We start from the raw sequence: 55,677 nt of genomic DNA, 5'->3' as shown, positions 1-55,677 counted from the left end.
CGTGACCGGGGGGGGGGGGGGGGCGCGAGGCGGGTGCGCCCCCCCCGCCACTGGAAGGGGTGAATACACGTAACTTCCACACCCCGATAGCGTTCCGTCGCGCTACAAGGGCTTTCCGTCACGGAGAGTCAGGCTGCGGCCATCTCTCATCGCGGAGCGCCGGGCGTGCCACGGCCGCCGCGCCCTCAACCGCCGGGATACACCCAGGGGTTGGGCCGGCACTCGACGCCGTTGATGTTCAGCGACTTCGTCTGCTGCTGCATCACCGGGGCGAGCTCCCCGGCGGTCCGGCAGTTCACATGACCGTGCCCGAGGCGGTGTCCGACCTCGTGGTTGATGAGCATCTGGCGATACGGGAGCATCGCCTTCGCGCCGTACGTCGACGAACCCTGGGCCCACCGGTAGGCGTTGATCATCACGCGCTCGGTCGATGCCGAGTCGCAACTGACGTTGTCGACCGAGGTGTCCAGATCCGACTTGGCGCACCAGACGTTCGTGGTGCCGGGGCTCGCGAGCGTGATGACGAACTCCGGCTTGCCGGACGAGATCCGCTCGAAGGTCATCGCGCCGCCGTGCGCCCAGCTCCGCTCGTCGTTCAGGGTCCGCTGCACCGCGTCGGCGAACAGGCCGCCGTCCAGGCCGAGTCCCTTTTCGATGTCCACCCGGTAGCGGATCTTGCGGCCCTTGCCGGGTGCCTGCTGGAGGCCCGGGACCGCCTCGAACGAGCCGTCGGCGGTCAGCTTCGGGTCCATCTGGAACTGCGTGGCCATCAACTGCGCGTAGGTCACGGGCGCCGCGGGCTTCGCCTGCTCGGCGGGCGGCCGCACCTGCCGGTTCTGGGAGCGCGAGGCGGAACCGTCGCTGTCCCGCTGCTCACCGGAGGCCGCGGCATCGGCCTTGTCGGCACCGTCGGAGGCGACCTGGCCGGCCACCACGACGGCGAGCACCGTGGTCACCGCAGCCGCGGCGATCCCGGTGAAGGCGCGCCCCTTGCCGCCTTTGGGCCGCTCTTCGTCGGGGGTCCCGGCATCCGCCGGTCCGGCCCCTGTGTCCTGGTCGTACGCGTCGCCCCAGGTGGTGACGGAGGCGTAGGCGTCCTGGCGCCCGCCGTGCCGCGGCTCATCGAAGGCCTCGACGAAGTCCCGGCGCGGTCCGGGAATGCGGGCGGCCGTCGCCGTACGCGGGAAGGACTGCGGGCGCTGTACGCCGGGAGTGCCCTGCCGGTTTCCGTAGTCCTGCGGACCGCCCCAGGCGCCGCCGGCCTCACGCTGTTCGGGATGGCCGCCGCGCGTCTGCGCCGCCCCCTGGCCCGCGGGCGCGTGCTCGGTCCCGGACAGGCCTCGCCTGCGCCGTCCGCTGCCGGGACCCGATGGCACGGGCTCCAGTTCGCCGGTGTCGTAGGCACCGCTGTCGTATGCGCCGGACCCGCGGCCCGGACCTGAGCCCTTGGGTGCGGGGCTCTTACGGCTGTGTCGTCCCACGGCCCCGGATCAGCTCCTACCGCAGTCGTCGAGCAGTTCCCGAACGGCCTGGGCGACCGTCTCCGGGTACTCCATCATGGCAACGTGTCCCGCGTCCGGCAGAGTCAGCAGCCGGGAGTCGCGGAACGCCGCCGCCGCCCTGCGGGCCATCCGGAAGGACACGAGCTGGTCCCGCGCGCCGTACACCAGAAGGGTCGGCGCGAGGACCCGCTCCGCCTGCCGCCACAGTCCGTGCTGGCCGCCGAGCGTGTAGGCGTCGACGATACCCCGCGCCGAGCGGGCCATCGCGTCCCAGAAGTACGGCAGTTGTACCCGGCGCTCCATCTCCTGCACCGCGTTGTGCAGGGCTTCGTCCGAGACGCGGGTGGGGTCTCCGTAGCAGAGCGCCATCACACCCCTGGTGCGCTGTTCGGCCGTCCAGTCCTTAGACCAGTGGCGGAACAGCCGCGCCACGCCCGGCAGCGCGAGCAGGGCGGTGGGCACCGCCGAGCGCTGGACCCGCAGTTCGGGCAGCGCGGGCGAGACGAGGGTGAGGGTACGCACAAGATCGGGTCGCACGGCCGCGACGCGGGTGGAGACCGCGCCGCCGAGGGAATTGCCGAGGAGGTGCACCGGGCCCCGGCCGGAAGCGTCGAGGTGGCGGATGACCGCGCGGGCATGTCCGGTCACCGAGTAGTTGCCGTCGTCCGGCGGCGGTGAGTCCCCGAAGCCGGGCAGATCGAGCGCCTCGCCGTCCACGACGTCCTCGAGCAGTGGCATCAGGCCCGACCAGTTCTGCGAGGAACCGCCCAGCCCGTGCACGTACAGGGCAGGCGGCAGCCCGGTGCGCGCCGGCGGCCGGGATCTCACGGTGAGAGTGAGCCCGGGCAGAGAGACGGAGCGGAGTTTTTCCCCGTCCGCCACCCGCACGGCCGCGACCTTGGGGTCCGCCGCGGCTGCGACGGCCTGAACGCCCGGAAGCTCGGTCGAAGACATGCGGCAATGTTACGAGACGATCACACCGCGGTTCATGTGTTCGGCGTCACACACCGCATAGCGCTGCCCAGAACTACCTCCTAGGCTCGGAGGAAAGCACCTCTCCAGGGAAAGCGGTGCCCCATGTCCGACGACCCGACCGAACCGGAAACGTTCGAAGACGATGACGTTCCGGAACTGGACGAGGAGGTCCCCGAGGCCGACGCCGCGGAGCAGTACACGCCGGTGGACCCCGAGGACGCCGATGATCCACTGCCGCACCCCGGGCTGGACCCGGTGGAGGAGGTGAACGAGGCCGATGCGGTGGAACAGGCCCGTGTCGTCCCCCTCGACGAGGACGACTACCGGTGAGGTGACCCCCTTTGCCCCCGAATAGGAAGCTACCGCGAGTGTCCGGTCCGTGAAATTCTGCGTCCGCAGCACGCACAGCCGGGTTACCCAAAAGTACGATGGCGGCGCGGCGCACAGCGCGCACGGAACGATTTTGGGAGGCGGCGTGACAGCCATCGAGCAGACAGAGGCGGCGCGCCCGCGAGGCACGCGTCTGCCACGCCGAGCCCGCAGGAACCAGCTCCTGGGCGCCGCCCAGGAGGTTTTCGTCGCCCAGGGCTACCACGCGGCCGCCATGGACGACATCGCCGAGCGGGCGGGCGTCAGCAAGCCCGTGCTCTACCAGCACTTCCCGGGCAAGCTCGAGCTCTATCTCGCGCTGCTCGACCAGCACTGTGAATCGCTGCTGCTCGCGGTCCGTACGGCGCTCGCGTCGACGTCGGACAACAAGCAGCGCGTGGCGGCCACCATGGACGCCTACTTCGCCTACGTCGAGGACGAGGGCGGCGCCTTCCGGCTGGTCTTCGAGTCGGACCTGACCAACGAGCCCGCGGTGCGCGAGCGCGTCGAGCGCGTCTCGCTCCAGTGCGCCGAGGCCATCTCGGACGTGATCGCCGAGGACACCGGGCTGTCGAAGGACGAGTCGATGCTGCTCGCCGTCGGCCTCGGCGGTGTCTCGCAGGTCGTGGCCCGGTACTGGCTCGCCAGCGCGTCCGACATCCCGCGGGACACGGCGGTGCAGCTGCTGACCTCGCTGGCCTGGCGCGGCATCGCGGGATTCCCGCTGCACGGCGCGGAGCAGCACTGAGCGCGGAGCGCCACCGGCGCACGGGCGGGGGTGTTCGCTCCTGGCGTTCACCGGCGGCGTCTGACCGGTCCGCTCGCCGGGCTAGTGTGTGCTGCGTACGGCGCGGCTGACCGCGCACTCACTGACCGTTCGGAGGGACATAGCCGTGGAGGTCAAGATCGGCGTGCAGCACGCGCCCCGGGAGATCGTTCTGGAGAGCGGGCAGTCCGCCGAGGACGTCGAGCGCGCCGTGGGAGACGCGCTGGCCGGCAAGGCGCAGCTGCTCAGCCTCTCGGACGACAAGGGTCGCAAGGTCCTGGTGCCGGCCGACCGTATCGCCTACGTCGAGATCGGCGAACCGGCGGCACGGCGGGTGGGGTTCGGCGCGCTCTAGAGCGTCGCCGTCCACCGGCAGCACGAGTGAGAAGGGCCCGGCGGGTTTCCCGCCGGGCCCTTCTCACTGCCTGCTCATCAGCCTTCCGCGGAGGGTTGTTCTGCGTGGTCACCGGGTAGGACGGGCTACGACCGCGTAGCCCGTACCGACGTCCGCGAGGTGATCAGCAGTGTTGATGGAAGCGCTCGGTTCGGTTCTGCTCGGACTCGCCCTCGCGTGGGCCGCCGACCGCCATCTGTCCGACCGTCTTCCGGCCCGCCGCGTGGTCTTCGCCTCGGGTCCGCTCGGCGCACTCTTCGGCGCCTATGTGACGCATTCCGCGCTCGGCCCCGGCCATCTGCCCGCCACGCTCGTCGGCGCCGTGCTGATCGCAGCCGTGCTGCTCTCGCTGCTGATCCGGCCGTCAGGACGCAGGCTTCGTCGCGCTTTCCCCCTCTGAGAGAACGCGGGCGGGCGGCCGGACCGGGCCGGCCGCCCCGGAAGCCGTGATGTCCGGCACGTCAGGCCGCGAGGCCCAGCGCGGCCATCCGCTTGGTGTGCGCCTTGGTGATCCGGGAGAACATCTCGCCCACCGCCGCCAGGTCGAAGCCGTCCGCGACACCGCCGACGAGCATCGTGGAGAGCGCGTCGCGGTCCGCGACCACGCGCTGCGCCTGTGAGAGCGCCTCCCCCATCAGCCGCCGCGCCCACAGCGCGAGCCGCCCGCCGACGCGCGGTTCGGCCTCGATGGCGGCGCGCACCTTCTCGACGGCGAAGTTGCCGTGGCCCGTGTCGTCGAGGACGGCGAGCACGAGCGCGCGGGTGTCGGAGTCCAGATGGGCCGCGACCTCCCGGTAGAAGTCGGAGGCGATCGAGTCGCCGACGTATGCCTTGACCAGGCCCTCCAGCCAGTCGGACGGCGCCGTCTGACGGTGGAAGTCGTCCAGGGCCTGGGCGAAGGGCTCCATGGCCGCGGTCGGCTCGGCCTCGACGGCCGTCAGCCGGTCACGCAGCCGCTCGAAGTGATGGAACTCCGCGGACGCCATCTTCGCCAGCTCCGCCTTGTCGCCGAGCGTGGGCGCGAGCTTCGCGTCCTCGGCGAGCCGCTCGAAGGCCGCGAGCTCGCCGTACGCGAGTGCTCCGAGCAGATCCACCACGGCGGCGCGGTACTGCGGGTCGGCGGACGCCGTGGCCCAGTCCTGGGCGGCGATTCCGGTGTGTTCAGTGGCGTTGTCAGGCGTCTCCATGGAGCGCACAATAGCCCGCCCCACAAGGGGCGTAAGGGGCTGGTCAGCCATGCCGCGATCCCGGTTCCCGTGAATTCACCCAACACACATGCGCGAATCCGGGGTACAGTGGTAATGCGCCTGCTGAGCGTTTTGAGTACTCGGTGGGCGATCGCAGTGTTTGACTGAGGGATTGACTTCCCTCTGACCCCTTGTGGATGCCCGGTCGGTGGCACGATCGGCTCCGAACCGACCGCCCTCCGCGCGGACCGTGCGCAGAATCGCGCACGACCGCAGATGAGGGGCCCCCTCAGCGGTACGACGCTCGAGCGACGGCAGTGGTCCCGCACCATCCGGCCAACCCACGGCCGGTCCCAGTACCCCCGGTGCGGTACGACCCCCGTCGTTCGCCTCGTGCCGCGTCTCACAGAAGAGGCAGCACCCTGACTACGACTTTCCGGGATCTCGGGATCCTTCCCGAGACCGCCGAGGCCCTCGAAGCCGTCGGCATCCTGTCCCCGTTCCCCATCCAGGAGATGACGCTCCCCGTCGCGCTCTCCGGCAGCGACGTCATCGGCCAGGCCAAGACCGGCACCGGCAAGACGCTCGGTTTCGGCCTGCCGCTGCTGGAGCGCGTCACCGTCCCCGCGGACGTCGAAGCGGGCCGGGCGAAGCCCGAGCAGCTCACCGACGCCCCCCAGGCGCTCGTGGTGGTTCCCACCCGCGAGCTGTGCACGCAGGTCACCAACGACCTGCTGACCGCCGGCAAGGTGCGTAACGTCCGCGTTCTCGCCATCTACGGCGGCCGTGCCTACGAGCCGCAGGTCGAGGCCCTCAGGAAGGGCGTCGACGTGATCGTCGGCACCCCCGGACGGCTGCTCGACCTGGCCGGCCAGAAGAAGCTCGATCTCTCCCACGTACGGGCGCTCGTGCTCGACGAGGCGGACGAGATGCTCGACCTGGGCTTCCTGCCCGACGTCGAGAAGATCATCCAGCAGCTGCCGGCGAAGCGCCAGACGATGCTGTTCTCGGCGACCATGCCGGGCGCGGTCATCGGTCTCGCCCGTCGCTACATGTCGCAGCCCACCCACATCAGCGCGACCTCGCCCGATGACGCGGGCGCGACCGTGGCGAACACCACGCAGCGGATCTACCGCGCGCACTCCATGGACAAGCCGGAGCTCGTCTCCCGGATCCTCCAGGCCGACGGCCGGGGCCTGGCGATGATCTTCTGCCGTACCAAGCGCACGGCCGCGGACATCGCCGAGCAGCTCGCCCGTCGTGGCTTCGCCTCCGGCGCGGTCCACGGCGACCTGGGCCAGGGCGCGCGTGAGCAGGCGCTCCGGGCGTTCCGCAACGGCAAGGTGGACGTCCTCGTCTGCACCGACGTCGCCGCTCGCGGTATCGACGTCGAGGGCGTGACGCATGTCATCAACTACCAGTCGCCCGAGGACGAGAAGACCTACCTCCACCGCATCGGCCGCACCGGCCGCGCGGGTGCGAAGGGTACGGCCGTCACGCTCGTGGACTGGGACGACATCCCTCGCTGGCAGCTGATCAACAAGGCGCTGGACCTGGGCTTCCCCGACCCGCCGGAGACGTACTCCACGTCCCCGCACCTGTTCGAGGAGCTGGGCATTCCGTCGGGCACGAAGGGCGTCCTCCCCCGCACCGAGCGCACCCGCGCCGGTCTCGCGGCGGAAGAGGTCGAGGACCTGGGCGAGACCGGCGGGCGTTCCCGCAGGTCGGCCGCCGCGGCCACGGCCACGGTCACCGAGGAGCGCCCGCCGCGCACGCGGACCCCGCGCCAGCGCCGTCGTACGAGGGCCGGTGAGCCCGCGCCGACGGACGAGGCCCTTTCCCCGTCGGCTCCGGCGGCTCCCTCGGAGCAGTCCACCGAGCCCCGCACGCCGAGGCGTCGTCGTCGCACCCGTGTGGGTGCGCCGGCGGAGTCCGTCGAGCAGGTCCGCACGCCGGTCACCACGGTCCCCGAGGAGCAGCCGGAGGCCGAGGCGGAGAGCAAGCCGCGCCGCCGCCGGTCCCGCGCCATGAAGACGGTGGACACGGTGGAGGCCGTCGAGGCGACCGAGGCCGAGGCCGAGCCCCGCCGCACCCGCGCGGCGAAGGCCACCGTCGTCGAGGACGTCGTGACCGCCGAGGCACCCGCGGCCGAGACCAAGCCGCGCCGTCGCACCCGCGCGGCGAAGACCGTGGACACGGCGGCAGCCGTGGAGACGGCCGAGGCCGAGGTCAAGCCGCGCCGCACCCGTGCGGCGAAGGCGGTCGCCGTCGCCACCGAGGCTCCGGTCGAGGAGGCCGCGGCCCCGCGCCGTCGCACCCGCACCCGGAAGGCCGCTCAGCCCGAGAGCTGACACAGCCCGCTCCGTACGGCCCGGCCCCTTCTGGGAGCCGGGCCGTCGGCGTTCTCCGGTCGTGTGCACGGAAGCCGGGCGATATGCCCCCGCAACGCGCCCGGCACCCACCGCAGTTAACCTCGTCGCATGAGCCGGCCCCCCACCTTCGTCCCGCCGCCCTGCGCCCGGTCCCGCGTCCTCGCCACCTCCCGCGGGGACTTCGCCGTGCTCGACGCCCGGCCGGACGGCGGCGCGGTCAGGGGAACGGCTCTCCTCCTGCCCGGCTTCACGGGGAGCAAGGAGGATTTCATCGTCCTTCTGGAGCCCCTCACCGCCGCCGGCTACCGCGTCGTCTCCGTCGACGGGCGCGGCCAGTACGAGAGCGAGGGGCCCGCCGAGCAGGAGGCCTACGCGCAGGAGGCACTGGCGCGCGATGTGCTCGCCCAGGCGGAGGCCGTCCGAGAGGGGGACGCCGGCGACGGCTCCCTGCACCTCCTCGGCCACTCGCTCGGCGGACAGATCGCCCGGGCCGCCGTGCTGCTGGACCCCTCGCCGTTCCGCACCCTCACACTGATGTCCTCCGGGCCCGCGCGGATCAGCTCCGGGCAGCGGGAACGGGTGAAGCTGCTCAGCGACGCACTCGCGGTCATGCGGATGGAGCAGGTCTGGGAGGCGATGAGGACTCTCGACCCTCCGGTCGACACGGACACCGACCCGAAGAACGGCGAGGACCTGCGGCGCCGCTGGCTCGGCAACAATCCGCTGCAACTGATCGCCACGGGCGGTCAGCTGACCCGTGAGCCGGACCGGGTGGACGAACTGGCCGCCCTGCGAACGCTTCCCAAGCATGTGCTGAGCGGGGAGACCGACGACGCCTGGCCCGTACCTCTCCTCGACGCGATGGCGGAGCGCCTCGGCGCCCACCGGACGGTCATCGCGGGGGCGGAGCACTCTCCCAACACCGACCGCCCGCAGGAGACCGCGGCGGCGATCAGGGCCTTCTGGGACCGGCACTGAGGGAACTCGGCACTGAGGGGTCTCGATGCCGAGGTGACCGCGCCCGTGCGGCTTCAGTACGAGGACTGGTTCAGTACGAGGACTGCTTCAGTACGGGGACTCTTCAGTACTGGGACTGAAGGTGCTGCCAGAACCCGTCCCGCAGGGCCCGCCGCAGTACCGCGTGCCCGCGCAGTGACCGCTGGAGCACCCGCTCGGCCTCGATCAGCAGGTCCTGGTCCACCGGACCGGGCAGATAGGGATGGCCCGGGAGCAGCTCGGCCATGGGCTCGCGGCCGCGCTCGGCCAGCCAGGTCGCCGCGAGCTGGGCCCCGACGAACCGCACCTCGTCGCGTGAGGGCGGCGGCGCTCCCTCGTTCTCGTACGTCGTGACCGGCCGGCGGGTGATGTAGGGCCGGCAGAAGTCCAGGTCGAAGGTGCGCTGACTGTCCACCTCCCAGAGCAGCGGCTCCGCCTGGTTGCGTCCGTCGGAGCCCTCGATGCCCCACAGATGGACGCGGGCGCCGTAGCCCTGCGCCGCTTCGACCGCCGACACGAGGTCCTCGTCACCGCCCACCAGCGCCGCGTCGCTGATCGCCCGGTGGCGTGCGAGCGACTCCAGATCCGTACGGATGAGGGAGTCGACGCCCTTCTGCTGGTTGTTGGCGTTGAGGTTGCCCAGCCGCACCTTGACGTCCGGAAGCTCCGCGATCGACTGCTGCTCCGCGGTGTGGATCCGTCGGCGGGCGCCGTCGTACCAGTAGACGCGCAGCAGCCGGCTGTCGGCGAAGATCGTGCGGGCCTTGTCGATGAAGGCCTCGATGAGTCCTTCCGCGTCCAGGTCGAAGGAGCGCCGGTCCTCGGTGCCCGCCACAAGCAACCCGGCCGCAGCATAGACGTAACCCGCGTCGACGAAGATGGCATGTGTGGACGGGGTCTTCGCGACCTCGGCGAGCATGCGATGGAGCAGCTCGTTGGTGCGCTCCAGGCGGGCGCCGATCTCGTTGATCTCTGCGTCGTTCATACGGAACTCATTCTCCGTGGGCCCGCCCGTACCTGCCAGTAGTTAGGCATCCGAAAATTTTCCTTAGCGTAGGGAATGTTTGAAGGGTGCACGAGGGTTGTAGACGTACAGAACACGAACGAACACAGACGGGTATCCGTCGCCAGCAGTTCTCCAGCAGGAGGATCAGACGAAGGGAGAAGCCATGCGCTTCGAAATCATGCGACTCGACGACGTCACCGGCACCGCCGTGGACAGCACCGTCGTGGACGCCGCCTCCGTCAACCGGATCGTGCAGCAGGCCGCAGCGACTGGCCAGCGCATCTACATCCGCCCGGCAGAAACCGCGGCCCTGTAGGCCACACGGCAGGGCCGGCGCAGTACCGAAGACGCAGACGCAGCGCCCCCGTACGGATGATCCGTACGGGGGCGCAGGTGTGTGCGGGGGCTGCCGGCGCACGACGCGTGCGGTGCGTCTCAGGAGCTCTGGATGACCTGGGTGATGCCGTTGATGATCTGCTGCACGGCGATCGCGGAGAGCATCATGCCGGCCAGTCGCGTCACCAGGACGACACCGCCGTCCTTGATCAGTCGGATGATCACCAGTGAGTAACGCATCGTCAGCCACAGCACCACGTGCATCGCGACGATCGCCGCCCACACCGAGACCTGCTGTGACGCGCCGTCGGCGTGCTGCACGGCGAGAATCACCGAGACGATAGCGCCGGGGCCGGCCAGCAGCGGCATGCCGAGCGGTACGAGCGCGACATTGACGTCCTTGGTCTGCTTCGGCTCGTCCGTCTTCCCGGTCAGCAGGTCGAGCGCGATGAGCAGCAGGAGCAGACCGCCCGCGATCATCAGGGCGGGGACGGAGACATGCAGATAGTCCAGGATCTGCTGACCCAGGAGGCCGAAGACGGTGATCACGCCGAAGGCCACGGCGACCGCCTGCCACGCCATCCGGCGCTGCACCTTGGCGGGCCGCCCGGAGGTGAGGGCGAGGAAGATCGGGGTGATCCCGGGCGGATCCATGATCACGAAGAGGGTCAGGAAGAGGGAGCCGAAAACGGCAACGTCGAACACGGTGAGGCCTAGCGGGAAGAGGGGTGGAACAGAGGGAAGGCAGGGAGAGGGTCTGCGCCGTGCGGGCCGGTCGGCGCGCCACGCAGCACGCTCCGAACGACAGGGAGCGGCAGAGCCTAGAGGCGTACTCCGCCGGCGCCGGGCACCGGGAAGGCACCGGTCGCCCGCCGCGTGATCTCCCCGTAGATCTCCGGGTCGGTCGTGAACTCGCCGAGCACGCAGGCCTTGCGGCTGCCGTGGTAGTCACTCGATCCCGTGGTCAGCAGCCCCAGCTCGGCGGCAAGTCCCCGCAGGCGTACACGGGTGGGCTCGTCGTGGTCCATGTGGTCGACCTCGATGCCGTCGAGACCGGCGGCGGCCAGTTCGGCTATCGCCTTCTCCGGCACCGTACGGCCGCGCTGGGCCGCGGCGGGGTGCGCGAACACGGCGACTCCCCCGGCTGCCTTGACCAACTGGATCGCCCTGAAGGGGTCCAGTTCGTGCTTGGTGATGTGCGCCCGGCCGCCGTCGGCGATCCACTCGGGGGTGAAGGCGTCCGAGACGGTCGGCACGACACCGAGCTCGACGAGCGCGGAGGCGATGTGCGGCCGCCCGACGGAGCCCTCTCCGGCGATCCGCGCGACCATGTCCCACTCGACGGGCACGCCGAGCTCCTGGAGCTTGGTGACCATCGCCCGGGCACGCGGCACCCGGTCGTCACGTACGAGCTCGCGCTCGCGCAGCAGATCCGGCTCGTCCGGGTCGAAGAGGTACGCCAGCAGATGCAGACTCACCCCGTCGAGGGCGCAGGAGAGCTCCGCGCCGGTGACCAGGGTCAGCCCCCCTTCAGGGAGCGTGTGGAGCGCGGCGATCGCCTCGGCGTGCCCGCGGGTGCTGTCGTGGTCGGTGAGTGCGACGACGTCCAGTCCGGCGGCAGCGGCCTTGTGGACCAGCTCGGCCGGGGTGTCCGTGCCGTCCGACGCCGTGGAGTGGGTGTGCAGATCGATGCGCACGACGCGAGCTCCCGGGGTGGTGGGCGGACAGGGGACGGTCAAGTGTATCGGGCGTTCGAACACCCTCCGGACGGGTGCGGGCCGGCCCGGACCCGGCCGTCAGCCGTGCACGTGACGCGCGTCCGCGGCCGTCGTCCGCGCGACCGGGGCACCCGCGACACGCGTCCTCACGACAGCAGCCGCGGTGACAGGGCTCCGCACGGCAGGAGTTCCACTTCCGCGCCCGCGTCACGCAGGTCGGTGAGCACCAGTTCGTCGTACATCAGCAGCCCGGTCTGCTCGGGCCAGACGATCGCCCAGAGCCACAACCCGCGTGCCTCGCCCGCGAAGACGGCCCGGTCGTCGGGTGCTCCCGCGACATGCCACAGCGGCGTCGGCCGGCCGGCCGCGAGCACCTTGGCCTGCGGAGGCTTCTCCACGCTGATGCAGTGGCCCGGGTCGGGGCCGTCGACACCGGCATAGCGCGCCCCGAGTCCGACGCCCAACTCCTCGGCGACCAGCAGCAGTTCACCCAGTCCGCCGAGCGGGCCCGGCCCGGAGCAGGCGACGGCGGTGGCCCGCCCTCCGCTGCGGTCGTCACCGGCGTAGGCCACGCCGCTGAAGAGCCAGCCGACGGGCAGCGGCCATGGCATCCAGACGGGAACCTTCGCGCGGTGCACCACCACACCCAGGGCCTCGACACTGGGCGGGATCACCGGCTGCAGCGGGTGGACCGTGCCGTGCACATCACACTGCCAGGAGTCGGCGAAGAGACCGGGCGCCCTGACCCGGCCACCACACTTCGGGCAACTGGGTTCGCCCCTCATACAGCCCAACGGTCCTACCCGGCAGTCCCGCCGTCAAGGACGATCACCGGCTCGGCGTGTGCTTCCACCCGAGAAAAGTAGATGCATCTTGCATTCATTAGGTTGGCTAACCTATTATGTGTACGACACAACAATCTGTCCGAAGAAGCTTGCAGAGGAGCTGTCCATGCGTGGAGAGGATCCGTTCGACGAAGGGGCGCCCAGTATCCTGCGCCAGCCCAAGGCCGTCTGGGCGACGGCGGGCGCATCGGTGGTGGCCTTCATGGGCATCGGCCTGGTGGACCCGATCCTGCCGTCCATCGCCAAGGGACTGGAGGCGACGCCCAGCCAGGTGTCGCTCCTGTTCACCTCGTACTTCCTCATCACCGCCGTCGCGATGCTGGTGACCGGCTTCGTCTCCAGCCGTATCGGTGGCCGCAAGACCCTGCTCGCCGGGCTGACACTCGTCATCCTCTTCGCCGCCCTGTCCGGGACCTCCGGCTCGGTCGGCGAACTGGTCGGCTTCCGGGCCGGCTGGGGACTCGGCAACGCCCTCTTCGTCTCGACCTCGCTCGCCGTCATCGTCGGCGCCGCCGCCGGCGGCAGTGCGGCGGCGATCCTGTTGTACGAGTCGGCGCTCGGCCTCGGCATGGCATGCGGACCGCTGCTCGGCGCCGTGCTCGGCGACGCCAGCTGGCGCTACCCGTTCTTCGGCACCGCCGCCCTGATGGCCGTCGGATTCCTGTGCATCGCGGCGTTCCTGAAGGAGCAGCCCACACCGGCACGCAAGACGTCGCTGCTCGATCCCCTCAAGGCACTCGGCCACGGCGGGCTCGCGTCCGCCGCCGCGTCGGCGTTCTTCTACAACTACGCCTTCTTCACGGTGCTGGCCTTCACGCCGTTCGTGCTCAACATGAGTCCGTACAAGTCCGGAGCGGTGTTCTTCGCCTGGGGTGTGCTGCTCGCGGTCTTCTCGGTACTGGTCGCGCCGCGGCTCCAGCGCCGCTTCGGCTCGCTCAAGGTGCTGGGCGGGTCTCTCCTGCTGCTCGCCGCGGACCTCGTGATGCTCGGTTACGGCAGCCACACCGCGGCCGTCGCCGGCACGATCGTCTCCGGCGCCTTCATCGGCCTGAACAACACCGTCTTCACCGAACTGGCGCTCGGAGTCTCGGACGCGCCGCGACCGGTGGCCAGCGCCGGGTACAACTTCGTCCGCTGGTTCGCCGCGGCAGCCGCGCCCTACTTCGCGCCGAAGATCGAGGAATGGACCGACATTCACATCCCGTTCGTGGTGGCCGCCGTCGCGGCGGTGATCGGCGCGGGCATCGTGTGGGTACGGCGCACGTCCCTCAGCCACAAGGCGGAGGAACTCCAGCCGGTGCACGCCACCCAGGACAGCGTCACGGTCTTCGCCAACTGACGGCCGGGCACCAACCACTTCCGGAACCCCTTGCCTGACATCGGCTCAGGAAGGTGCCCGGTAGCGGGGTTCAGTCCAGCGGTACGGACCTGCGCAGCGGATCGCGCAGGTCCGTACCGTGCGTCAGCCACCGCTCCTGAAGTTCCTGCGCCCCGTGCACCCGCTTCCAGGCCGCCTCGTTCGATGTCATCGGCAGCACCGGAAGGAAGCGCACCGGGTCCATCGGGTCGGCCAGTTCGAGATCCTCCACCAGGCCCCCGGGCTCGCCCACCAGCACCGAACCGAAGGCCGCCGAGGTCCACAGGGGTTCACCGACGTCCAGCGAGGCGCCGGGCGCCACGACGACACCCTCGACCTGGGGGGACGCGGCCAGTACGGCGAGGGGCCGCAACACCTTGTCGGTGTCGGCGAGCCCGGCCCGGACGGAGAGGATCAACTCGGCGCGCGGGCCCTTCACCGGGTCGGCCAGCGCGGCCGTGGGATCGGTCATCGGATGGGCGGACATGCCGAGTGTGGCGTATCGCACGACGTCCCCTCCGTCGTGGTCCTCGCTCCGGAACCTCAGCACCTCGATACGGTCCGTACCCAGGAACGTCACCGCCGCGCGGGCGTCCGGCTCACCGAGCGCCGTACGCAGCCGGGCCTCGACCAGATCAAGAACTTCTCCCATGCGGCGAGCATAAAGCGCCTGTGGAACGGGCAAAACCACGGATTGACCCTGGGGCGGCTGATAGTCTTGGCCGCTGGTCGGGGACGGCACGCAGACGGGGTGACGCCCGCGCGGAGCTCTGGGAGCGTTGCTCTCCAGTCCCCGATGTCATGACTGTCCCTCACGGGGGACCGGCCGGAGGAGGTGGGGCTGCGGTGGATCGAAGTCGATCGTGCAGTACCAACCGCTCTTCCGCACCGTGTGTCTCCCCGGCGACCTGCGTCTCCTGGGCGATCTGAGGCCTCACCGCAGCGGCCCCACGGCACTTCGCACGACGGAAGAGCACTTCGTTTTTGCCTGTCTGTAGCGAACGCCGTCACCGCGACCACGCGGTGCCGCCCGCTTTGCGGACGTACGCATCACGTCCCCATTCCGGGCTGTGCCACGCCACTCGCCGACGGCCTCTCCGTGAAGGAGCAAGCCATGTCGATGATCCGTGACCTGCGCGCCGCGGTCCGTCCGTCCCTGCGCAAGAGCAACGCCCCGTACAACACGTACGACACCACGCGGGACCCCTCCGCCTCGAGCGCCGTCGTCGACTGCGCGGTCTACCGCGACGGGAGGCGGCTGGAGACCGACGCCTGCCAGACACCGCACGAGGCCATGCTCCGTGTGCGGGAGGGCGGCGGCTTCGCCTGGATCGGGCTGCACGAGCCGACCGAGGCCGAATTCGCCGGTATCGCGGCCGAGTTCGGACTGCACCCCCTCGCCGTCGAGGACGCGGTCCACGCCCACCAGCGGCCCAAGCTGGAGCGGTACGACGACACGCTCTTCACCGTCTTCAAGACCATCCACTACGTCGAGCACGCCGAACTCACCGCGACCAGCGAGGTCGTGGAGACCGGCGAGGTCATGTGCTTCACCGGTCGGGACTTCGTCATCACCGTCCGGCACGGCGGCAAGGGCTCGCTGCGTGCGTTGCGCCACGGGTTGCAGAAGGACGCCGAGCTGCTGGCGAAGGGCCCCTCGTCGGTGCTGCACGCCATCGCCGACCATGTCGTCGACGGGTACATCGCGGTCGCCGGCGCGATGCAGGACGACATCGACGAGGTCGAGATCGATGTCTTCTCGGCGCCCGACAAGGGCAGCCCGCGCGGCAGCGACCCCGGGCGGATCTACCAGCTCAAGCGCGAGGTACTGGAGTTCAAGAGGGCCGTGTCGCCGCTGCTGCGGCCGATGCAGCTGCTCAGTGAGCGCCCGATGCGGCTGATCGACCCGGACATCCAGAAGTACTTCCGTGACGTCGCCGACCACCTCGCCCGGGTGCAGGAAGAGGTCATCGGCTTCGACGAGCTGCTCAACTCGATCCTCCAGGCCAATCTGGCGCAGGCGACAGTCGCCCAGAACGAGGACATGCGCAAGATCACCTCGTGGGCGGCGATCATCGCCGTGCCGACAGCGGTCTGCGGGGTGTACGGCATGAACTTCGACCACATGCCGGAGCTGCACTGGAAGTACGGCTACGCGATGGTGATGACGGGCATCATCGGCGTCTGTCTGGCCATCCACCGCACCCTGAAGCGCAACGGCTGGCTGTAGATAGGCTGCGGGCATGACCGAACCTTCCGCCCGCACCACCGGGGACGTCGCACTCCCCGACCGGGCGCTCGTCGAGGAAGCCACCAAGAAGTCGGGCCTCGTCTGGGTCCGGGGCCGAGGTCCCGCGCGGGCGCTCTGGCACGTCTGGCACGAGGGTGCCCTGCATCTCGTGGGCGACGGGCCCGGCGAGCAGCCGCTGCCGCAGCTGGTGGACGGGGGTGCGGCCGAGGTCACCGTGCGCAGCAAGGACAAGGGCGGGCGGCTCGTCGTGTGGACGGCCGCGGTGTCCGAGCTGGAGCCGCACGCGCCGGCGTGGGAAGCGGCGGTCGCCGAGCTCAAGGGCAAGCGGCTGAACGCGCCGGACGCGGAGGCGATGACGGAGCGGTGGGCGCGCGAGTGCCGTGTCCTGCGACTCGAACCGCGCGCCGCGACCACGGACCTGCCGTCCACGTCGCTGGCGGAGCCGCCGCTCCCGACCCCGGCGACGACCCGTCGTCCGGCGCCTGCCGGGCTTCCGCGACTGCTGGTCGGCCGCAAGAAGAAGCGCGGCTGAGAGCTGCCCCGGGGCCCGGGGCGCGTCCCTCCCGCTGGGCCCGGGCAACCCGCACCGCAAGCCGCCCGGCCGTCGGCCGCCCCGGCCTCAGTCGCCGGAGGAGTCCGACTGGTTGTTCGTCTTCGGGAGCTGGCCGCCGTAGTCGACCGTCTCCTCCTTCGACGGCGCCTCGAGCGGGAAGTCCTTGCCCCAGTCCCCGAGCGTCAGCACACCGGCCCCGCCGGCCCGCGTGAACTGAAGGGGATAGGGCTCGCCCTCCAGGGAGACGTCGAGCGTGCCGCCCGCGCCCTCCCCCGCCGTCACCTTGATCGCGCGGACGCCGCCGACCTTCGTACGGTCGCCCTTGCTCAGCTCGCCCTGCATCCCGAGGAGTCCCTCCAGCAGGACGTCCATGTCCGTGAAGCCGCGGAACTGGTTGTACGCGGGGTCGCCCTCGGGGACCTTCACGTACTTGTCGTCGAGTTTGTCCGCCGCCTCGTCGCCCGTCTCGCCCGGCTTCGCCTCGCCCTTGCCGCCCTCGGGGTTCCAGAAACCGGCGTCGGCCTTCAGATAGAGCGCCTTGCCGATCCTCAGCAGTTCGAAGGTGTTGTCCTTCGAGGTGACGGAGCCGGTGCCGCCGCCGTGCTTGAGGCGCATGTTCAGCTTGTAGGTGCCGCCCTTGCTGACGAGGGTGCCCGACAGCCGTACGGCCGTCGCAGCGTCCGCCGCGGTCTTCGCCTTCGTCTCGATCTCGGCGGCGGAGAGCTTGCCGATTCCGTTGGTCCCCGCGTCGGGGTCCTCTCCTCCGCAAGCCGTGAGCGCCATGGTCAGTCCGGCGCACACCGCCACGGAGAGCACGGCCCTGCGAGCCTGAGGAACCGGGGGGAGGAGAGTCACCGGCGCACTGCCTCTCATCTGCTTGTCATGGGTGGCAGACGGCAGCGTACCTGTGCGGAGCGGGCCGCTCCGCAGGGAGCCGTACGGACGTCGGCCAGGGGCGGCACGCATCGGTACGGGCTAGCCTGAAGCCCACGATCAGCGGTGATACCCGGCGAAATCCCGGCGAGCGAGGAGGGCGGAGACGGTGGCAGGCGCCCCTCGGATCTTCGTGTCCCACCTCGCGGGCGTGCCCGTCTTCGACCCGCAGGGCGACCAGGTGGGCCGGGTGCGCGACCTCGTCGTGATGCTGCGGGTGGGGCGGCGGCCGCCGCGGCTGCTCGGTCTGGTCGTCGAGGTGCTCAGCCGCCGCCGGATCTTCCTCCCGATGACCCGGGTCACCGGCGTGGAGTCGGGACAGGTCATCACCACCGGCGTACTGAACGTGCGCCGGTTCGAACAGCGGCCCACCGAGCGGCTGGTGCTCGGCGAACTGCTCGACCGCCGCGTACAGCTGGTGGACAGCGGCGAGGAGGTCACCGTCCTCGACGTCTCGATCCAGCAGCTGCCCGCCCGGCGCGACTGGGAGATCGACAAGGCGTTCGTCCGCAAGGGCAGGGCAGGGGCGCTGCGGCGCAGAGGAGAGACCCTGACCGTCGAGTGGTCGGCGGTGACCGGCTTCTCGCTCGACGAGGACGCGCAGGGCGCCGAGAGCCTGGTCGCCACCTTCGAGCGGCTGCGCCCGGCCGACCTCGCCAATGTGCTGCACCATCTGTCGCCGAAGCGGCGTGCGGAGGTCGCCGCGGCCCTCGACGACGACCGGCTTGCCGACGTGCTGGAGGAGCTGCCGGACGACGACCAGATCGAGATCCTCGGCAAGCTCAAGGAGGAGCGGGCCGCCGACGTGCTGGAGGCCATGGACCCGGACGACGCGGCCGACCTGCTCTCCGAGCTGCCCGAGGAGGACCAGGAGCGCCTGCTCACCCTGATGCGGCCGGACGACGCCGCCGATGTGCGCCGGCTGCTGTCGTACGAGGAGCACACGGCCGGCGGACTGATGACCACGGAGCCGATCGTGCTGCGGCCGGACGCCACGGTCGCCGACGCGCTGGCCCGGGTACGCCAGCAGGACCTCTCGCCCGCGCTCGCCGCGCAGGTGTACGTGTGCCGCCCGCCGGACGAGACGCCGACGGGCAAGTACCTCGGCACGGTCCACTTCCAGCGGCTGCTGCGAGACCCGCCGTTCACCCTGGTCAGTTCCCTCGTCGACAGTGATCTGCCGCCGCTGTCGCCGGACACCCCGCTGCCGGCCGTCACCAGCTATCTCGCGGCGTACAACATGGTCGCGGCGCCCGTCGTCGACGAGGGCGGTTCGCTGCTCGGTGCGGTGACCGTCGACGACGTCCTGGACCATCTGCTGCCGGAGGACTGGCGGGAGACGGAGTTCGAGGAGTCCGCCCATGGGTAGCGGCGGCGAGTCCGGGCTCGGAGAGCGCGGCGACACGAAGGAGCGGCTGCCGTCGGGAGCGAGCGCCACGCCCCGCCCGCGGGTCCGGCTCGATCAGCCCCGCGCGCCGCGGCGCGCTCTGCTGCCGGAGTACGACCCGGAGGCATTCGGCCGGTTCTCCGAGCGGATCGCGCGCTTCCTGGGCACCGGACGGTTCATCGTCTGGATGACGGTGATCATCATCATGTGGGTGGTGTGGAACGTCAGCGCGCCCGCCGGTCTGCGCTTCGACCCGTACCCCTTCATCTTCCTGACCCTGATGCTGTCCCTCCAGGCCTCGTACGCCGCTCCGCTGATCCTGCTGGCGCAGAACCGCCAGGACGACCGCGACCGGGTCACCCACGAGCAGGACCGCAAGCAGAACGAGCGGTCGATCGCGGACACCGAGTACCTCACCCGGGAGATCGCCGCCCTGCGGATGGGCCTCGGCGAGGTGGCCACCCGCGACTGGATCCGCTCGGAACTCCAGGACCTCGTGAGGGACATGGAGGAGCGTCGCGTCGTATTCCCGTACGAGCGCGGCCCGGGGCGTGACGAAAGCGACCGCTGACGGCCTTACCGGCGGTGGTGGTCAGCGCCGTACCATCATCGGTATGGCTACGGAAGACGCGGTGCTTGAGGCACTGGCGACGGTGAACGACCCCGAGATCAACCGACCGATCACCGAACTCGGCATGGTCAAATCAGTCGGGATCGAGGCGGACGGCGCGGTCGCGGTCACGGTGTACCTCACCGTCTCCGGCTGCCCGATGCGCGAGACGATCACCAAGAACGTGACGGACGCGGTGGCCCGCCTCGACGGTGTCACCCGCGTCGACGTCACGCTGGACGTGATGAGCGACGAGCAGCGGCGCGATCTCACGTCGTCGCTGCGCGGCGGCACGGCCGAGCGTGAGGTGCCGTTCGCCCAGCCCGGCTCGCTGACCAGGGTGTACGCGGTCGCCTCCGGCAAGGGCGGTGTCGGCAAGTCCTCCGTGACCGTGAACCTGGCGGCCGCGATGGCGGCCGACGGACTGAAGGTCGGTGTCGTGGACGCCGACATCTACGGTCACTCGGTGCCCCGGATGCTGGGCGCCGACGGCCGTCCCACCCAGGTCGAGAACATGATCATGCCGCCGTCCGCGAACGGCGTGAAGGTCATCTCGATCGGCATGTTCACCCCGGGCAACGCCCCGGTGGTGTGGCGCGGCCCGATGCTGCACCGCGCGCTCCAGCAGTTCCTCGCCGACGTGTACTGGGGCGACCTGGACGTCCTGCTGCTCGATCTGCCCCCGGGCACCGGCGACATCGCGATCTCGGTGGCGCAGCTGGTACCCAACGCGGAGATCCTGGTGGTGACGACCCCCCAGCAAGCCGCGGCCGAGGTCGCCGAGCGGGCCGGTTCGATCGCCGTCCAGACCCATCAGAAGATCGTCGGTGTCGTCGAGAACATGTCGGGCCTGCCGTGCCCGCACTGCGACGAGATGGTCGACGTCTTCGGCAGCGGCGGCGGCCGGCGGGTCGCCGAGGGCCTGACGAAGACCACGGGCGCGACCGTGCCGGTGCTGGGTTCCATTCCGATCGACGTACGCCTGCGTGAGGGCGGCGACGAGGGCAAGCCCGTCGTGCTCACCGACCCCGACTCCCCCGCGGGCTCCGCCCTGCGCGCGATCGCGGGCAAGCTGGGCGGCCGTCAGCGCGGCCTGTCGGGCATGTCGCTGGGGATCACCCCGCGGAACAAGTTCTGAGCGGTCCGGCGGCGGGTGGGCCCGCCGCCGGAGGTGCCTGAGCGCCGTGGTCCCGCGTCCGGACGGGCTTGATGACCAAGCCCGTCCGGTGCCGTCAGGACGGGAAGCCCGTCCGGTGCCGTCAGGACGGGATGTACGAGCCCAGGTCCTCGACCGCCGAGAAGGCGAGACCGTAGGCGCTCATCCCGCGCCCGTACGCGCCGATGTGCACCCCCGTCCGGGTGGAACCGGCCAGCACCCAGCCGAACTCCGACTCGCGGTAGTGGAAGGGCGTCGGCTCGCCGTCGACCGGCAGCGAGAGCGTGGACCAGGCCGGTCCGCTCATGTCGTCCGCGAGCTCGAAGGCGGTCTCCGTCTGCTGGTCCAGCCAGTCGTCACGCAGCGAGTGGTCCAGCTGGGCGGGCCAGGTGTGGGCCAGCAGTCCCGAGCCGGCCAGCCAGGCCGCGGAGGAAACCGTGGTGGCGTCCAGGACGCCCGTGCCGTCCCCGCTGCGGCGTACGGGGCTCGCCGCCACGGTGATGACCACCGCGAAGCGTTCCTTCTCCGTACCGGCCGCCTCCGAGCGTATCGACGGCTCGTCGCCGTGCCCCACCGCGCCGTGCTGGACCGTGCCGTCAGCGGCCGCGCCGACCTGCATGAGCCAACGCGGGCCCGTGAAGGCCTCGTCCAGTCCGTACCAGGGGAACGGTGCCTTCAGATAGCCGTCGACCGCGCGCTGGGCCGCGGCACCCGCCTTGCCCTCCGGTGCCGTCGTACGCTGCGCACCGGGAGCGGGGGAATCGCTGACCGTGCTCTGAGCCGCTGGTCGACTTGTCGTCTCCATCTACCCGGCCGCCTCCTCTGTGTCCGAGGTCCGGAGCGGACCCGCCCCCCTCGGGCGTCCTCGCGTCCTGACAGATGGAGAGAATAGCCACCCTGTCCCGGCTCGCAGGGATTGACAGTACTCAGGTGGCGTCTGCGTCGAAGGGCGGCCGCTCGTCCTGATCGACCTTTTCGCGCTTCTTCAGCAGGTCGGGAGTGCCGGAGGAGGCCGCCGTGGAGCCGTCGGCGTGGGAGACCGCGGCCGGCACGGAACGGTCCGTGTCGGAGCCGTTCACCGCGTCCGCGACGTCGTTCATCTCTTTCTTGAGATCGAAGGAGCTGCGGAGCTCCTTGAGCTCCTTCAGATCCTCGTTCTCGTTCAGCTGCTTGCGGATGAACGTTTTGGGGTTGAGGTCCTCGAATTCGAAGTCCTTGAACTCCGGCCCCAGTTCGGTGCGGATGTCCTCCTTGGCGCTCTCGGAGAACTCGCGGATCTTGCGGATGAAGCGGGTGACGTCCTGAATGACCTTGGGCAGCTTGTCGGGTCCGAAGACGAGCACGGCGAGCACGATGATCGTGACCAGCTCCAGTGCGCCTATGTCATTGAACACCCTGCTGCTCCTCGTGTTCTCCGTGGCCCGCAGATCGGATGGGTGCCGGGCCCGAACCACGGTACCCGGCGGAACTTCCGTGCGTCACGCGCCGTCGGCCGAGCCGAGGGTCAGTGTCATCGTCCGTTCCTTCCCGGCGCGGACCACCGTCAGTTCCAGACGGTCGCCCGGGCGGTGGGAACGGATCTTGACGATCAGCTCCTCGCCGCTGTGCACCCGCTGGCCGTCGACCTTGGTGATCACGTCACCGGCCTTGACGCCCGCCTTGGCCGCGGGACCGCCGGCCGAGACGGACCCGGAGCCGTCCTTGCCCTTCTCGCCCACGCGTGCGCCGTCGCCGGTGTACTTCATGTCGAGGCTCACACCGATCACCGGGTGGGTGGCCTTGCCGGTGTTGATCAACTCCTCGGCGACGCGCTTGCCCTGATTGATCGGGATGGCGAAGCCGAGGCCGATCGAACCGGCCTGGCCGCCCTCCGCGCCCGCCGTGTCGGCGGCGCGGATCGCGCTGTTGATACCGATGACGCGGGCCTTGGTGTCCACCAGCGGGCCGCCGGAGTTGCCCGGGTTTATGGGGGCGTCGGTCTGGAGGGCGTCGACGTAGCTGACATCGCTGCCGTCACCCTTCTCCCCGCCCGCGGTGATCGGCCGTTCCTTGGCGCTGATGATGCCGGAGGTGACCGTGTTCTGGAGGTCGAAGGGTGCGCCGATGGCCACGACCGGGTCGCCGACCTGGACACTGTCGGAGTTGCCGAGCGGCAGGGGCTTGAGCCCGGAGACACCCGCGACCTTGACGACGGCGAGGTCGTAGCCGCTGTCCTTGCCGACGAGGGTCGCCTTCGCCGTTTCGCCCCCGCTGAATGTGACGGAGATCTCACCGGCGGCGCCCGCCGGGTCGACGACATGGTTGTTGGTGAGGATGTGGCCCTGCTCGTCCAGGACGAAGCCGGTGCCGGTGCCCTGTTCACCGCCGCCGCTCACATGCAGGGTGACGACACTGGGCAGGGCGCTGGAGGCGATACCGGCCACGCTGTCGGGCGCACGGTCTGCGTTGTCCCGGGGGGCCTGCTGCAACTCGACCTGGGTGATGCCGCCGTTGCGCTCGATGTACGCGCCGATCCCGCCGCCTATGCCGCCCGCGAGCAGCGCCACGACGAGAGCCCCCACCAGCAGCGAACCACGGCGGCTGCGCTTCTTGGCGGGCTCACCGGAGTGGGTGAGCGGGGCAGGGCCGCGGGTGCTCCACGGGTCGTACTGGAGCCACGACGAGGGCTGCTGGAGGGCGCCCTGGGTCTGGGCCGGGTGGTGCGCTCCGTGGACCTGCGGGTGCGGGGGGTGCGGGTGGTGCGCACCCTGCGGATCGGGCTGGGGCTGGGCGTGCGGGTGGTGCGCCTCCGGGGCCTGCGGCTGCGGATCGGGCTGGCTGCGTGGGTGCGGAGGCGCGGGGGGCGGCGTCTGCTGGTGCGCGGGCGGGGCGAAGACACCACCCTCGGCGGCCTGCGCCGGGCTCTGCGGTGCCACGGACTGCGGTGCCACGGACTGCGGAGGTACGGGCGTGCCCTGCGCGGGAGTCGGCACCGGCCGCTGGACGGGCGGGGCGGGCGCCCAGGGCCCCGGCCCGCCGTACGGCGGCGTGCTGTAGACGTCCGGCTCGTGCAGCGGCTGCGGACGCTGCTGCTCGGGCACCGGTCCGGTGACGGGCTCGCCCGGAGCGACGACCGCTGCGGCAACCGGCCCTGCGACGGTCGCGGGCGACTCGGCGGTGAGGGGATCGGCCGCCGTCTGCGACTCCGCCCCCGCTGCCGACCCTGCCCCCGCGACCGGCACCGGCGCGGGCTGCTGCGTCTCGGCTTCGCCTTGAGCAGCACGTCCCGCACTGGGCCGGCTCCACCACTTCGCCTTGGGTCCGGTGGGCTTCCCGTCGTCCATGCTCTCCCCGCAAACTGCCGACCACGGCGGCACCCCTGTGCGGTACCCCTCGGAAGATTCAACCAGGTTTGCGAATCCGCGCGCAGTGCCCTGTCAGCGCCGGGTTGTCAGAGACTGCGCGGGCTGCGTGGGGGCAATGAGGTGCGTGGGAGCCGGGGTTGCGTTCGCCTGGATGGCGGGGACGGACGCGAGCTGGAAGGCCGAGCCCGTCGGGCGTATCAACGACGGTGCTGTGAACAGGGAGTTCACCACGGCCGGGACAGCGAGGGCGGGGTCCGGCGCAGCCGTCGCGGTCCCCGTACCGGGAGCCGAGAGGCCGATGGGACGGTCCTCGGACCTGGCCAGGCCGTTGCCCCCGGCGCGGCGGCGTTCGTACTCCGTACTCCTGACGGAGCCGGGCGCGGACGTCGACGAAGTGCCGCCGCCCGTCGTGCCGGAGCCGGCGGGGGCACGCAGCGGCGTGACGGTGTTCCCGGCGCCGCCTCCCCTGGGGTTCGCCTGGACCGAGGTGTCCAGCGGCAGCGAGCCGCCGAGGGCGATCGCGGCGAAGGAGACCGCGCTCGCCGCCGCGAAGGCGAACCTGCGGCCGCGCCAAGGAGAGCGCTCGGCTTCCTGGCGTCCTACCTCATGGATGCGGAAACCGCTCGACCCTCCGGGGAGGACCGCGGCGTGCGCGCCCCCGGGGACGTATCCGAACGTCTCCGTGCGGGGGTCGCCGGTTCTACCCGCGGACGGACTCAGCGCTCCGAACACGGCTTCCGTCATGCGTCCGCCGCCGAACGGGCCGTCCCTGCCGTCGTCACCGTCGGACGGTCCGGCGGGCAGGCCCTGGAGCCGCGCCAGCAGCCCCTCGGAGGGCGGCGGTGGTGCGGTGTGGGCGAAGACATCCTTCAGCCGGCGCTGGGCGTCGGCTTCGGCCTTGCACTTGGGGCAGGTCGCCAGATGGGCGAGCACACGGTCCCGGGCGTCGTGTTTCAGCTCACCGTCGACAAGCGCGGCGAGCCGGTCCCCCAGGTGCTGCTCGGCAGGGGTCGGGCTTGAGCCACTCACGCCGTTCCGACCTCCCCTGCCAGACCGACCGCCGCCGTCAGCGTCCGCTGTTCGGCACGGGCCTCGGGGGAACGGTGCTGAAGTGCCTTGCGCAGATGCGAGCGTCCGCGGTGGATCCGGCTGCGGACCGTGCCGAGCTTGACGCCCAGGGTCGCGGCGATCTCCTCGTAGGACAGACCTTCGATGTCGCACAGGACCACGGCGGCACGGAATTCGGGCGCGAGGGTGTCCAGCGCCTGCTGGACGTCGGCGTCGAAGTGCGTGTCGTTGAAGACCTGCTGCGGGGACGGCTCACGGCTGGGCAGCCGCTCGGCCGCGTCGTCGCCGAGAGCGTCGAAGCGGATGCGCTGCTTCCTGCGGACCATGTCCAGGAAGAGGTTCGTGGTGATGCGGTGCAGCCAGCCCTCGAAGGTGCCCGGCGTGTACGTCGACAGCGAGCGGAAGACACGGACGAAGACCTCCTGTGTGAGATCCTCGGCGTCGTGCTGGTTGCCCGTGAGGCGGTATGCGAGACGGTAGACGCGACCGCTGTGCGTGCTGACGATCTCCTCCCAGGTGGGAGGCGTCCACGCCTGCGATTCCGCATCCGATGCGAAGGTCGCTGTAGTTGCGGAGTCGGCTGTGCGAGAACGGTCAGCAATGTCGGTCACGGATCTCGGCTCACCCGGTGACCTGAGGAAGCGCTTCAGCACTCCTCTCCGATCCGCAGGTGCAGCCGCACCTCCCCTGTCGGCTCTGGTGGTGTCCAGCGGAGCCCCTACCATAGCCACCTCGCCCGTTAGCTCCGGATAAGAATCTTTACGCGAATTTGGGTGCTGCTTCCGACCCTGGTCCATGTACTCCCCCCGCCTTCATAACGCCCGGTCCCATCAGCGGGTTCCCGGGCGCAACGGATACAGTCAGCGTCGCGCCAACTACGGGGACAGGAGAGGGTCATTACCGCCAACCGGCAGACGAGCTGGGCGTTCGCCGACGCCTTTGTCGCCGAGGACGACGCGCTGCGCTGGGCCCGTGACCGGTCCCGGGAGTCAGGGCTCGCCTCGGTGTCACCAGGCACCGGCGCAGCGCTGCGGCTGCTCGCTGCCACCGCCGACGCGAAGGCGGTCGCGGAGATCGGTACGGGGACGGGGGTCTCCGGGATCTACCTTCTCCAGGGCATGCGGCCCGACGGCGTCCTGACCACGGTCGACCCCGAGCCGGACCGGCAGCAGTTCGCGCGGCAGGCCTTCCGGGCGGCGGGATTCGCGGGCAACCGCGCCCGCTTCATCCCGGGCCGTGCCCTCGACGTCCTCCCCCGCCTCGCGGACGGGGGCTACGACCTCGTGTTCTGTGACGGCGACCGGATGGAGTCGCTGGACTGTCTCGCTGAATCGTTGCGCCTGCTCCGACCTGGAGGTCTTGTGTGCTTCGAAGGCGTCTTCGCGGACGGCCGTACGGTCGACTCGGCGGCCCAGCCGGCGGAGGTGCTGCGCCTGCGCGAGCTCCTGCGCGCGGTCCGGGAGAGTCAGGAGCTGCTCCCGTCCCTGCTGCCGGTGGGCGACGGTCTGCTCTGCGCGGTCCGCCGGGGCTGACCCCGCCCGACCGCGGCCCCGGCCCGGCAGCACCGTCCCGCGACACTCACCCCGGCGATCGCGGATCCGCGTTCGCCGTCCCGGCCGTCCCCTGCCGTCCGCGTCGTCCCCGTCGTCTTCGTCGTCCCCCAGGACCGTCGACGCCCCGACCGGCTCACGCATGTTTCGCGCCGTTTCGGAAACCACACTGCCCCGGCACCAAGCGTGCCGGGGCAGTGAAAAGTGTGGGGCTTCCGCGTCAGCCGACGACCTTCTTCAGGGCGTCGCCGAGAGCATCGGCTTCGTCCGGTGTCAGCTCGACAACAAGCCGACCGCCGCCTTCGAGCGGAACGCGCATGACGATGCCCCGCCCCTCCTTGGTCACCTCGAGCGGGCCGTCGCCCGTCCGCGGCTTCATGGCCGCCATGCTCGTTCCCCTTCCTGAAACCAGCTCATCGGCCGACAACCCAGGTGTCACCGGCATCGAACACAGTGCTTCCAGGTCATTATCCCGCATGGCGGGACCCGATGACCAACATCAGTCGGCATCGCTTAGGCAACGCGCTCACGCAAAACCACTCAATTCGGCGATCCGCCTGCGATACTTCGCCGCCCTCCGCGCCGAAGCCGCTCGAGATTGCCGGAAGATTGTTAGACACAGGTCACATGCCCACCCACCGCGATCTCCGCCATGCTGGCCCTGGACACCACCGCTGAGCCGTAAAGGGGACCTGCCATGGCCGACTCCGTGCTGTACGAGGTGAGCGACGGACTCGCGACGATCACGATCAACCGGCCCGAGGCCATGAACGCGATGAACACCGAGGCGAAAGCCGCTCTGCGGGACTCAGCCGAGGCAGCGGCCGCCGATCCTGCCGTACGGGCGGTTCTGCTGACGGCGACCGGGCGCGCGTTCTGCGTGGGCCAGGACCTCAAGGAGCACATCTCGCTGCTCGCCGAGGACAAGGCCTCGGGCACCGGCCACACCATGAACACGGTGCGGGAGCACTACAACCCCGTCGTGCGTGCGCTGACCGGGATGCCGAAGCCCGTCGTCGCGGGGATCAACGGCGTGGCCGCCGGAGCGGGCCTGGGCTTCGCGCTCGCCGCGGACTACCGGGTCGTCGCCGACACCGCGTCCTTCACGACCTCGTTCGCGGGAGTGGCGCTGACCGCGGACTCCGGCGTCTCCTGGACGCTGCCGCGGCTGATCGGTCAGAGCCGGGCCGCCGACCTGCTGCTCTTCCCGCGGTCCTTCTCCGCCCAGGAGGCGTACGAGCTGGGCATCGCGAACAAGCTCGTCCCGGCCGACCGGCTGGCCGCCGAGGCCGCGGCGGTGGCCCGTGCGCTGGCGGACGGGCCGACCGTCGCGTACGCCGCTATCAAGGAGTCGCTCGCCTACGGCGCCGGGCACACGCTCGACGAGACGCTGGAGAAGGAGGACGAGCTGCAGACGCTGGCGGGCGCGTCGGAGGACCACACCATCGCGGTGCAGGCCTTCGTCGCGAAGGAGAAGCCGAAGTACCTGGGCCGTTAGGCCGGTCGTCAGGTCCTGGTCAGGAGGCCCGGCCGCCCGAGGCGGCGCCTCTGACCACGCAGTCGGCCAGGTGGTCGTCGACCAGGCCGCACGCCTGCATCAGGGCGTAGGCCGTCGTGGGGCCGATGAAACGCAGCCCCTGCTTCTTGAGGGCCTTGGCGAGCGCGGTGGACTCGTCGGTGACGGCAGGGACGTCGGCGACGGTCCGCGGCGCCGGACGGGAAGCCGGGTCGGGTGCGTACGACCAGATGAGCGCGTCCAGCTCGCCGGCCGGACGGCCGGCGAGCACTCGCGCGTTGGCGAGGGTCGCCTCGATCTTGGCGCGGTTGCGGATGATCCCCTCGTCCGCGAGGAGGCGCTCCTTGTCGGCGTCGGTGTACCGCGCGACCGCCGCGATCTCGAAGTCGCCGAAGGCCCGGCGGAAGCTCTCACGCCGGCGCAGGATGGTGATCCAGGACAGCCCGGACTGGAAGGCCTCCAGACACAGCCGCTCGAAGAGGGCGTCGTCGCCGTGGACCGCCCGGCCCCACTCCTCGTCGTGGTACCTGACGTAGTCCTCGGTGGACAGTCCCCAGGGGCAGCGCAGCCGCCCGTCGGGTCCCGCCACCGCCCCGCCAATCACTGCTCGGAGTCCTCGTCGGGCTTGTCGAACCGGTCCTCGGGCTCGGTGAAACGGTCACCGCGCCGGAAGTCGCCGGGCTTGGCGAAAGGGTCACCGGGTCCGGTGAACAGGTCCGCCGTGCCCACCGCGGTCGCCTGCGCACCGGCCAGCGCGGACTCCAGCTCGGCGATACGGGCGTCGCGCTCGGCGAGCTCCGCCCCGAGGCGGCCCAGCACGTCGTCCACGTCCGCCATCCGGTAGCCGCGCATGCCCACCGGCAGCCGCAGCGCCTCCACGTCCGCGCGTCCCACCGGCCGGGACTCGGGAAGAGGGTCGACCAGCTGCTCGGGCGCGGCCTCGGGCAGCGCCGCGCTGTCGCCGCCGCCGACCACGGCGAGCGTGACCGCGGCGACCACCACGACCATCGCGATCAGCAAGAACAAGAACACGGGCGAACCCTCTCCACCGAACGGAATCTGTCCGCTGCTGATCGTGCCACGACCGTCCGACAGTTAGGGTCGCAGGCGGACGAACCGAGGAGGAAACAGCTGATGCTGCGGCTGGGCCAGCGCGAATTCGACCCGCACGAGCCGGTGATCATGGCGATCGTGAACCGTACGCCCGACTCCTTCTACGACCAGGGCGCGACGTTCCACGACGAACCCGCGCTCGCCCGGGTCGAGCAGGCGGTGGCCGAGGGCGCCGCGATCATCGACATCGGCGGGGTGAAGGCCGGGCCCGGCGCCGAGGTCACGGCCGAGGAGGAGACGCGGCGGACGGTCGGCTTCGTGGCCGAGGTACGCAAGCGGTTCCCGGACGTGGTGATCAGCGTCGACACCTGGCGGCACGACGTCGGCCGGGCCGTCTGCGAGGCGGGCGCGGACCTGTTGAACGACGCGTGGGGCGGGGTCGACCCCAAGCTGGCCGAGGTCGCGGCCCGGTACGGCGCGGGCCTGGTGTGCACGCACGCGGGCGGCGCCGAGCCGCGTACCCGCCCGCATCGCATCGCGTACGACGACGTCGTCGCGGACATCCTGCGGGTGACGCTGTCGCTGGCGGAGCGGGCCGTGGAGCTGGGCGTACGGCGCGACGCGATCATGATCGACCCCGGACACGACTTCGGGAAGAACACGCGCCATTCGCTGGAGGCGACGCGACGGCTCGGCGACATGGTGGAGACGGGCTGGCCGGTGCTGGTCTCCCTGTCCAACAAGGACTTCGTCGGGGAGACCCTGGACCGCCCGGTGAAGGAGCGCCTGATCGGGACGCTGGCGACGACCGCCGTGTCGGCGTGGCTGGGGGCGCAGGTGTACCGGGTCCACGAGGTGGCGGAGACCCGCCAGGTGCTGGACATGGTGGCCACGATCGCCGGCCACCGGGCGCCGGCGGTGGCCCGCCGGGGCCTGGCCTAGGGCTGTGACCCCGGGCCTCGGTCGCCGGGCGGGCCGTCCGGCGACCGAGGTACGGGACAGCTGTGCCTAGTGACCCGTCTCCTTCGTCACCAGGGAGACGGCCTCCTCCACGTCGTCCGTCACGTGGAACAGCACCAGGTCCTTCTCCGACGCCTTCCCCTGCGCCACGACCGTGTGGCGGAGCCAGTCCACCAGGCCGCTCCAGTACTCCGTGCCGAAGAGCACGATCGGGAAGCGGGTCACCTTGCCGGTCTGGACGAGGGTCAGCGCTTCGAACAGTTCGTCCAGCGTGCCCAGGCCGCCCGGCAGGACCACGAAGCCCGAGGCGTACTTCACGAACATCGTCTTGCGGACGAAGAAGTAGCGGAAGTTCACGCCGATGTCGACGTGCGGGTTGAGGCCCTGCTCGTAAGGGAGCTCGATACCGAGGCCGACCGAGATGCCCTTGGCCTCGCGCGCGCCGCGGTTCGCCGCCTCCATCGCCCCCGGGCCACCGCCCGTGATCACCGCGAAACCGGCCTCGACCAGCGCCTTCCCGATCCGGATGCCCGCCTCGTACTCGGGCGTGCCGGGCGCCGTGCGGGCGGAGCCGAAGACGCTGATCGCGCTGGGCAGTTCGGCGAGTGCGCCGAAGCCCTCCACGAACTCCGACTGGATGCGCATGACCCGCCAGGGATCGGTGTGCACCCACTGGGAGTCGCCCTCGGTGTCCAGCAGCCGCTGGTCGGTGGTGCCGGGCTGCACCTGGTCCCTGCGGCGCAGCACCGGCCCCAGTCGCTGCTCCTCCAGCGCCTGCAAACCCTCCGGGTTGCCCATGACCTGCTCCCTCCGCCGAACATCGTTGCTTTGGGTCAGGGTAGGTCGGAGAACGTTACGAAACGTGAAATCCCGGCGGTCAGGAAGTGAGCCAGTCACGCAGCCGCTGCTCGCAGTGCACGATCTTGTCCACCTCGACGTGTTCGTCCCGCTTGTGCGCGTAGAGCGGGTCGCCCGGTCCGTAATTGACCGCCGGGACCCCGAGCGCGCTGAAACGGGACACGTCGGTCCATCCGAACTTCGGGCGCGCGCTGCCGCCCACGGCCTCCATGAACGCCGCGGCGGCCGGGTGGGAGAGCCCGGGCAGGGCACCGCCGGTGTGGTCGTCCACCACGAACTCCGCGACGCCGCAGTCGGCGAAGACCTCGCGGACGTGGGCCTCGGCCTCCTCCTCGCTGCGGTCCGGCGCGTACCGGTAGTTGACGACGACCGTGCACGCGTCCGGGATGACGTTGGTGGCGACACCTCCCTCGATGCCCACCGCGTTGAGGCCCTCGTGGTACTCGAGTCCGTCGATCACCGGCCGGCGCGGCTCGTACGCGGCGAGGCGGGCGAGGATCGGCGCCGCCGCGTGGATGGCGTTGGAGCCCATCCAGCTGCGCGCGGAGTGGGCCCGCTCCCCCGCCGTACGCAGGTGGACCCGCAGGGTACCCTGGCAGCCGCCCTCGACCTCGCCGTACGACGGCTCCAGCAGGATGGCGAAGTCACCCCGCAGCCACTCGGGGTGGGCCTCGGCCACATGTCCCAGACCGTTGAGGTGGGCGGCGACCTCTTCGTTGTCGTAGAAGACGAAGGTGAGATCGCGGTTCGGCTCGGGGACGGTCGCGGCCATCCGCAGCTGGAGCGCCACACCCGACTTCATGTCGCTGGTGCCGCAGCCCCAGAGGACGCCGTTGTCGTCGAGCCGTGAGGGCACGTTGTCGGCGATCGGGACCGTGTCGATGTGACCGGCGAGAATGACCCGCTCCGTGTGCCCGAGATCCGTGCGGGCCACCACGTTGTTGCCGTGCCGGTCGACCGTGAGATGCGGGAAGGCACGCAATGCCTGCTCGATGGCGTCCGCGAGGGGCTTCTCCTCGCCGCTGACGGAGCGGAAATCGACCAGTGCGGCGGTCAGCGCCGGGGCATCAAGAGTGAGGTCAAGCACGGTTTCAGGCATGCCTCCGACCCTAGCGCGGGCTCCAGTACGGTGGGCACGTGCCCGAGACCGCCTCCCCCCTCCGGCGCGGCCGCCTCCTGCGTTTCGCGGCCGCGTTCGCCGTGCTGCTGGCACTGGCAGCTTATGTCGCCGTGCAGTACGTGTCGGGCGGCGGCACCCCCCGCTGCACGGTGCGCGCCGCCTCGGGCGCGGACGGCCCGAGCTATGAACTCACCACCGAGCAGGCCGCGAACGCCGCGACCATCTCCGCCGTGGGCACCACCCGCGGTATGCCGGAGCGCGCGGTCACCATCGCGCTCGCGACCGCCCTTCAGGAGTCGGGGCTGCGCAACATCGAGCACGGCGACCGTGACTCGCTCGGCCTGTTCCAGCAGCGTCCGTCCAAGGGGTGGGGCACGACGGCCCAGATCCTCGACCCGGTGTACTCGTCGGGGAAGTTCTACGCGCATCTGGCCGAAGTCCCCGGCTACTCGCGCCTCCCGCTGACCGTCGCCGCGCAGCGCGTGCAGCGCAGCGGTTTTCCGCAGGCCTACGCCAAGCACGAGCCGGACGCCACGCTGCTGGCCGCCGCGCTGACCGGGCGTACGAGCGGCGCACTGACGTGCGACCGGGGGAAGTCCACCGAGGCCGGCGACCCGGCGAAGGTGCGGGCCGAACTGGTGCGCGCGTTCGGGCCCGGCGTCACGCCGAAGTCCCCTGCCGGCGCCGGGGCTCCGGGCGCGGGCGAGGTGTCCGTGCCGGTGGCGTCCACCGTCGCCGCGGACGACGGCGGGGCGTCCCGGCAGGGCTGGGAGCTGGCGCACTGGGCGGTGGCGCGGGCGGACGGTCTGCGGATCGAGGAAGTCTCGTACGGCGGCAAGGTGTGGAGCGCGAAGGAGTCCGGCAAGGGCTGGCATTCCGTCGCGGCGTCCGAGGACTCCGCCGGCGCCGGCCGTGGCGCCGTGGCGACAGGTGGGAACGCGGCGGGTGCGGACACCGCCGGTGCCGCGAGCAATCCGCGCCAGGAATCCGGCGCGGATTCCGGCCCGGGCGAAGTTCGAATTCGCGTCGCACGCTGATACGAGCGCTCCCCCGGAAGGGGAACGTCCGGCTACTCACACCAGGGTGTGACCCGGGCATGTGCACTCCCCCATCACCCTCCCGGGAATTCCCTTGCGAGAACAGCGAAGTGACGGTTCAGCGGCCCCTCGCGCAATGGAATGTTTGCCCGTCTTTATCCGGAACCGATAATGCGACGCATTACCAACTCTTTACCTTGGCGTACCGCAACTTCTCCCTCCCTCCGAACGGTTGTCACTGCGTCCGAGGGCCGGAAGCGGCTCCGGACAGGCACCAACCACACCGTCCTTCTCGTCTCAAGGAGCATCATGTCCCTCCCCCTGACCCGTCGGATCGCCCGTGCCGCGCTGCTCATCGCGGCGGGTGCAGCCCCCGTGGTCGGTGCGGCCGGCTCCGCAAGCGCCGTGGATCTTCCGCAGGCTCCGGTCGGCAGCCTGACCGCTCTTGACGCCGAGGGCGTCACCGGCACCCTCGACGGTGCCGCCCAGAAGTCCACCGAGGTGGCCGGCCAGACCGGCGGCTCGGCCGTGAAGAAGGCCGTCCCGGCCGCGGGCAAGACCGTCGGCAAGACCGGCAAGACGGCGACCCCGGTCGCCCAGAAGGCCGCCGGTGACGCCGCGGGCAGCGCGGGCGACGTCCTCGGTGAGACCGCGGGCGGAGCCACCCAGTCCCTGGGCGGCGGCGGCCTGCCGACCGACGGGCTCGCCGGTGGCGGCCTGCCCACCGACCAGCTGCCGGTGAAGGACCTGCCGCTCGGCTGATCCCGCGGCACGACGCACGGCCGAACGGTGGAGGGGCCCCGGGAGACGAACTCCCGGGGCCCCTCCGCGTGCCGTGCGGGAGTCAGGCGCCCAGACGCTTGACCGCGGCCGCCACGCGCTCGTCCGTGGCCGTGAGCGCCACCCGGACGAACCGCTCGCCGGCCGGCCCGTAGAAGTCGCCGGGCGCGACCAGAATGCCGAGGCCCGCCAGGTGCGCCACGGTGTCCCAGCACGCCTCGTCGCGCGTCGCCCAGAGGTAGAGGCTGGCCTCGCTGTGCTCGATGCGGAAGCCGTGGGCCTCCAGCGCCGCCCGCAGCGCGGTGCGCCGGGCGGCGTAGCGGGCCCGCTGCTCCGAGACGTGCGTGTCGTCGCCGAGGGCGGCGATCGTCGCCGCCTGCACCGGCGCCGGAGTCATCATCCCGCCGTGCTTGCGGATCTGCAGCAGCTCGCCGAGCACCGCGTCGTCGCCGGCGATGAACGCGGCGCGGTATCCCGCCAGGTTCGACCGCTTGGAGAGCGAGTGCACCGCGACGACACCCTCGTAGGTCCCGCCGCAGACGTCCGGGTGCAGCACCGAGACCGGCTCCGCCTCCCAGCCCAGCTCCAGGTAGCACTCGTCGCTGAAGACCAGGATCCCGTGCTCGCGCGCCCAGGCGACGATGCGGACCAGCTCGTCCTTGGCGAGGACCCGCCCGGTCGGATTCGACGGCGAGTTGAGCCAGAGGAGCCGAAGGCCCCGCGGGTCGAGCTCGGTGGGGTCGTCGTACTCGACGGGGGTCGCGCCGCACAGCCGGGCGCCGACCTCGTAGGTCGGGTAGGCCAGCCGGGGGTAGGCGACCTTGTCGCCGGCGCCGAGACCGAGCTGGGTCGGCAGCCAGGCCACCAGCTCCTTGGAGCCGACGACCGGCAGGACGTTGGTGTGCGCGACGTCGACGGCACCGAGCCGGCGCTCCAGCCAGCCGGTGAGCGCGTCCCGCAGCTCGGGCGTGCCCCACACCGTGGGATAGCCCGGCGAGTCGGCGGCCTCCACGAGAGCCTTTTGGATCAGTTCCGGCACGGAGTCGACCGGGGTGCCGACCGAGAGGTCCACGATGCCGTCCGGGTGGGCAGCGGCCGTCGTCTTGTACGGCTCGAGCTTGTCCCAGGGGAAGGTCGGAAGGCGGGAAGAGACTGCGGACACGAAGACTTCTCTTTCTCGTTCGTGGGCGGCGGCCGGGTGGGGACAAACGCCTCGGTCCCGTACGGACGACGACCGTACGGGACCGGGGACGGCGACAGCTGCCGAGCCGGCTGCTACTGGTTCTGCGGCGGCAGGGCGGCGATGAAGGGGTGGTCACGCTCGATCAGACCGAGCTTCGAAGCACCACCGGGCGATCCGAGCTCGTCGAAGAACTCGACGTTCGCCTTGTAGTAGTCCTTCCACTCTTCCGGAGTGTCGTCCTCGTAGAAGATCGCTTCGACGGGGCAGACCGGCTCACAAGCACCGCAGTCGACGCATTCGTCGGGGTGGATGTACAAGGACCGGGAACCCTCGTAGATGCAGTCGACGGGGCACTCCTCGATGCACGCCTTGTCCTTGACGTCGACACAAGGCTGCGCGATGACGTAGGTCACGCTGTCGTTCCTCCTCGGTAGGGCTGGCATTGCGCGGGAGCGCGGCGTCGTCGATGCCCGCCCCTAGTATCTCCGTTCCTGGGCACGATCCGAACAGGAGGGGCTGGCAGAGCTGTGGAAATCACCGGCGGCGGACGCCTCGAAGTCCGTATTACACCCGCTGACGTGGGCAAACGAGTGTCTGTCCGGTGCCTCGCGGAGGCAACCCCGGGTGGCGAGAAGTTCACCGACACGGTTGGTGTTCTCACATCATGGGACGCGGGTGTGCTGCTGATCACACGGCGGACCGGCGAGAGTGTCCGTATCCCGGAATCGTCGCTGGTCGCGGGCAAGGTGGTGCCCGCCGCGCCGGCCCGCCGACGCGGTCCGGCCGCGGACTTCGACGAGCTCGCCCGGGTGACCGCGCGGGCCTGGCAGCCGGTGGAACGCGAACGGCTCGGCGACTGGGAGCTGCGAGCCGCGTCCGGCTTCACCCGGCGCGCCAACTCGGTACTGCCGCTCGGCGACCCCGGTCTGCCGCTCGACGACGCGCTGGACCGGGTCCGTGCCTGGTACGAGGAGCGGGGACTGCCCGCGTACGTCCAGACGGCGACCGGCGCGGCCGGCACGCAGGAGCAGCTGGGCGCCCAGCTGGCGGCGCGCGGCTGGGTCCGCGAGGTGTCGGCGGACCTGCGGATCGGGGCCCTGGCACCGATCGCCGACCTCGACGCGGACGTCGAACGCGTCCGGCTGGCGCGTTCCTTCAACGAGTCCTGGCTCCAGCGCTACCAGCGGACCGGTGTGCCCGGCGGCCATGTGCTGAAGGTCCTGGGCAGCGGCCCGTCCGTGTGGTTCGCCTCCGTGGGCAGCGACGGCACGGTACCGGCGGCGATCGGACGGTGTGTGGTCGATGGACGCTGGGCGGGCTTCATGGCGGTGGAGGTGGATCCCGCCTACCGGCGTCAGGGGCTCGCGACGGCGGTGATGACCTCCCTCGCGCAGCGTGCGCTGGAGGAGGGCGCCTCGGCCGCCTGGCTCCAGGTGGAGCAGGACAACGCGGGGGCGGAAGCACTGTACGAGGGCATGGGATTCACGACCCTGTACCGCTACCACCACTTCCGATCGGCTTAGACGGGTACGACTGGCGTATGCACGACGATCCCTGGCGGCGGCGTTTCACCGACGAGGCCCGCTCGGAGCGGCCCGATCTCGCCCTGCTGTGTCTGCTGATCGGCACGGAGGCGGACCCCGGCCTGGACGAGGCGGGCCTGGACGCGGCCCAGATCGAGCTGGACCGTCTCGCCGGTCTGCTGCCCTACGGCACGAAGAGCCCCCACGCCTGGGCGGCCGCGCTGGCGGCCCTGCTCGGGGGACGCTGCGACTTCCGGGGGTCCCCCGGCGACTACCGGCGACTGGAGTCCTCCCTGCTGCACGAGGTGCTCCGGCGCCGCCGCGGTCTGCCGATCCTGCTGTCGGTGCTGTGGATCGAGGTGGCACGGCGTGCGGGCGCTCCGGTGTACGGGGTCGCTCTGCCCGGCCACTTCGTCGTGGGCTTCGGTGAGCCGGGCGAACAGGTGCTGGCCGACCCGTTCGCCGGCGGACGGCTGCTGACCGGGTCCGACGCCGAGCTGCTGATCGCGGGGGCGACGGGGGCGCCTCTGGACGCCTCCATGCTGACTCCGGCGAGCCCGCTCGACGTGGTGCTGCGCATCCTCAACAACATCCGCGCCTGGGCGGCGGCCCGCCCGGAACAGTCGTCGGTGGCCCTGTGGGCCGTGGAGCTGTCGCTGCTGCTGCCCTCGCACCCCGCACGGCTGCGCTACGACCGGGCCCAGCTGCTCGTGCAGCGCGGCGAGTTCATGACAGGGGCCGCGGAACTGGACGCGTACGCGGACGTGGTCGCGACGGTCGAGCCGGCGACGGCGGAGGCGATCCGGGGACGGGCGCGGGCGGCGCGGGCCCGTCTGAACTGAGGCCCGCTCCCGCGTCCGACGGCCGTTGACCACGCCGCAGTGCGCCCATGTGCGGGTGCGGGACAGCCCGTTCGGCGTCCCCGATGACGGCGGCCGCACCCGGGCCCGTAGGCCGGCGCCGATGGCCACGGGGGCATCGACGGGAGCCCCCGGCCCGGCGGGTCGGGGGCTCCCGTCGATGACGGCCGCGGTGGGCCGTCGTCAGCTCGGGTCGAGTGCGATCTCGGTGGTCCGCTCGGCCGGGGTGGTGCCCCGCAGCGCGGTCCCCATCGCCTGGGCCACGTCGTCGGCGTTGAGCTGGTGCTTCTTGCCGTCGCCCTTGGTGATCAGCACGCCGTCGAAGACGCCGTCGAGCAGCTCGTCGATCGCCTTCTTGTCGTAGACCTCCACCAGCCTCCCGTCGACCGCCTTCATCGACAGAATCTGCGGCAGCGACCGCGCGGGGCCGAACTGGATCTGCTTGCCGCCTGCCTTGATGGTGATCAGGCCGGACATCGCGGGCTCCGCGAACTCCTTCATCGCCCGGTCGATCTCGGCCTGGGTTATGGTCGGCTGGCGGGCCGCGACGGGCAGTTCCACGAGGTTCGGCCGGCCCGTCTCGACCTGGGCGCGGTACGCGTCCTTGACCGAGATCATGGAACGGCCGACGTCCAGAGCCTGGCCCGCCTTCCCCGGTACCGGAACGACCTTGTCCGGCTCGAACCTGATCGTGCCCTCCGTCGCCGAGCCGGACACGCCGGCCAGGTCGGTGAGCGCGACGCTCAGCTTCTCCTCGTCGACGAGGATCACCGGCTCGGCGACACGCTCGCCGCCGAGGAGGGAACCGATCACCGACACCGGGTTGTAGTCGCTGCCGGCCGCATTGCGCACGGTGGCCTGGCTGTCGAGGGAGAGCCCGGCCTTGTCCGGCGGGAGCTGCTCCTTCTTGCCGCCGACCGAGAGCTGAAGCGGTGACGCCGCACGCTTGCCGAGGGCGGCCTCCAGCTTGTTGACGCCCTGTTCCGTGGAGCCGCCGCCGATGTCGACACCGAGCACCGTGGTGCTCTTGGGCACCTCGGAGTGGTTCATCAGCAGTCCGGCGCCGTACGCGACGCCGAGCAGGCCGATCACACCGGCGCCCGCGAGCACCAGCTTCGAGCGGCGTTTCTTGGCCGGCTTGGCCGCGGCGGGCCGGGGCTGGGCGGGCCGGGGCGCCGCGTCCGCTCCGGGGGCGGGCACGACGGGACCGGCGGGGCCGCCCCCGGGGCCCGCGGGGAACTCGGGTGCGGAGAACTCCCCGGTCTCGTGCGGTCCGGGGATCGCAGGCGCGAGCGGATTCGGTCCGGGGCCCACGCCGCCCGCACCCAGCGGCGGGAAGGGCGAGCGGTGGTCGCCGGGAACGACCGGGATGCCGCTGGTGAGGGTGTCGCCGGAGACATGGCCGCCGGGACCGGGCGCGGGGGCGGCGAGCGGATCACGGACCGGGTTCTGCGGGGTGAGCACGGCGGTGTCGTCGGACATCCGGGGACCACCGGGACCACCGGGGCCACCAGGTCCGCCGGGACCGGCGATGCCCGGGCCGGGAACGCCGGGACCGTGAGGAGCGCCGATGCCGGGACCGCCCGGAGCACCGGGACCGCCGGGGCCCGGAGCGCCCTGGTTGCCGCCGGGTCGCGGACGGACCGGCATGCTGCCCTCGACCGGACCACCCGTCGGTCCGGCGGGCTGGCGTGCCCCGGGCGGGGGCGTACCCCCGCCGGGAGCGAAGCCGCCCGAGCCTCCGGACGGCGGGCTGTCGGTGCTCGCCGCCAGATCGCTGAGCGCGCTGCGCGGCTGACCGGCCTGCGGGGAATCCGAGAAGTACGGGAGGCCGCTGCCGTTGGTACCGCCGCCGGAGGGCCCGGGGCCCGCCGTACCGCCACCGGGCGTTCCGCCCGAGGCGGGCGGCGACGGAGCGGGGACCGCGGTCTTGCGCGGAGCGAACCAGTCGCTCGTCTTCTCCTCGGCCTGCGGCTCCGCCGCGGGAGCGGGTGCCTGAGTCGCCTCGGGCCGCGGGGTGTTGCCCGTGCGCTCGCTCTCCTTCTCGGCCGCCGCGTTCGTCGCGGAGGCACGCGTGGAGGCGTCGACGTCGCTCATCGGCGTACGCATCACGACCGGCGGAATCGGCCGCGAGCCCGGGATGTTGATCCGGATGCGGGTCGTCAGCGTGGTCTCGGTCCTGGGCTCGTCCGACTGCGCCTCGGGGGCACGGTCGGCGGACGCGTCGGCCGGAGCGTCCTGCTGGGGATGCAGCGACGGATACTGGCGCGATCCGTACGGCGGTGTACCGGAGGGATACGCGGCTCCACCGCGCCCCTGGGGGCCGGCGGACGAACTGTCAGTTTCACGACTCAAAGCAGGTTCTCCCGGTTGGCTCCGCCGCCCGTTTCTTACTGGATAGCTACTGCTGTGGGCGGCTCGGCGGCGCGCACCACCATACTGGCCGCCGCGGACACACGCCCCGTGACTGTGGAAAGCGTCATTCCGCGGACCGTGCGCGCACGGTCGGACCTGCGGCCTGCCACCCTCCGCGGCGACCCACCCTAGGGGTCCGGAGAACCGGCTGCCGGGCGGGGGTGCCGAGCGTCCTTTATCTGCCAAGTCGGCCGGTAGTGGCGCCCGGTTGCACGGGCCGCGAAATGGTGGCACACATCACAGCCGCCGCCAGCCCGCCGAGCATGTAGACGAGCGGCCCGATCCCCGCGGAGAACATGCCGTCGCCCTCCGGCCGTCCGATGCTCAGCAGCACGATGGCGACCAGCCAGCCGGCGGCCGGCGCGACCGCGCCGAGCTGAGTGCCCGTGGCCCGCAGCGCGCCGTAGAACAGGCCGGCCGAGCCGGCCAGTGACAGCAGCAACCCGCCCGGGAACCAGGCCCCTTGGACGAGCGACCCCGCCGCGCCGACGACGGCGCCGAGGACGGCGAGACCGAGGTACGCGGCGATGCGTCCGGGCTTCACCGGCCCGGTGAGCCCGAGGCCGGGCGTGTGATCCTGGCTCATGTGCTCACTCCCGCGAAGAGGTCGTGCTCGCGCTCGCCGGCCGGCGCGCCCGATGTGCCCTGCACCAACTGGTAGTACTCGGTGGCGAAGATCGGCTGTCCCAGATCGTTGGAGAGTGCGAAGAAGGGGCCGTCCACGGCGATTTGGGTGGCATGGGCACGCATGGCCGCCGCTTTCCGTTCCGCGTACGCCGTGCCGTCGATCTCCGTGGTGATCTCGGAGTCGTCGACCACGCCCGGAATGTCGTCGATCTCGGCGATACCGGGGAAGTCCGTTCCGCTCGCGGCGCGGAGGCGGGCGAAGCCCTCCTCGGCGACGGACCGCGGCACCCGGTTCCAGTAGATCTTGGAAATGGTGTGCGCGTCGCCGAGGTCGCGCCGGAAGACCCGCTCGCCGGCCAGTTCGGCGGCGCGCATGGCGACGCGGTGCGTCTGGATGTGGTCGGGGTGCCCGTAACCCCCGTTCGGGTCATAGGTCACCAGGACCTGGGGGCGTACCGAACGGATGATGTGCACGAGGTACGGAGCGGCGTCGTCGACGGGGGTGTTCCAGAAGGCACCCTCGCGGCGGTTCTGCGGGACGCCCATCATCCCGGAGTCCCGGAAGCGGCCGGGGCCGCCGAGGAAGCGGTGGTCACCGACGCCGAGCTCCTTCATCGCGGCGGCCAGCTCGCCGATGCGGTGGGTGCCGAGACGGTCCTCGCGGTCGGGTCCGAGGTGGGCGAGGCCGGCCGGAATGACCTCGCCCTCTTCCCCGAGGGTGCAGGTCACGAGGGTGACCTGGGCGCCGACGGCCGCGTACAGGGCCATCGTCGCGCCGTTGTTGATCGACTCGTCGTCCGGGTGCGCGTGCACCAGGAGGAGACGACGGGCGGGAAGATCCTTCATACGGGACAGACTACGAGGCCGGGTGCGGCCCCGGGGTCCTGCGGGCACGGCCCGGGCCCGTCGCCCGAATCAGGCCCTGGAAACGTGATCACTGGAAGGTGATCCCCGGAACGTGCTCCCTAGAACTTGATACCGCCGATCATCCCCGCCACGTTCGTGGTCAGTTCGTTGATGGTGGGGGCGATGGACGAGCTTGCGAGATAGAACCCGAGCAACACGCAGACCGCCGCATGCCCACCCTTGAGCCCGGACTTCCGGACCAGCAGGAAGACGACGATCGCCAGCAGCACCACCGCCGAAATCGAGAGTGCCACGGCGGTTCACCTCCACAGATATTCGGTCGGGACGGGCAGGTTGCATGTGCCAGGGGAGTCATACCCACCTCGCGCTACGGATCATAACTATCCGTACCAACGCATCGATCGGTGCACGGCAGCACGCGGGGGCGCACGAACGCTAGGTTCGGTCGCATGACCACGAGGCAACAGCTCTCCTTTCCCCGCCAGTACGCCAGGACCCAGCGCTTCACGCTCGGCGCACCGCGCTCCTTCACGGTGTCTCCCGACGGATCCCGAGTGGTGTTCATCAGGTCCTCGTCCGGCACCGATCGGGCCGGCGGGCTGTGGGTGCTGGATCTCGATCCGGAGGCCGGACGGCCTCGGGAACGGGTGGCAGCCGATGCGGCCGCGCTGCTCGGCGGGGCGGACGAGAAGCTGTCGCCCGAGGAGCGCGCACGCCGCGAGCGCAGCCGTGAGGGGTCGGCGGGCATCGTCGCCTACGCGGTGGACCGGGCGGTCGAGTTGGCGACCTTCTCGCTCTCCGGCCGGCTCCACACGGCCGAGCTGAGAGCCGGGACGGCGCGTGAACTGCCCGTACCCGGGCCGGTGATCGATCCGCGCCCCTCCCCCGACGGGCGGTGGATCGCCTATGCGGCCCAGGGCGCGCTGCGGGTGACCGGCGCCGAGGGCGAGGACGACCGGGCGCTCGCCGAGCCGGAGGACGAGGACGTCACGTACGGCCTCGCGGAGTTCATCGCGGCCGAGGAGATGGACCGGCTGCGCGGTTTCTGGTGGTCACCGGAGTCGGACCGGCTGCTCGTCGCACGGGTGGACGAGCGCGACGTGCGGCGCTGGTGGATCTCCGATCCGGCGCATCCGGACCGGGAGCCGGCGCAGGTGGCCTATCCCGCGGCCGGGACGCCCAACGCCGAAGTCCAGCTGTTCCTCGTGACGCTGCAGGGGGAGCGCACGGAGGTGACGTGGGACCGCTCGCGCTACCCCTATCTGGCACGGGTCCACTGGTCGGACGCCGGCGCCCCACTGTTGCTCGTCCAGTCGCGCGACCAGCGCACACAAGTGCATCTCGCGGTGGACACGGAGAGCGGCATTACCCGCACGGTGCACGTGGACGAGGACCCGGTGTGGCTGGACCTCTTCCCCGGCGTCCCCGCCTGGGCGCCGGACGGGCGGCTCGTGCGGATCGCGGACGAGGGCGGCGCGCGCGTGCTGGCGGTCGGCGACCGGACCCTGACCGGGGCAGGGCTCCAGCTGCGGGCCGTGCTCGACATCGGCGAGAACGACGTCCTGGTCTCCGCGGTGGCCGGCGAGGAGGCAGCGGAGCCGGAGATCGGCGAGATCCATGTCTACCGGGTCAACGAGCTCGGGACGGAGAGGATCTCGGAGGGCGCGGGGGTGCATTCGGCCGTGCGCTCGGGCCCGGTGACGGTGCTCGCCTCGTCCCGCCCGGACGCCGCCGGGGCGACGGTCCAGGTGCTGCGGGAGGGCAAGCCGGTCGCCACGGTCGGGTCGTACGCCGAGCAGCCCGTGCTCACCGCGCACCCGCGGCTCTGCGAGGCGGGCGTACGGAGGATTCCGTGCGCCGTCCTGCTGCCGACCGGCCACCGGGAGTCGGACGGTCCGCTTCCGGTGCTGCTGGATCCGTACGGAGGTCCGCACGGGCAGCGGGTGTTCGCCGCACACAACCCCTATCTCACCTCGCAGTGGTTCGCGGACCAGGGCTTCGCCGTGATCGTCGCGGACGGGCGGGGATCACCGGGCCGCTCGCCCGGCTGGGAGAAGGCGATCAAGGACAACTTCCCGCTGACGCTGGACGATCAGATCGAGGCCCTGCACGGACTCGCCTCGTCCTTCCCGCTCGACCTGGAGCGGGTGTCCATCCGGGGCTGGTCGTACGGCGGTTATCTGGCGGCACTCGCCGTGCTGCGCCGCCCGGATGTCTTCCACGCGGCGGTCGCGGGGGCTCCGGTGACCGACATGCGGCTGTACGACACCCACTACACGGAGAGGTACCTCGGCGATCCGGCGGAGCGGCCCGAGGTCTACGCGGCGAACTCACTGGTGACGCAGGACGGTTTGACGGCAGTGGAGAACCCGGCGCGGCCGCTCCTGATCATCCATGGTCTGGTGGACGACAACGTGGTGGTGGCACACACGCTGCGTCTGTCGTCGGCCCTGCTGGCCGCGGGCAGGCCCCACGAGGTGCTGCCGCTGACCGGGGTGACACATATGACCCCGCAGGAACAGATCGCGGAGAATCTGCTGCTTCTCCAGGTGGACTTCCTGAAGAGGTCGCTGGGAATGCGGTAGCGCAGGGCCGACGGGCGTCTCACCAGCCCGGCGGGCGTCTCGACGGCGGTGGCGGGCCGGGCGCCCAGCCGTAGACCGGCTGCACCGCGGGCGCACGGCGGGAGAGCACCACCAGGAGGAGCACTCCCGCCGCCGCCTCGAACAGCCAGGACAGCACCAGCAGTTGGTCGAGGCCGGACAACTCCCCCAGCCGGGGAACGAGGTCCTTGCGTACGGTGGCGTCGACGCCCCGGGCGCCCTCGCCCAGGATCAGGAGCGCGGACACCAGCCCGAGCGGCCGGGCGAAGGCCGCCTGGCTCAGCGCGGCGCTGCCCGCCACCACGGCTAGGAGGACGATCACCGCCGCCTGCCAGCCAGGAGGCGTCCCGAGTGGCGGGAGCATGACAGATTTGCTGCCGGTGAAGCGGTCGAGGTACGCCCCGCCGCCGGACCGGACGGCCGCGCGGATCTCCCAGCCCGCGAGCACCACCGCGGACGCGCCCAGCAGCACGGCGGCCGGCAGCCCCGAATCCCGCTGCGGCCGCAGCGGCGACGAGGGCACCTGCCGGCCCGCAGCCGCCACGATCAGCAGCCCGACGCCGAGACCCGTCGCCGCGAACACGCAGTACAGGGCCCGCGTCCGCAGATCGTCCGTGGCGCGCAGGTCCATCCAGGAGGAGCTGAGGACCCACAGCCCAGGGATCCACAGCGCGAGCGTGACGATCCCGGCGACGGCCGGGGCCGCGGCGCCGGCGTTCGGACGCAGCGCGGCCGCGCCGACACACACGTACACGACAAGCAGCAGCAGGGTTGCGAGGGTGGTCGCGAGCCGCGCGGAACCGGCACCGCGCTGCCCCTCCCCCATCCAGAACCGCCACAGTCCGAGAGGGTCGTCGAGCACGCCGAGGTCGCGGACGATCCATCCGCCCACGATCACCGCGAGCGCGGCACACAGCACCGCTCCGGTGATCCTGGCCCCCCGCGTAAGCGTCACGCATTCGATCCTGCATGTGCACGCAGAGGTGAACAAGGGCGCCACGCGCAGCCGTTGCGACCGGCCGGGGCCACATGGCGAACCCCGGCCGGTCTACGGCACCCGCACGGCCGTACGCTGTAGAGCCTGACCGGTTCGTATATCGGTGACGCGACGGCCGAGTTGCCTGCTTGTTAAAGAAGTTGATGGGCATTCATCCGGCTGTGTCGCCCTTCCGGGCCCGGTCGAGACCCGTCTCAGGACGGCACCACGTGCTTCTCCTCGGCGAAATGACACGCGGACGGATGCCTCGCCGGACCCTGTGCCGAGCGGAACTCCGCCGGCACCTCCAGCAGCGGGACCTCCAGCGCGCAACGCTCCCGCGCCTTCCAGCAGCGCGTGCGGAAGCGGCAGCCGGACGGGATGTTCGCCGGGGAGGGCACGTCACCGCCGAGGATGATCCGCTCCCGGTGCTCACGCGCCTCCGGGTCCGGCACCGGGACCGCCGACAGCAGCGCCTGGGTGTACGGGTGGGTCGGGTGATCGTAGATCTCCTCGTCCCTGCCGATCTCCACCACCCGCCCCAGGTACATCACGCCGACCCGGTCCGAGATGTGCCGGACGATCGAGAGGTCATGGGCGATGAACACATAGCTGAGGCTGAACTCACTCTGCAGCGTGGCCAGCAGATTGATGACCTGCGCCTGCACGGACACGTCCAGGGCGGAGACCGGCTCGTCGGCCACGATGATCTCCGGCTGGAGAGCGAGCCCTCGCGCGATGCCGATCCGCTGCCGCTGGCCGCCGGAGAACTGGTGGGGATAGCGGTTGATGTACTCGGGGTTGAGCCCGACGACGTCCAGCAGGTCCTGCACCTTGCGGCGCCGGTCGCCCTTCGGGGCGACCTCCGGGTGGATCTCGTACGGCTCCCCGATGATGTCGCCGACCGTCATCCGGGGATTCAGCGAGGTGTACGGGTCCTGGAACACCATCTGGATGTTGCGGCGGACCGCTTTCAGCGCACGCCCGGACAGCTTGGTGATGTCCTCGCCGCGGTAGCGGATCACCCCGGCCGTCGGCCGTTCCAGATGGACCAGCATCCTGGCGAGGGTGGACTTCCCGCACCCGGACTCCCCCACGATGCCGAGCGTCTCGCCCGCCGTCAGGTCGAGATCGACACCGTCGACCGCCTTGACCGCGCCCACCTGCTTCTTGAACAGCACGCCCTGCGTGAGCGGGTAGTGCTTGACGAGGTCGCGCACCTCCAGGATCGGCTCAGCCATGGAGAGTCTCCTCCCAGAAGTGGCAGGCGCTTCTGCGCTCCGGCGATACCTCGTACAGCGGCGGTACGTCCCTGCGGCAGATGTCCCGCGCCATCGGACAGCGGGGGTTGAAGGCGCAACCCGGCGGGATGGCCGTCAGGTTCGGCGGCAGGCCCTTGATCGCGTACAGCTCCCGCCCCTTCTGGTCCAGGCGCGGGATCGACTCCAGCAGGCCCTTGGTGTACGGGTGGGCCGGCGCCTTGTAGATGTCGTGGACGGGGGCCGTCTCGACGATCCGGCCCGCGTACATCACCGCGATCCGGTCCGCGACGTCGGCCACCACTCCGAGGTCGTGGGTGATCAGGACGAGTCCCATGGCGAGCTCGCTCTGGAGCGTGGCCAGCAGATCCATCACCTGGGCCTGGACGGTGACGTCGAGCGCGGTCGTGGGTTCGTCGGCGATGATCAGGGCCGGTTCGAGGGCCAGGGCCATGGCGATCATGATGCGCTGGCGCATACCGCCGGAGAACTGGTGCGGGTACTGGCCCACCCGCTCCTCGGCCCCCGGGATGCCGACCCGCACCATCAGCTCGACGGCCTTGGCCCGCGCCTCTTTGCGTTTCAGCCCCCGGTGCACGACGAACATCTCGCCGAGCTGATCGCCGACGCTGAGCACCGGGTTCAGCGAGGAGAGCGCGTCCTGGAAGATCATGGCCATCTCGGCTCCGCGGATCTTCCGCCTCTCGTCCTCCTTGAGCGTCAGGAGGTCCCGGCCGCGGAAGAGGATCTCGCCTCCGGTGATCTTTCCCGGCGGGATGTCCAGGATGCCCATGACGGCCTGTGCGGTGACGGACTTCCCCGAGCCGGACTCGCCGAGCACGGCGAGCGTCTCGCCCTCGGCCACCGAGTAGGCGACGCCGTTGACGGCCTTGGCGACACCGTCGGGGGTGTGGAACTCCACGTGCAGGTCGCGCACGTCGAGCAGGGGCGCGCCGGCCCGGGTCTCGACAGTCATGACGGCTCCTCAGCGCAGCTTGGGGTCGAGGGCGTCGCGGACCGCGTCGCCGAGCATGATGAAAGCCAGCACCGTGATCGCCAGCGCGCCCGCCGGCCAGAGCAGCATGTGCGGGGCGTTGCGGATGTAGGGCGAGGCGGACGAGATGTCGATACCCCAGGAGACGGTCGGCGGTTTCAGGCCGACGCCGAGGAACGAGAGGGTCGCCTCCAGGGAGATGTAGGTGCCGAGGGCGATGGTGGCGACCACGATGACGGGCGCGACGGCGTTGGGTGCGATGTGCCGCAACAGCATCCGCGCGTTGGACGCCCCGAGCGCCCGCGCCGCCTGGACGTAGTCGTTCTGCCGCGCGGTGATGACCGAGCCGCGCGCAATACGGGAGAGCTGCGGCCAGCCGAGCAGCACCATGAAGCCGACGACCGGCCACACGGTGGTGCTGGTGACGACGGACAGCAGGACGAGTCCGCCGAGGACGACCGGGATGCCGAAGAAGATGTCGGTGACGCGGGACAGGATCGCGTCCGACGCCCCGCCGAAGAAGCCGGCGAGCCCACCGAGGACGGAGCCGATCAGGGCGACACCGAGCGTGGCGCAGACGCCCACGGTGACCGACGCGCGGGCTCCGTAGACGGTCCGTGTGTAGACGTCGCAGCCCTGCCCGTTGAAGCCGAAGGGGTGGCCCGGCTGGGAGCCCTCCTGCGCCTTGGCCAGGTCGCACTGGAGCGGGTTGCCGGAGGCGATCAGCGACGGCCGGAGGGAGATGACGATCAGGAACAGGATGACCAGCGCGGAGATGATGAAGACGGGGTTGCGGCGCAGACCGCGCCAGGCGTCCGACCAGAGGCTGCGCGGTTTGCCGGACGGACCGGTGCCCTGGGGGCCTCCCGGTGTCTTCTCCAGCGTCTCGGCCTCGCTCATGGCCAGGTCCGTGGCGCCTCCCGCGCCCGTCGACGCGATCGCTCCCCCGTGGTCGTACTGCGGCTCAGGCATAGCGGATCCTCGGGTCGAGTACGGCGTAGAGCAGGTCGACGATGAGATTCGCCACCAGGAAGACGAGCACCAGGACGGTCACGAAGCCCACGACGGTCTGGGTGTTCTGGCGGAGGATGCCCTGGTACAGCTGATAGCCGACGCCGTGGATGTTGAAGATGCGCTCGGTGACGATCGCCCCGCCCATCAGTGCGCCGATGTCGGTACCGATGAAGGTGACCACCGGGATCAGCGAGTTGCGCAGCAGATGACGGCTGATCACCCGGCCCCGGGGCAGGCCCTTGGCCTTCGCGGTGCGGACGTAGTCGGAGCGGGCGTTCTCGGCGATGGAGGTGCGGGTGAGGCGGGTGACGTACGCCAGCGAGACGGAGGCGAGGACGAGACCGGGGATCAGCAGTTCGTCGAGCGGCGCCTCCGGCGAGACGGCCGGTTTGATCAGACCCCATTCGACGCCCAGCAGCAGCTGGAGGAGAAGACCGGTGACGAAGGTCGGGACGGAGATCACCACCAGGGTCAGCAGCAGGACTCCGGTGTCGACGGGCCGGCCGCGGCGCAGCCCGGTGATCACACCGAGCGTGATGCCGATGACGATCTCGAAGACGATCGCCACGATGGTGAGGCGGATGGTCACCGGGAAGGCCTCGGCCATCAGCTCGGTGACCTTCTGACCGTTGAAGGCGGTGCCGAAGTCGCCGGTGAAGACGTTCCCCATGTAGGTGAGGTATTGCTGCCACACCGGCTTGTCGAGGCCGAACTCCGCTCGCAGCCGGGCGGCGGTCGCCGGCTCGCACTGCCGGTCGCCGCAGAGCCCCGCGATGGGGTCGCCCATCACGTTGACCATGAGGAAGATCAGCAGGGTCGCGCCGAGGAAGACCGGGATCATCTGGAGCAGACGCCGGATCACATAACGTCCCATGAAGGTCTCCGGGGGTCGTGGGAAGGGATGCGGCCCGGCGCGTGGGACACGCCGGGCCGGCGGTCTTCCGGCGTCAGCTGACCTTGATCTCGTTGTAGACGGGGACGCTGAAGGGGTTCAGCGAGACGTTGGAGATGCGCTCCGAGTAGCCGGCGCTGCCGTTCTGGTACCAGAGCGGGATGGCCGCCATCTGGTCCCGTACGACCTCCTCGGCCTGCTGGAACGTCTCGACGGCCTTGGCGGCGTCGGTCTCCGCGTTGGCCTGGTCGACGAGCCTGTCGAACTCCTTGTTGGTCCACTTGCCGTCGTTGGACGAGGCGTTGGTGTAGTAGAGCGGCTGGAGGAAGTTCTGGATGAGCGGGTAGTCCATCTGCCAGCCGGCGCGGAAGGGGCCGCGCATCTTCAGCTGGGTGATCTGGTTGCGGAAGTCGGCGAAGGTGCCGACGGGGTTGCCGACGCAGGCGCGGTCGTTGCCGAGCGCGTTGTTGATGCTGTTGCAGACGGCGTCGACCCAGTCCTTGTGCGAGCCGGTGTCCGCGTTGTACGTGAGCTTCATCTGGCCGCCGGGGATGCCGCCGCCCTCGGCCACCAGCTTCTTCGCCTCGGCCGCGTTGTACTCGCAGGCCTTGCTGCACAGGGTCTCGCTGAAGCCGCCGTCCGCGCCGAGCACCGGCGAGGTCCAGTCCTTCGCGGGCGTACGCGTCTTCTGGAAGATGGTGTCGGTGATCTGCTCCCGGTTGATCGCCATGGACAGGCCGGTACGGACCTTGGCGCCGTTCGGCGTGTTCCAGGCCTTGTCGTAGTACGGGAAGGCGAGCGTCTGGATGATGCCGGCGGGTGTGTTGATGTACCGGTCGCCGAGGTCCGCCTCGACGTTCTTGAGCTGGGAGGCGGGCACGTCGTCGACGAGATCGAGGTTGCCGGCGGTCAGGTCGGTGTATGCGGTGTTGTTGTCGGTGTAGACATTGAGGTCGACACCGCCGTTCTGCGCCTTGTCGGGCCCCTTGTACCCGTCCCATCGGCGCAGGGCCAGCTTCGAGCCCCTGGCGTACGAGTCGACGGCGTACGGGCCGTTGCCGATCGGCTTGGCGAGCCAGGCGTCGTGGTCGTCGAAGAAGGCCCTGGGCAGCGGCGCGAAGGCCGCGTAGCCCAGGGTGTCGGGCCAGGTGGAGAACTTCTGGGAGAGCTTCACGGTGAAGGTCGTGGGGCCCACGACCTTGAGGCCGGACAGGGTCTGGGCGGTGGGCGCGCCGGACGCGGGGTGGACCGCGGCGTAGCCCTCGATGTAGCCGAAGAAGTAAGCGTTCTTCTGATTGTTCTTCAGGTTCGCGCCGTAGTTCCAGGCGTCGACGAACGACTGGGCGGTCACCTTCTCGCCGTTGCTGAAGTTCCAGCCGTCCTTGATGGTGATCGTGAAGTTCACCGAGTCGGTGGTGTCGATCTTCGAGGCGATCATGTCCTGGGCCTCGCCGGTCTTCGGGTCGTACCTCTTCAGACCGCGGAAGAGCATGTCGAGGACCTTGCCGCCCTGCACCTCGTTGGTGTTGGCGGGCTCGAGCGGATTCTGCGGATCGCCCCAGGAGGAGGACACGATCCCGTCGGCGCCACTGCCGCCGCTGTCGCTGCCCCCGCCGCAGGCCGTGGCCGCGAGGGCGAGGGCCATCGCGCATGCGGCCCATGGGGCGTGCGTGGCTCGACGCATGGGGTGCCTCCCGAGATCTGGGTCGTACTGTGGCCCAAATATCACCCCATCCAGGATCTAACGCACTTTCAGGGCATCCGGCCGGGCAGGGCTGCTGCCGGGCGGGTGACCTCCCAGATGTCGACGGCGTAGTGCGGGGTCATGCCGTATGCCTCGTAGCGGGCGCGGGCCTTCGACTCGTTCCGGGTGTCGACCCCGAGGCCGATGGTGTCGCGTCCGCGGGCGGCGTGCGTGGCCAAGGCAGTCGGGCCACTGTCGGGGCCGCGTCCGGCGCTGCGCAACGCGATTTCCCGCGGTGGTCCGGGGTTCCGCGACGGTCGGGGGTTCCCGCGCTGGTCGGGATTCCCGCCGGTGGTCGGCGTGCTCGCGGTGCTCCGGGGCTCCCGCGGGGCTCCCCGGACGACGAAGGCGCCCGGACCGAACGGTCCGGGCGCCTTCGTTCATCTGCGGTGCGCGCTACGCGGCGTGGACGACGTCCTTCTCCTCCGCGAAGTGGCACGCCGACTCGTGCGCCACCGGGGAGTCCGACCCCTTGAAGGGCTCGGGGATCGCCAGCAGCGGCACCTCCTCGGCGCACTTGTCCTGGGCCTTCCAGCAACGGGTGCGGAAGCGGCAGCCCGACGGCGGGTTCGCCGGCGACGGGACGTCACCGGTCAGAATGATCCGCTCACGGGCGTTGCTGATCTCCGGGTCCGGAACGGGCACCGCGGACAGCAGCGCCTGCGTGTAGGGGTGCGTCGGGTGGTCGTAGATCTGCGTGTCCGTGCCGATCTCGGCCATCTTCCCGAGGTACATCACACCGACCCGGTCCGAGATGTGCCGGACGATCGACAGGTCGTGCGCGATGAAGATGTAGGAGAGGTTGAACTCGTCCTGCAGCTTCTCCATCAGGTTGATGACCTGCGCCTGCACCGACACGTCGAGCGCGGAGACCGGCTCGTCGCAGATGATGATCTCGGGGTTGAGCGCGAGACCGCGGGCGATGCCGATGCGCTGGCGCTGACCGCCGGAGAACTGGTGCGGATACCGGTGGATGTACTCCGGGTTCAGACCGACGACGTCCAGCAGGTCCTGCACCTTGCGGCGCCGGTCCCCCTTCGGGGCCACCTCGGGGTGGATGTCGAAGGGCTCGCCGATGATGTCGCCGACCGTCATCCGCGGGTTGAGCGAGGTGTACGGGTCCTGGAACACCATCTGGATGTTGCGGCGCACCGCCTTCAGCGCGCGCCCGGACAGCTTGGTGATGTCCTGGCCCTTGAAGTACACCTCGCCGGCGGTCGCCGTCTCCAGGGTCATCAGCAGCTTGGCGACGGTGGACTTGCCACAGCCGGACTCACCGACGATGCCGAGCGTCTCGCCCTGGTAGAGGTCGAAGGAGACCCCGTCCACGGCCTTGACCGCACCGACCTGGCGTTTGAACAGGATGCCCTGCGTGAGCGGGAAGTGCTTGACCAGATTGCGCACCTGGAGGATCGGCTCGCCCCGGTCCACCTTGGCCTCGAGGGCCGCTACGGCCTCCGCCTCGGTGTTGGCGTCGACGGTCTCGACCTCGGTGACGTTCGGGGTGGCGTCCACGGCGTCCGTCGGCTCGTCGGTCTTCTTGAGCTCAGCCATGGATCGTCTCCTTCCAGAAGTGGCACGCGCTTCCGCGGCCGGGCAGCTCACTGCCGTCCTGCTCGGTCACCGGCACGAGGGCCGGGATCTCGGTGCGGCAGATGTCGTCCGCCTTGGGGCAGCGGGGGTTGAACGCGCAACCGGCCGGGATCTTCAGCAGGTTGGGCGGCAGCCCCTTGATCGCGTACAGCTCCTGGCCCTTCTGGTCCAGGCGCGGGATCGAGTCGAGCAGACCGCGGGTGTAGGGGTGGGCGGGCCGCTTGTACAGCTCGTTCACCGGTGCGGTCTCGACGATCCGGCCCGCGTACATCACGGCGATCTTGTCCGCGACGTCGGCGACGACGCCGAGGTCGTGGGTGATCAGGATCAGACCCATGTTGTACTCGCGCTGCAACTCCGCGAGCAGATCCATGACCTGGGCCTGGACGGTGACGTCCAGAGCGGTCGTGGGCTCGTCGGCGATGATCAGGTCCGGCTCCAGGGCGAGCGCCATCGCGATCATGATGCGCTGGCGCATACCGCCCGAGAACTGGTGCGGATAGTCGTTGACCCGGGCCCTGGCGGCGGGGATCTTCACCCGCTCCATCAGGTCGATGGCCTTGGCCTTGGCTTCCTTCTTGGACAGGCCCTGGTGGACGCGGTACATCTCGCCCAGCTGGTAACCCACCGAGAGCACGGGGTTGAGGGAGGACAGCGCGTCCTGGAAGATCATCGCGATTTTCCGGCCGCGGATCTTCCGCCGCTCCTCGTAGCCCATGGTGAGCATGTCCTGCCCGCGGTACAGGATCTGGCCCTGCGGGATCTTGCCGGGCGGCATGTCGAGAATGCCCATGATCGCCTGCGCGGTCACGGACTTGCCCGAACCGGACTCGCCGAGCACGGCCAGGGTCTCGCCGGAGTCGACGCTGTAGTTGACGCCGTTGACTGCCTTGGCGACACCGTCGCGGGTGTGGAACTCCACGTGCAGATCGCGGACTTCCAGCAGCGGGGTGCCGTCCGAGTCACCGGATCGGGGCGCCGGGACGCTTGCTGTTTCTTCGATGATGGTCACGTACGCCCTCCTCAGCGCAGCTTCGGGTCGAGGGCGTCGCGGACCGCGTCGCCGAGCATGATGAACGCGAAGACCGTGAGGCTCAGCATGCCGGCCGGGAAGAGCAGCACATGCGGGTTGTTACGGATCTCCTCACTGCCCGACGCGATGTCGATGCCCCACGAGATCGTCGGGTCGGCCAGACCGAGTCCCAGGTAGGACAGGGTCGCCTCCGCCGAGATGAAGCCACCGAGCGAGATGGTGGCGACGACGATGGTGGGAGCGATCGCGTTGGGCAGCACATGGCGGAACAGCATCCGGTTGGTGCCCGCGCCGAGGGCGCGCGCGGCCGTCACATAGTCCGCCTGCTTCGCCGTGATGACGGAACTCCGGGTCACGCGGCAGATCGAGGTCCAGCCGAGGAAGGCCAGGGCCAGGATCACCACGAACACCTTGCGCTCGGTGAAGGCGTTCAGAACGACCATCGCGCCGAGCAGGAAGGGGATGCCGAAGAAGATGTCCGTGACACGGGAGATGATCGAGTCGAGCCAGCCGCCGAAGTAGCCGGACAGCAGACCCATCAGACCGCCGAACACCGTGATCGCCAGGGTGACGCCGACACCGACGAGGATCGAGGCGCGGGTGCCGTAGACGACACGCGCGTAGATCGAACGCCCTTGGATGTCGTAACCGAACCACTCGGGGCTGAAGATCTTCCCCAGCTCCGGCTTGGTGAGGTAGTGGTTCGTCAGGTCACCGGCGCGTGGGTCGGCACTGGTGAACATGCCCGGGAAGGCGGCGATCACCAGAAGCAGCAGGAGCAGGCTCGCCGAGATCCAGAACATGGGCCGGTGGCGCAGGTCGTACCAGGCGTCGCCCCACAGACCGCGGGGCTTGCTCTGGGCGGCCTTGGGCGCACCGGACTCGGGTGCCGCGTCCGCCTTCGGCGGAGCGATCGCGTCGACCGCGCTGTCGGACTTGACGGTCTGGGCCTTGGTCACGTCAGGCATACCGGATCCTCGGGTCCAGGACCGCGTACAGCAGGTCGACGATCAGGTTGATGATCAGGATGACAAGGACGAACACGGTGACCACACCGACGATGGTGGAGCCCTCGCGCTGCCCGAGCGCCTGGTACAGAAGGTTGCCGACACCCTGGACGTTGAAGATGCCCTCGGTGACGACCGCGCCTCCGATGAAGCCGCCGACGTCCGTGCCGAGGAACGTGATCACAGGGATCAGCGAGTTCCGCAGCAGGTGGACACCGACGATGCGACGCCGGGGCAGGCCCTTGGCGAGCGCGGTGCGCATGTAGTCGGCGCGCAGGTTCTCCGCGAAGGTCGTCCGGGTCAGCCGTGCCACGTACGCCATGGAAAGCATGGCGAGGACGAAGCCCGGCAAGAACAGTTGGGTGACGTCCATCGAGTCCTGGACGTTCGGTGACACCCAGCCGAGAGTGTCCGCGAAGAGGTACCGGGCCAGGTAGCCGAGGATGAACACCGGGATCGAGATGACGATCAGGGTGAAGACCAGAACGCCCGAGTCGGGAGCCTTGCCGGCCTTCAGACCTGCCCAGGCGCCGAGGCCGAGGCCCACGATCATCTCGATGATGAGCGCGACCGCGGTCAGCCGGAGCGTGACGGGGAAGGCCCGCGTCATCTCGTCGAGGACCGGACGGCCGCCGAACGTCTCTCCGAAGTCGCCCTGGAAGAGATTGGCCATGTAGTCCAAGTACTGCTTCCACAAGGGCTGGTCGAGCCCGAATTGATGGCGCAGCTGCGCGACCTGTGCGGGGTCGGCGGCCTTGTCTCCCCACATCGCCCGGATGGGGTCACCGGGAAGGATGTGGACCATGAGGAAAATCAACAGAGTGGTCCCGATGAATACCGGGATCATCTGGAGCAGTCGCCTTGCGACGTAACGCCCCATCATGCCTCCATGCCGTGAGGGGTCGGCGATGGCCTGGTCAGAGTGTTCTCCGCCGCGGGGTTGTGGGGGAGAGCCCCGGGGCCTACGCCCTGCGGGCCGGTGCCGCCGCTCCCGTGAGGCGGCGGCGGGGTCGTCGGGCTGAAGGTGATCGGGATCAGGCCGAAGAGGTTGCCCTTCAGCTCCTCCGTGTACATCGTCACCGTGCCGC

58 protein-coding genes are annotated in these 55,677 nt (G+C 70.6%); 21 read left to right on the top strand and 37 right to left on the bottom strand.

The genetic code is table 11. From position 1 onward, the window contains the following. Positions 1-185: 185 nt before the first annotated feature. Positions 186-1,481, bottom strand: coding sequence for a DUF3152 domain-containing protein (locus ABTX78_RS32410; protein WP_352210355.1), 1,296 nt, complete (start codon positions 1,479-1,481; stop codon positions 186-188). 9 nt (positions 1,482-1,490) lie between these two features. Further along, positions 1,491-2,456 carry an alpha/beta fold hydrolase gene (locus ABTX78_RS32405; RefSeq protein ID WP_352210354.1) on the bottom strand — a complete coding sequence of 322 codons (966 nt, stop codon included), beginning with the start codon at positions 2,454-2,456 and terminating at the stop codon, positions 1,491-1,493. Between the two features lie 123 nt (positions 2,457-2,579). Between ABTX78_RS32405 and ABTX78_RS32400 the strand changes: the two genes are divergently transcribed. The 4 genes from ABTX78_RS32400 to ABTX78_RS32385 all read left to right on the top strand — a co-directional run bounded on the left by ABTX78_RS32400 (position 2,580) and on the right by ABTX78_RS32385 (position 4,406). Further along, entirely contained in the window at positions 2,580-2,807 is a 228-nt protein-coding gene (locus ABTX78_RS32400; protein WP_352210353.1) for an Rv3202a family protein, read from the top strand. 145 nt (positions 2,808-2,952) lie between these two features. Next, positions 2,953-3,594: a TetR/AcrR family transcriptional regulator gene (locus ABTX78_RS32395; protein ID WP_313944261.1), complete on the top strand. Its 642-nt coding sequence runs from the start codon at positions 2,953-2,955 to the stop codon at positions 3,592-3,594. Positions 3,595-3,739: 145 nt separating this feature from the next. After that, positions 3,740-3,967, top strand: a complete 228-nt coding sequence (locus tag ABTX78_RS32390) for a DUF3107 domain-containing protein (protein ID WP_313944262.1) — start codon at positions 3,740-3,742, stop codon at positions 3,965-3,967. 169 nt (positions 3,968-4,136) lie between these two features. Beyond that, positions 4,137-4,406, top strand: coding sequence for a hypothetical protein (locus tag ABTX78_RS32385; RefSeq protein WP_352210352.1), 270 nt, complete (start codon positions 4,137-4,139; stop codon positions 4,404-4,406). 61 nt (positions 4,407-4,467) lie between these two features. Here ABTX78_RS32385 and ABTX78_RS32380 read toward each other — a convergent pair whose 3' ends face one another. Continuing rightward, entirely contained in the window at positions 4,468-5,193 is a 726-nt protein-coding gene (locus tag ABTX78_RS32380) for a ferritin-like fold-containing protein (RefSeq protein WP_352210351.1), read from the bottom strand. A gap of 515 nt (positions 5,194-5,708) precedes the next feature. Here ABTX78_RS32380 and ABTX78_RS32375 point away from each other — a divergent pair. Both ABTX78_RS32375 and ABTX78_RS32370 read left to right on the top strand, forming a co-directional pair. Further along, positions 5,709-7,544 (top strand): DEAD/DEAH box helicase, encoded by a 1,836-nt coding sequence (locus ABTX78_RS32375; RefSeq protein ID WP_352210350.1) that lies wholly within the window; start codon positions 5,709-5,711, stop codon positions 7,542-7,544. Positions 7,545-7,673: 129 nt separating this feature from the next. Further along, positions 7,674-8,543, top strand: coding sequence for an alpha/beta fold hydrolase (locus tag ABTX78_RS32370; protein ID WP_352210349.1), 870 nt, complete (start codon positions 7,674-7,676; stop codon positions 8,541-8,543). A 103-nt stretch (positions 8,544-8,646) separates the two neighbouring features. Here ABTX78_RS32370 and ABTX78_RS32365 read toward each other — a convergent pair whose 3' ends face one another. Further along, on the bottom strand, positions 8,647-9,546 hold the full coding sequence (locus tag ABTX78_RS32365; protein ID WP_352210348.1) for an NYN domain-containing protein: 900 nt from the start codon (positions 9,544-9,546) through the stop codon (positions 8,647-8,649). Between the two features lie 184 nt (positions 9,547-9,730). Between ABTX78_RS32365 and ABTX78_RS32360 the strand changes: the two genes are divergently transcribed. After that, entirely contained in the window at positions 9,731-9,883 is a 153-nt protein-coding gene (locus ABTX78_RS32360; RefSeq protein ID WP_313944268.1) for a DUF8834 family protein, read from the top strand. A gap of 119 nt (positions 9,884-10,002) precedes the next feature. Here ABTX78_RS32360 and ABTX78_RS32355 read toward each other — a convergent pair whose 3' ends face one another. The 3 genes from ABTX78_RS32355 to ABTX78_RS32345 form a co-directional block, all read right to left on the bottom strand. Next, positions 10,003-10,608, bottom strand: a complete 606-nt coding sequence (locus ABTX78_RS32355) for a MarC family protein (RefSeq protein WP_352210347.1) — start codon at positions 10,606-10,608, stop codon at positions 10,003-10,005. A 116-nt stretch (positions 10,609-10,724) separates the two neighbouring features. Beyond that, the gene (locus ABTX78_RS32350; RefSeq protein ID WP_352210346.1) at positions 10,725-11,600 is read right to left on the bottom strand and encodes a PHP domain-containing protein; all 876 of its coding nucleotides are present in this window, start codon (positions 11,598-11,600) and stop codon (positions 10,725-10,727) included. Positions 11,601-11,767: 167 nt separating this feature from the next. Next, positions 11,768-12,406, bottom strand: a complete 639-nt coding sequence (locus tag ABTX78_RS32345; RefSeq protein WP_352210345.1) for a DUF6758 family protein — start codon at positions 12,404-12,406, stop codon at positions 11,768-11,770. Between the two features lie 166 nt (positions 12,407-12,572). Between ABTX78_RS32345 and ABTX78_RS32340 the strand changes: the two genes are divergently transcribed. Next, positions 12,573-13,805 carry an MFS transporter gene (locus ABTX78_RS32340; protein ID WP_352210344.1) on the top strand — a complete coding sequence of 411 codons (1,233 nt, stop codon included), beginning with the start codon at positions 12,573-12,575 and terminating at the stop codon, positions 13,803-13,805. Between the two features lie 70 nt (positions 13,806-13,875). Here ABTX78_RS32340 and ABTX78_RS32335 read toward each other — a convergent pair whose 3' ends face one another. Next, a complete protein-coding gene (locus tag ABTX78_RS32335; protein ID WP_352210343.1) occupies positions 13,876-14,475 on the bottom strand; it encodes a suppressor of fused domain protein in 600 nt (199 codons plus the stop codon). A gap of 462 nt (positions 14,476-14,937) precedes the next feature. On the opposite strand from ABTX78_RS32335, the gene ABTX78_RS32330 reads away from it, so the two are divergent. Further along, positions 14,938-16,053 (top strand): magnesium and cobalt transport protein CorA, encoded by a 1,116-nt coding sequence (locus ABTX78_RS32330; protein WP_352210342.1) that lies wholly within the window; start codon positions 14,938-14,940, stop codon positions 16,051-16,053. A 13-nt stretch (positions 16,054-16,066) separates the two neighbouring features. Next, on the top strand, positions 16,067-16,606 hold the full coding sequence (locus tag ABTX78_RS32325) for a hypothetical protein (protein ID WP_352210341.1): 540 nt from the start codon (positions 16,067-16,069) through the stop codon (positions 16,604-16,606). A gap of 87 nt (positions 16,607-16,693) precedes the next feature. On the opposite strand, the gene ABTX78_RS32320 is transcribed toward ABTX78_RS32325, so the two are convergent. Next, positions 16,694-17,482: a hypothetical protein gene (locus ABTX78_RS32320; RefSeq protein ID WP_352210340.1), complete on the bottom strand. Its 789-nt coding sequence runs from the start codon at positions 17,480-17,482 to the stop codon at positions 16,694-16,696. 187 nt (positions 17,483-17,669) lie between these two features. Here ABTX78_RS32320 and ABTX78_RS32315 point away from each other — a divergent pair, with 187 nt between their 5' ends. The 3 genes from ABTX78_RS32315 to ABTX78_RS32305 are packed head-to-tail and all read left to right on the top strand — an operon-like array spanning position 17,670 to position 20,695. Then, positions 17,670-18,929: a magnesium transporter MgtE N-terminal domain-containing protein gene (locus tag ABTX78_RS32315; RefSeq protein WP_352210339.1), complete on the top strand. Its 1,260-nt coding sequence runs from the start codon at positions 17,670-17,672 to the stop codon at positions 18,927-18,929. Further along, on the top strand, positions 18,922-19,518 hold the full coding sequence (locus ABTX78_RS32310) for a DUF1003 domain-containing protein (protein WP_352210338.1): 597 nt from the start codon (positions 18,922-18,924) through the stop codon (positions 19,516-19,518). Before ABTX78_RS32315 ends, ABTX78_RS32310 begins: the two co-directional genes overlap by 8 nt. 43 nt (positions 19,519-19,561) lie before the next feature. Continuing rightward, positions 19,562-20,695 carry an Mrp/NBP35 family ATP-binding protein gene (locus tag ABTX78_RS32305; protein WP_352210337.1) on the top strand — a complete coding sequence of 378 codons (1,134 nt, stop codon included), beginning with the start codon at positions 19,562-19,564 and terminating at the stop codon, positions 20,693-20,695. A 121-nt stretch (positions 20,696-20,816) separates the two neighbouring features. Here the strand turns inward: ABTX78_RS32305 and ABTX78_RS32300 are convergent, their stop codons facing one another. The 5 genes from ABTX78_RS32300 to sigE all read right to left on the bottom strand — a co-directional run bounded on the left by ABTX78_RS32300 (position 20,817) and on the right by sigE (position 25,850). Then, positions 20,817-21,518: a hypothetical protein gene (locus ABTX78_RS32300; protein ID WP_352210336.1), complete on the bottom strand. Its 702-nt coding sequence runs from the start codon at positions 21,516-21,518 to the stop codon at positions 20,817-20,819. 121 nt (positions 21,519-21,639) lie between these two features. Beyond that, positions 21,640-22,107, bottom strand: coding sequence for a sec-independent translocase (locus ABTX78_RS32295; protein ID WP_352210335.1), 468 nt, complete (start codon positions 22,105-22,107; stop codon positions 21,640-21,642). Positions 22,108-22,191: 84 nt separating this feature from the next. Continuing rightward, positions 22,192-24,036: a S1C family serine protease gene (locus tag ABTX78_RS32290; RefSeq protein WP_352210334.1), complete on the bottom strand. Its 1,845-nt coding sequence runs from the start codon at positions 24,034-24,036 to the stop codon at positions 22,192-22,194. A 93-nt stretch (positions 24,037-24,129) separates the two neighbouring features. Continuing rightward, positions 24,130-25,086 (bottom strand): anti-sigma factor family protein, encoded by a 957-nt coding sequence (locus ABTX78_RS32285; RefSeq protein WP_352210333.1) that lies wholly within the window; start codon positions 25,084-25,086, stop codon positions 24,130-24,132. Next, a complete protein-coding gene (gene sigE, locus ABTX78_RS32280; protein ID WP_327680591.1) occupies positions 25,083-25,850 on the bottom strand; it encodes an RNA polymerase sigma factor SigE in 768 nt (255 codons plus the stop codon). The genes ABTX78_RS32285 and sigE overlap by 4 nt, the downstream gene beginning before the upstream one ends. 129 nt (positions 25,851-25,979) lie before the next feature. Between sigE and ABTX78_RS32275 the strand changes: the two genes are divergently transcribed. Continuing rightward, positions 25,980-26,657 carry an O-methyltransferase gene (locus ABTX78_RS32275; RefSeq protein WP_352210362.1) on the top strand — a complete coding sequence of 226 codons (678 nt, stop codon included), beginning with the start codon at positions 25,980-25,982 and terminating at the stop codon, positions 26,655-26,657. A 238-nt stretch (positions 26,658-26,895) separates the two neighbouring features. On the opposite strand, the gene ABTX78_RS32270 is transcribed toward ABTX78_RS32275, so the two are convergent. Beyond that, positions 26,896-27,063, bottom strand: coding sequence for a DUF3117 domain-containing protein (locus tag ABTX78_RS32270; protein WP_003966491.1), 168 nt, complete (start codon positions 27,061-27,063; stop codon positions 26,896-26,898). Positions 27,064-27,372: 309 nt separating this feature from the next. Between ABTX78_RS32270 and chcB the strand changes: the two genes are divergently transcribed. Then, entirely contained in the window at positions 27,373-28,173 is an 801-nt protein-coding gene (chcB, locus tag ABTX78_RS32265; RefSeq protein ID WP_352210332.1) for a 2-cyclohexenylcarbonyl CoA isomerase, read from the top strand. 19 nt (positions 28,174-28,192) lie between these two features. Here the strand turns inward: chcB and ABTX78_RS32260 are convergent, their stop codons facing one another. Together ABTX78_RS32260 and ABTX78_RS32255 are read right to left on the bottom strand one after the other, a co-directional pair. Next, positions 28,193-28,795 (bottom strand): DNA-3-methyladenine glycosylase I, encoded by a 603-nt coding sequence (locus ABTX78_RS32260; protein ID WP_352210331.1) that lies wholly within the window; start codon positions 28,793-28,795, stop codon positions 28,193-28,195. Further along, on the bottom strand, positions 28,792-29,223 hold the full coding sequence (locus tag ABTX78_RS32255; RefSeq protein ID WP_352210330.1) for a DivIVA domain-containing protein: 432 nt from the start codon (positions 29,221-29,223) through the stop codon (positions 28,792-28,794). Before ABTX78_RS32255 ends, ABTX78_RS32260 begins: the two co-directional genes overlap by 4 nt. A gap of 102 nt (positions 29,224-29,325) precedes the next feature. Between ABTX78_RS32255 and folP the strand changes: the two genes are divergently transcribed. Further along, the gene (gene folP / locus ABTX78_RS32250; protein WP_352210329.1) at positions 29,326-30,186 is read left to right on the top strand and encodes a dihydropteroate synthase; all 861 of its coding nucleotides are present in this window, start codon (positions 29,326-29,328) and stop codon (positions 30,184-30,186) included. A 66-nt stretch (positions 30,187-30,252) separates the two neighbouring features. Here the strand turns inward: folP and ABTX78_RS32245 are convergent, their stop codons facing one another. Next, a complete protein-coding gene (locus ABTX78_RS32245; RefSeq protein WP_352210328.1) occupies positions 30,253-31,002 on the bottom strand; it encodes an LOG family protein in 750 nt (249 codons plus the stop codon). Between the two features lie 79 nt (positions 31,003-31,081). Further along, complete coding sequence (gene dapE / locus ABTX78_RS32240; RefSeq protein WP_352210327.1) at positions 31,082-32,161, bottom strand: succinyl-diaminopimelate desuccinylase; 1,080 nt, start codon at positions 32,159-32,161, stop codon at positions 31,082-31,084. 38 nt (positions 32,162-32,199) lie between these two features. On the opposite strand from dapE, the gene ABTX78_RS32235 reads away from it, so the two are divergent. Both ABTX78_RS32235 and ABTX78_RS32230 read left to right on the top strand, forming a co-directional pair. Continuing rightward, entirely contained in the window at positions 32,200-33,219 is a 1,020-nt protein-coding gene (locus tag ABTX78_RS32235) for a VldE C-terminal domain-containing protein (protein WP_352210326.1), read from the top strand. 309 nt (positions 33,220-33,528) lie between these two features. Beyond that, a complete protein-coding gene (locus ABTX78_RS32230) occupies positions 33,529-33,981 on the top strand; it encodes an ATP-binding protein (protein WP_352210325.1) in 453 nt (150 codons plus the stop codon). A gap of 82 nt (positions 33,982-34,063) precedes the next feature. On the opposite strand, the gene ABTX78_RS32225 is transcribed toward ABTX78_RS32230, so the two are convergent. Together ABTX78_RS32225 and fdxA are read right to left on the bottom strand one after the other, a co-directional pair. Next, positions 34,064-35,161: a bifunctional succinyldiaminopimelate transaminase/glutamate-prephenate aminotransferase gene (locus ABTX78_RS32225; protein ID WP_352210324.1), complete on the bottom strand. Its 1,098-nt coding sequence runs from the start codon at positions 35,159-35,161 to the stop codon at positions 34,064-34,066. Between the two features lie 113 nt (positions 35,162-35,274). After that, positions 35,275-35,595 carry a ferredoxin gene (gene fdxA / locus ABTX78_RS32220; protein ID WP_018089397.1) on the bottom strand — a complete coding sequence of 107 codons (321 nt, stop codon included), beginning with the start codon at positions 35,593-35,595 and terminating at the stop codon, positions 35,275-35,277. Positions 35,596-35,709: 114 nt separating this feature from the next. Here fdxA and ABTX78_RS32215 point away from each other — a divergent pair, with 114 nt between their 5' ends. After that, positions 35,710-36,705 (top strand): GNAT family N-acetyltransferase, encoded by a 996-nt coding sequence (locus ABTX78_RS32215; protein WP_352210323.1) that lies wholly within the window; start codon positions 35,710-35,712, stop codon positions 36,703-36,705. A gap of 17 nt (positions 36,706-36,722) precedes the next feature. Continuing rightward, a complete protein-coding gene (locus ABTX78_RS32210; protein ID WP_352210322.1) occupies positions 36,723-37,547 on the top strand; it encodes a transglutaminase family protein in 825 nt (274 codons plus the stop codon). 201 nt (positions 37,548-37,748) lie between these two features. On the opposite strand, the gene ABTX78_RS32205 is transcribed toward ABTX78_RS32210, so the two are convergent. The 4 genes from ABTX78_RS32205 to ABTX78_RS32190 form a co-directional block, all read right to left on the bottom strand. After that, positions 37,749-39,920: a peptidoglycan binding domain-containing protein gene (locus ABTX78_RS32205; protein WP_352210321.1), complete on the bottom strand. Its 2,172-nt coding sequence runs from the start codon at positions 39,918-39,920 to the stop codon at positions 37,749-37,751. Positions 39,921-40,155: 235 nt separating this feature from the next. Then, entirely contained in the window at positions 40,156-40,566 is a 411-nt protein-coding gene (locus ABTX78_RS32200; RefSeq protein ID WP_352210320.1) for a DUF6113 family protein, read from the bottom strand. Beyond that, positions 40,563-41,453, bottom strand: coding sequence for an N-acetyl-1-D-myo-inositol-2-amino-2-deoxy-alpha-D-glucopyranoside deacetylase (gene mshB, locus ABTX78_RS32195; RefSeq protein WP_352210319.1), 891 nt, complete (start codon positions 41,451-41,453; stop codon positions 40,563-40,565). Before mshB ends, ABTX78_RS32200 begins: the two co-directional genes overlap by 4 nt. Positions 41,454-41,572: 119 nt before the next feature. After that, a complete protein-coding gene (locus tag ABTX78_RS32190) occupies positions 41,573-41,767 on the bottom strand; it encodes a hypothetical protein (RefSeq protein ID WP_142213873.1) in 195 nt (64 codons plus the stop codon). A gap of 156 nt (positions 41,768-41,923) precedes the next feature. Here ABTX78_RS32190 and ABTX78_RS32185 point away from each other — a divergent pair, with 156 nt between their 5' ends. Next, positions 41,924-44,059 carry a S9 family peptidase gene (locus tag ABTX78_RS32185; RefSeq protein ID WP_352210318.1) on the top strand — a complete coding sequence of 712 codons (2,136 nt, stop codon included), beginning with the start codon at positions 41,924-41,926 and terminating at the stop codon, positions 44,057-44,059. 19 nt (positions 44,060-44,078) lie between these two features. On the opposite strand, the gene ABTX78_RS32180 is transcribed toward ABTX78_RS32185, so the two are convergent. From ABTX78_RS32180 to ABTX78_RS32125, 12 genes are all read right to left on the bottom strand, one after another. Further along, a complete protein-coding gene (locus ABTX78_RS32180) occupies positions 44,079-45,032 on the bottom strand; it encodes a hypothetical protein (protein WP_352210317.1) in 954 nt (317 codons plus the stop codon). A 236-nt stretch (positions 45,033-45,268) separates the two neighbouring features. Next, entirely contained in the window at positions 45,269-46,294 is a 1,026-nt protein-coding gene (locus ABTX78_RS32175; protein ID WP_352210316.1) for an ABC transporter ATP-binding protein, read from the bottom strand. After that, positions 46,287-47,288, bottom strand: coding sequence for an ABC transporter ATP-binding protein (locus ABTX78_RS32170; protein WP_352210315.1), 1,002 nt, complete (start codon positions 47,286-47,288; stop codon positions 46,287-46,289). Before ABTX78_RS32170 ends, ABTX78_RS32175 begins: the two co-directional genes overlap by 8 nt. A 9-nt stretch (positions 47,289-47,297) precedes the next feature. Then, positions 47,298-48,278: an ABC transporter permease gene (locus ABTX78_RS32165; protein ID WP_352210314.1), complete on the bottom strand. Its 981-nt coding sequence runs from the start codon at positions 48,276-48,278 to the stop codon at positions 47,298-47,300. Beyond that, positions 48,271-49,194, bottom strand: coding sequence for an ABC transporter permease (locus ABTX78_RS32160; RefSeq protein WP_352210313.1), 924 nt, complete (start codon positions 49,192-49,194; stop codon positions 48,271-48,273). The genes ABTX78_RS32165 and ABTX78_RS32160 overlap by 8 nt, the downstream gene beginning before the upstream one ends. A gap of 73 nt (positions 49,195-49,267) precedes the next feature. Continuing rightward, positions 49,268-50,896, bottom strand: coding sequence for a peptide ABC transporter substrate-binding protein (locus ABTX78_RS32155; RefSeq protein ID WP_352210312.1), 1,629 nt, complete (start codon positions 50,894-50,896; stop codon positions 49,268-49,270). A gap of 68 nt (positions 50,897-50,964) precedes the next feature. Further along, a complete protein-coding gene (locus tag ABTX78_RS32150) occupies positions 50,965-51,135 on the bottom strand; it encodes a hypothetical protein (protein WP_502994030.1) in 171 nt (56 codons plus the stop codon). Between the two features lie 217 nt (positions 51,136-51,352). After that, the gene (locus tag ABTX78_RS32145) at positions 51,353-52,510 is read right to left on the bottom strand and encodes an ABC transporter ATP-binding protein (protein ID WP_352210311.1); all 1,158 of its coding nucleotides are present in this window, start codon (positions 52,508-52,510) and stop codon (positions 51,353-51,355) included. Then, a complete protein-coding gene (locus tag ABTX78_RS32140) occupies positions 52,503-53,561 on the bottom strand; it encodes an ABC transporter ATP-binding protein (protein WP_352210310.1) in 1,059 nt (352 codons plus the stop codon). The genes ABTX78_RS32145 and ABTX78_RS32140 overlap by 8 nt, the downstream gene beginning before the upstream one ends. A gap of 11 nt (positions 53,562-53,572) precedes the next feature. Then, positions 53,573-54,550, bottom strand: coding sequence for an ABC transporter permease (locus ABTX78_RS32135; RefSeq protein ID WP_352210309.1), 978 nt, complete (start codon positions 54,548-54,550; stop codon positions 53,573-53,575). Further along, a complete protein-coding gene (locus tag ABTX78_RS32130; RefSeq protein WP_352210308.1) occupies positions 54,543-55,469 on the bottom strand; it encodes an ABC transporter permease in 927 nt (308 codons plus the stop codon). Before ABTX78_RS32130 ends, ABTX78_RS32135 begins: the two co-directional genes overlap by 8 nt. Next, on the bottom strand, positions 55,469-55,677 hold a 209-nt coding region (locus ABTX78_RS32125), incomplete at its 5' end, for a hypothetical protein (RefSeq protein WP_352210307.1). The genes ABTX78_RS32125 and ABTX78_RS32130, both read right to left, overlap by 1 nt.

The sequence above is a fragment of the Streptomyces sp. NPDC096193 genome, assembly GCF_040302905.1.
Classification (GTDB): domain Bacteria; phylum Actinomycetota; class Actinomycetes; order Streptomycetales; family Streptomycetaceae; genus Streptomyces.
This window is presented reverse-complemented; position numbering and strand designations above follow the sequence as displayed.

Coding starts and splice junctions, on each gene's coding strand:
- ABTX78_RS32155 (WP_352210312.1), bottom strand. CDS start 50,896: ATGCGTCGAGCCACGCACGCCCCATGGGCCGCATGCGCGATGGCCCTC.
- sigE (WP_327680591.1), bottom strand. CDS start 25,850: ATGGTAGGGGCTCCGCTGGACACCACCAGAGCCGACAGGGGAGGTGCG.
- ABTX78_RS32345 (WP_352210345.1), bottom strand. CDS start 12,406: ATGAGGGGCGAACCCAGTTGCCCGAAGTGTGGTGGCCGGGTCAGGGCG.
- ABTX78_RS32400 (WP_352210353.1), top strand. CDS start 2,580: ATGTCCGACGACCCGACCGAACCGGAAACGTTCGAAGACGATGACGTT.
- ABTX78_RS32230 (WP_352210325.1), top strand. CDS start 33,529: ATGTCCCTCCCCCTGACCCGTCGGATCGCCCGTGCCGCGCTGCTCATC.
- ABTX78_RS32185 (WP_352210318.1), top strand. CDS start 41,924: ATGACCACGAGGCAACAGCTCTCCTTTCCCCGCCAGTACGCCAGGACC.
- ABTX78_RS32210 (WP_352210322.1), top strand. CDS start 36,723: ATGCACGACGATCCCTGGCGGCGGCGTTTCACCGACGAGGCCCGCTCG.
- ABTX78_RS32270 (WP_003966491.1), bottom strand. CDS start 27,063: ATGGCGGCCATGAAGCCGCGGACGGGCGACGGCCCGCTCGAGGTGACC.
- ABTX78_RS32200 (WP_352210320.1), bottom strand. CDS start 40,566: ATGAGCCAGGATCACACGCCCGGCCTCGGGCTCACCGGGCCGGTGAAG.
- ABTX78_RS32360 (WP_313944268.1), top strand. CDS start 9,731: ATGCGCTTCGAAATCATGCGACTCGACGACGTCACCGGCACCGCCGTG.
- ABTX78_RS32340 (WP_352210344.1), top strand. CDS start 12,573: ATGCGTGGAGAGGATCCGTTCGACGAAGGGGCGCCCAGTATCCTGCGC.
- dapE (WP_352210327.1), bottom strand. CDS start 32,161: ATGCCTGAAACCGTGCTTGACCTCACTCTTGATGCCCCGGCGCTGACC.
- ABTX78_RS32330 (WP_352210342.1), top strand. CDS start 14,938: ATGTCGATGATCCGTGACCTGCGCGCCGCGGTCCGTCCGTCCCTGCGC.
- ABTX78_RS32375 (WP_352210350.1), top strand. CDS start 5,709: ATGACGCTCCCCGTCGCGCTCTCCGGCAGCGACGTCATCGGCCAGGCC.
- ABTX78_RS32160 (WP_352210313.1), bottom strand. CDS start 49,194: ATGGGACGTTATGTGATCCGGCGTCTGCTCCAGATGATCCCGGTCTTC.
- ABTX78_RS32405 (WP_352210354.1), bottom strand. CDS start 2,456: ATGTCTTCGACCGAGCTTCCGGGCGTTCAGGCCGTCGCAGCCGCGGCG.
- mshB (WP_352210319.1), bottom strand. CDS start 41,453: ATGAAGGATCTTCCCGCCCGTCGTCTCCTCCTGGTGCACGCGCACCCG.
- ABTX78_RS32165 (WP_352210314.1), bottom strand. CDS start 48,278: ATGCCTGAGCCGCAGTACGACCACGGGGGAGCGATCGCGTCGACGGGC.
- ABTX78_RS32130 (WP_352210308.1), bottom strand. CDS start 55,469: ATGGGGCGTTACGTCGCAAGGCGACTGCTCCAGATGATCCCGGTATTC.
- ABTX78_RS32145 (WP_352210311.1), bottom strand. CDS start 52,510: ATGGCTGAGCTCAAGAAGACCGACGAGCCGACGGACGCCGTGGACGCC.
- ABTX78_RS32135 (WP_352210309.1), bottom strand. CDS start 54,550: ATGCCTGACGTGACCAAGGCCCAGACCGTCAAGTCCGACAGCGCGGTC.
- ABTX78_RS32305 (WP_352210337.1), top strand. CDS start 19,562: ATGGCTACGGAAGACGCGGTGCTTGAGGCACTGGCGACGGTGAACGAC.
- ABTX78_RS32335 (WP_352210343.1), bottom strand. CDS start 14,475: ATGGGAGAAGTTCTTGATCTGGTCGAGGCCCGGCTGCGTACGGCGCTC.
- ABTX78_RS32310 (WP_352210338.1), top strand. CDS start 18,922: ATGGGTAGCGGCGGCGAGTCCGGGCTCGGAGAGCGCGGCGACACGAAG.
- ABTX78_RS32170 (WP_352210315.1), bottom strand. CDS start 47,288: ATGACTGTCGAGACCCGGGCCGGCGCGCCCCTGCTCGACGTGCGCGAC.
- ABTX78_RS32365 (WP_352210348.1), bottom strand. CDS start 9,546: ATGAACGACGCAGAGATCAACGAGATCGGCGCCCGCCTGGAGCGCACC.
- ABTX78_RS32245 (WP_352210328.1), bottom strand. CDS start 31,002: ATGGGCAACCCGGAGGGTTTGCAGGCGCTGGAGGAGCAGCGACTGGGG.
- chcB (WP_352210332.1), top strand. CDS start 27,373: ATGGCCGACTCCGTGCTGTACGAGGTGAGCGACGGACTCGCGACGATC.
- ABTX78_RS32290 (WP_352210334.1), bottom strand. CDS start 24,036: ATGGACGACGGGAAGCCCACCGGACCCAAGGCGAAGTGGTGGAGCCGG.
- ABTX78_RS32325 (WP_352210341.1), top strand. CDS start 16,067: ATGACCGAACCTTCCGCCCGCACCACCGGGGACGTCGCACTCCCCGAC.
- ABTX78_RS32300 (WP_352210336.1), bottom strand. CDS start 21,518: ATGGAGACGACAAGTCGACCAGCGGCTCAGAGCACGGTCAGCGATTCC.
- ABTX78_RS32380 (WP_352210351.1), bottom strand. CDS start 5,193: ATGGAGACGCCTGACAACGCCACTGAACACACCGGAATCGCCGCCCAG.
- ABTX78_RS32370 (WP_352210349.1), top strand. CDS start 7,674: ATGAGCCGGCCCCCCACCTTCGTCCCGCCGCCCTGCGCCCGGTCCCGC.
- folP (WP_352210329.1), top strand. CDS start 29,326: ATGCTGCGGCTGGGCCAGCGCGAATTCGACCCGCACGAGCCGGTGATC.
- ABTX78_RS32175 (WP_352210316.1), bottom strand. CDS start 46,294: ATGGCTGAGCCGATCCTGGAGGTGCGCGACCTCGTCAAGCACTACCCG.